At 62.0% G+C, this 55,661-nt stretch carries 58 protein-coding genes; 23 read left to right on the top strand and 35 right to left on the bottom strand.

Going from position 1 to position 55,661, the window contains the following annotated elements:
• Nucleotides 1-3: 3 nt before the first annotated feature.
• The 4 genes from sufC to ACFRFQ_RS08685 form a co-directional block, all read right to left on the bottom strand.
• Nucleotides 4-840 carry a Fe-S cluster assembly ATPase SufC gene (gene sufC, locus ACFRFQ_RS08700; protein ID WP_378655706.1) on the bottom strand — a complete coding sequence of 279 codons (837 nt, stop codon included), beginning with the start codon at nucleotides 838-840 and terminating at the stop codon, nucleotides 4-6.
• 33 nt (nucleotides 841-873) lie between these two features.
• The gene (gene sufD / locus ACFRFQ_RS08695) at nucleotides 874-2,112 is read right to left on the bottom strand and encodes a Fe-S cluster assembly protein SufD (protein ID WP_378655703.1); all 1,239 of its coding nucleotides are present in this window, start codon (nucleotides 2,110-2,112) and stop codon (nucleotides 874-876) included.
• Nucleotides 2,112-3,572 (bottom strand): Fe-S cluster assembly protein SufB, encoded by a 1,461-nt coding sequence (sufB, locus tag ACFRFQ_RS08690; protein ID WP_138868533.1) that lies wholly within the window; start codon nucleotides 3,570-3,572, stop codon nucleotides 2,112-2,114. Before sufB ends, sufD begins: the two co-directional genes overlap by 1 nt.
• Before the next feature lie 129 nt (nucleotides 3,573-3,701).
• The gene (locus tag ACFRFQ_RS08685) at nucleotides 3,702-4,367 is read right to left on the bottom strand and encodes a helix-turn-helix transcriptional regulator (RefSeq protein ID WP_378656302.1); all 666 of its coding nucleotides are present in this window, start codon (nucleotides 4,365-4,367) and stop codon (nucleotides 3,702-3,704) included.
• A gap of 210 nt (nucleotides 4,368-4,577) precedes the next feature.
• On the opposite strand from ACFRFQ_RS08685, the gene mptB reads away from it, so the two are divergent.
• Genes mptB through ACFRFQ_RS08665 form a run of 4 tightly spaced genes read left to right on the top strand, consistent with a single transcriptional unit; the run spans nucleotide 4,578 to nucleotide 9,572 of the window.
• A complete protein-coding gene (mptB, locus tag ACFRFQ_RS08680) occupies nucleotides 4,578-6,332 on the top strand; it encodes a polyprenol phosphomannose-dependent alpha 1,6 mannosyltransferase MptB (RefSeq protein ID WP_378655700.1) in 1,755 nt (584 codons plus the stop codon).
• On the top strand, nucleotides 6,329-7,273 hold the full coding sequence (locus ACFRFQ_RS08675; RefSeq protein WP_378655697.1) for an ABC transporter ATP-binding protein: 945 nt from the start codon (nucleotides 6,329-6,331) through the stop codon (nucleotides 7,271-7,273). Before mptB ends, ACFRFQ_RS08675 begins: the two co-directional genes overlap by 4 nt.
• Complete coding sequence (locus tag ACFRFQ_RS08670) at nucleotides 7,270-8,127, top strand: ABC transporter permease (protein ID WP_378655694.1); 858 nt, start codon at nucleotides 7,270-7,272, stop codon at nucleotides 8,125-8,127. Before ACFRFQ_RS08675 ends, ACFRFQ_RS08670 begins: the two co-directional genes overlap by 4 nt.
• A gap of 47 nt (nucleotides 8,128-8,174) precedes the next feature.
• Nucleotides 8,175-9,572, top strand: coding sequence for a hypothetical protein (locus ACFRFQ_RS08665; protein WP_378656300.1), 1,398 nt, complete (start codon nucleotides 8,175-8,177; stop codon nucleotides 9,570-9,572).
• 63 nt (nucleotides 9,573-9,635) lie between these two features.
• Here the strand turns inward: ACFRFQ_RS08665 and ACFRFQ_RS08660 are convergent, their stop codons facing one another.
• Both ACFRFQ_RS08660 and lexA read right to left on the bottom strand, forming a co-directional pair.
• Nucleotides 9,636-9,938 carry a hypothetical protein gene (locus ACFRFQ_RS08660; RefSeq protein ID WP_378655691.1) on the bottom strand — a complete coding sequence of 101 codons (303 nt, stop codon included), beginning with the start codon at nucleotides 9,936-9,938 and terminating at the stop codon, nucleotides 9,636-9,638.
• A gap of 853 nt (nucleotides 9,939-10,791) precedes the next feature.
• On the bottom strand, nucleotides 10,792-11,451 hold the full coding sequence (gene lexA / locus ACFRFQ_RS08655) for a transcriptional repressor LexA (RefSeq protein ID WP_378655688.1): 660 nt from the start codon (nucleotides 11,449-11,451) through the stop codon (nucleotides 10,792-10,794).
• Between the two features lie 187 nt (nucleotides 11,452-11,638).
• On the opposite strand from lexA, the gene ACFRFQ_RS08650 reads away from it, so the two are divergent.
• Complete coding sequence (locus tag ACFRFQ_RS08650) at nucleotides 11,639-12,631, top strand: heme A synthase (protein ID WP_378655685.1); 993 nt, start codon at nucleotides 11,639-11,641, stop codon at nucleotides 12,629-12,631.
• Nucleotides 12,632-12,645: 14 nt separating this feature from the next.
• Here ACFRFQ_RS08650 and ACFRFQ_RS08645 read toward each other — a convergent pair whose 3' ends face one another.
• Nucleotides 12,646-13,125, bottom strand: coding sequence for a DUF4188 domain-containing protein (locus ACFRFQ_RS08645; RefSeq protein ID WP_378655683.1), 480 nt, complete (start codon nucleotides 13,123-13,125; stop codon nucleotides 12,646-12,648).
• Nucleotides 13,126-13,222: 97 nt separating this feature from the next.
• Here ACFRFQ_RS08645 and ACFRFQ_RS08640 point away from each other — a divergent pair, with 97 nt between their 5' ends.
• The gene (locus tag ACFRFQ_RS08640; RefSeq protein ID WP_378655680.1) at nucleotides 13,223-13,852 is read left to right on the top strand and encodes a MerR family transcriptional regulator; all 630 of its coding nucleotides are present in this window, start codon (nucleotides 13,223-13,225) and stop codon (nucleotides 13,850-13,852) included.
• A gap of 58 nt (nucleotides 13,853-13,910) precedes the next feature.
• Here ACFRFQ_RS08640 and ACFRFQ_RS08635 read toward each other — a convergent pair whose 3' ends face one another.
• Nucleotides 13,911-14,279: a hypothetical protein gene (locus tag ACFRFQ_RS08635; RefSeq protein ID WP_138868523.1), complete on the bottom strand. Its 369-nt coding sequence runs from the start codon at nucleotides 14,277-14,279 to the stop codon at nucleotides 13,911-13,913.
• An 83-nt stretch (nucleotides 14,280-14,362) separates the two neighbouring features.
• On the opposite strand from ACFRFQ_RS08635, the gene ACFRFQ_RS08630 reads away from it, so the two are divergent.
• Nucleotides 14,363-15,328, top strand: a complete 966-nt coding sequence (locus ACFRFQ_RS08630; protein ID WP_138868522.1) for a quinone oxidoreductase — start codon at nucleotides 14,363-14,365, stop codon at nucleotides 15,326-15,328.
• Between the two features lie 56 nt (nucleotides 15,329-15,384).
• Here the strand turns inward: ACFRFQ_RS08630 and ACFRFQ_RS08625 are convergent, their stop codons facing one another.
• Nucleotides 15,385-16,368, bottom strand: coding sequence for a heme o synthase (locus ACFRFQ_RS08625; RefSeq protein ID WP_378655676.1), 984 nt, complete (start codon nucleotides 16,366-16,368; stop codon nucleotides 15,385-15,387).
• A 218-nt stretch (nucleotides 16,369-16,586) separates the two neighbouring features.
• Between ACFRFQ_RS08625 and tkt the strand changes: the two genes are divergently transcribed.
• The 6 genes from tkt (at nucleotide 16,587) to ACFRFQ_RS08595 (ending at nucleotide 24,242) form a co-directional block, all read left to right on the top strand.
• Nucleotides 16,587-18,689: a transketolase gene (tkt, locus tag ACFRFQ_RS08620; RefSeq protein ID WP_378655674.1), complete on the top strand. Its 2,103-nt coding sequence runs from the start codon at nucleotides 16,587-16,589 to the stop codon at nucleotides 18,687-18,689.
• Between the two features lie 5 nt (nucleotides 18,690-18,694).
• The gene (gene tal, locus ACFRFQ_RS08615; protein WP_378655671.1) at nucleotides 18,695-19,819 is read left to right on the top strand and encodes a transaldolase; all 1,125 of its coding nucleotides are present in this window, start codon (nucleotides 18,695-18,697) and stop codon (nucleotides 19,817-19,819) included.
• A 5-nt stretch (nucleotides 19,820-19,824) separates the two neighbouring features.
• On the top strand, nucleotides 19,825-21,369 hold the full coding sequence (gene zwf, locus ACFRFQ_RS08610; protein WP_138868518.1) for a glucose-6-phosphate dehydrogenase: 1,545 nt from the start codon (nucleotides 19,825-19,827) through the stop codon (nucleotides 21,367-21,369).
• Nucleotides 21,369-22,277, top strand: a complete 909-nt coding sequence (opcA, locus tag ACFRFQ_RS08605; protein WP_092808104.1) for a glucose-6-phosphate dehydrogenase assembly protein OpcA — start codon at nucleotides 21,369-21,371, stop codon at nucleotides 22,275-22,277. The genes zwf and opcA overlap by 1 nt, the downstream gene beginning before the upstream one ends.
• On the top strand, nucleotides 22,270-23,010 hold the full coding sequence (pgl, locus tag ACFRFQ_RS08600) for a 6-phosphogluconolactonase (protein ID WP_378655667.1): 741 nt from the start codon (nucleotides 22,270-22,272) through the stop codon (nucleotides 23,008-23,010). Before opcA ends, pgl begins: the two co-directional genes overlap by 8 nt.
• A gap of 305 nt (nucleotides 23,011-23,315) precedes the next feature.
• Complete coding sequence (locus ACFRFQ_RS08595; protein ID WP_378655664.1) at nucleotides 23,316-24,242, top strand: SDR family oxidoreductase; 927 nt, start codon at nucleotides 23,316-23,318, stop codon at nucleotides 24,240-24,242.
• Here the strand turns inward: ACFRFQ_RS08595 and ACFRFQ_RS08590 are convergent.
• On the bottom strand, nucleotides 24,239-24,703 hold the full coding sequence (locus ACFRFQ_RS08590) for a hypothetical protein (protein WP_378655662.1): 465 nt from the start codon (nucleotides 24,701-24,703) through the stop codon (nucleotides 24,239-24,241). The genes ACFRFQ_RS08595 and ACFRFQ_RS08590 overlap by 4 nt on opposite strands.
• A 135-nt stretch (nucleotides 24,704-24,838) precedes the next feature.
• Here ACFRFQ_RS08590 and ACFRFQ_RS08585 point away from each other — a divergent pair, with 135 nt between their 5' ends.
• Nucleotides 24,839-25,213 carry an iron chaperone gene (locus ACFRFQ_RS08585; RefSeq protein WP_378655659.1) on the top strand — a complete coding sequence of 125 codons (375 nt, stop codon included), beginning with the start codon at nucleotides 24,839-24,841 and terminating at the stop codon, nucleotides 25,211-25,213.
• A gap of 71 nt (nucleotides 25,214-25,284) precedes the next feature.
• Here the strand turns inward: ACFRFQ_RS08585 and ACFRFQ_RS08580 are convergent, their stop codons facing one another.
• Entirely contained in the window at nucleotides 25,285-25,956 is a 672-nt protein-coding gene (locus ACFRFQ_RS08580) for a TetR/AcrR family transcriptional regulator C-terminal domain-containing protein (protein WP_378655657.1), read from the bottom strand.
• 83 nt (nucleotides 25,957-26,039) lie between these two features.
• Here ACFRFQ_RS08580 and ACFRFQ_RS08575 point away from each other — a divergent pair, with 83 nt between their 5' ends.
• From ACFRFQ_RS08575 to ACFRFQ_RS08555, 5 genes are all read left to right on the top strand, one after another.
• Nucleotides 26,040-27,176 (top strand): FAD-dependent oxidoreductase, encoded by a 1,137-nt coding sequence (locus ACFRFQ_RS08575; RefSeq protein WP_378655654.1) that lies wholly within the window; start codon nucleotides 26,040-26,042, stop codon nucleotides 27,174-27,176.
• A 79-nt stretch (nucleotides 27,177-27,255) separates the two neighbouring features.
• The gene (locus ACFRFQ_RS08570) at nucleotides 27,256-27,582 is read left to right on the top strand and encodes a TfoX/Sxy family protein (protein WP_378655652.1); all 327 of its coding nucleotides are present in this window, start codon (nucleotides 27,256-27,258) and stop codon (nucleotides 27,580-27,582) included.
• 76 nt (nucleotides 27,583-27,658) lie between these two features.
• A complete protein-coding gene (locus tag ACFRFQ_RS08565; RefSeq protein WP_378655650.1) occupies nucleotides 27,659-28,336 on the top strand; it encodes a TetR family transcriptional regulator in 678 nt (225 codons plus the stop codon).
• Nucleotides 28,333-29,262 carry a TIGR01777 family oxidoreductase gene (locus ACFRFQ_RS08560; RefSeq protein WP_378655647.1) on the top strand — a complete coding sequence of 310 codons (930 nt, stop codon included), beginning with the start codon at nucleotides 28,333-28,335 and terminating at the stop codon, nucleotides 29,260-29,262. Before ACFRFQ_RS08565 ends, ACFRFQ_RS08560 begins: the two co-directional genes overlap by 4 nt.
• Nucleotides 29,263-29,453: 191 nt before the next feature.
• A complete protein-coding gene (locus ACFRFQ_RS08555; RefSeq protein WP_378655644.1) occupies nucleotides 29,454-29,894 on the top strand; it encodes a hypothetical protein in 441 nt (146 codons plus the stop codon).
• Nucleotides 29,895-29,900: 6 nt separating this feature from the next.
• On the opposite strand, the gene ACFRFQ_RS08550 is transcribed toward ACFRFQ_RS08555, so the two are convergent.
• The 4 genes from ACFRFQ_RS08550 to ACFRFQ_RS08535 all read right to left on the bottom strand — a co-directional run bounded on the left by ACFRFQ_RS08550 (nucleotide 29,901) and on the right by ACFRFQ_RS08535 (nucleotide 32,959).
• Nucleotides 29,901-30,725: a transglutaminase domain-containing protein gene (locus tag ACFRFQ_RS08550; protein WP_378655642.1), complete on the bottom strand. Its 825-nt coding sequence runs from the start codon at nucleotides 30,723-30,725 to the stop codon at nucleotides 29,901-29,903.
• 11 nt (nucleotides 30,726-30,736) lie between these two features.
• Nucleotides 30,737-31,918, bottom strand: coding sequence for an MFS transporter (locus ACFRFQ_RS08545; protein ID WP_378655639.1), 1,182 nt, complete (start codon nucleotides 31,916-31,918; stop codon nucleotides 30,737-30,739).
• Complete coding sequence (locus ACFRFQ_RS08540; protein ID WP_378655636.1) at nucleotides 31,915-32,490, bottom strand: Chromate resistance protein ChrB; 576 nt, start codon at nucleotides 32,488-32,490, stop codon at nucleotides 31,915-31,917. The genes ACFRFQ_RS08545 and ACFRFQ_RS08540 overlap by 4 nt, the downstream gene beginning before the upstream one ends.
• Nucleotides 32,491-32,551: 61 nt before the next feature.
• Nucleotides 32,552-32,959 (bottom strand): hypothetical protein, encoded by a 408-nt coding sequence (locus ACFRFQ_RS08535; protein WP_378655634.1) that lies wholly within the window; start codon nucleotides 32,957-32,959, stop codon nucleotides 32,552-32,554.
• 87 nt (nucleotides 32,960-33,046) lie between these two features.
• On the opposite strand from ACFRFQ_RS08535, the gene ACFRFQ_RS08530 reads away from it, so the two are divergent.
• The 3 genes from ACFRFQ_RS08530 to ACFRFQ_RS08520 all read left to right on the top strand — a co-directional run bounded on the left by ACFRFQ_RS08530 (nucleotide 33,047) and on the right by ACFRFQ_RS08520 (nucleotide 35,246).
• Nucleotides 33,047-33,991: a hypothetical protein gene (locus ACFRFQ_RS08530; RefSeq protein WP_378655631.1), complete on the top strand. Its 945-nt coding sequence runs from the start codon at nucleotides 33,047-33,049 to the stop codon at nucleotides 33,989-33,991.
• Between the two features lie 411 nt (nucleotides 33,992-34,402).
• Entirely contained in the window at nucleotides 34,403-35,041 is a 639-nt protein-coding gene (locus tag ACFRFQ_RS08525; protein ID WP_378655628.1) for a hypothetical protein, read from the top strand.
• Nucleotides 35,042-35,045: 4 nt separating this feature from the next.
• Complete coding sequence (locus tag ACFRFQ_RS08520; protein ID WP_378655625.1) at nucleotides 35,046-35,246, top strand: hypothetical protein; 201 nt, start codon at nucleotides 35,046-35,048, stop codon at nucleotides 35,244-35,246.
• A gap of 154 nt (nucleotides 35,247-35,400) precedes the next feature.
• On the opposite strand, the gene ACFRFQ_RS08515 is transcribed toward ACFRFQ_RS08520, so the two are convergent.
• The 6 genes from ACFRFQ_RS08515 to secG all read right to left on the bottom strand — a co-directional run bounded on the left by ACFRFQ_RS08515 (nucleotide 35,401) and on the right by secG (nucleotide 40,935).
• On the bottom strand, nucleotides 35,401-35,568 hold the full coding sequence (locus ACFRFQ_RS08515) for a hypothetical protein (protein WP_185993207.1): 168 nt from the start codon (nucleotides 35,566-35,568) through the stop codon (nucleotides 35,401-35,403).
• Between the two features lie 62 nt (nucleotides 35,569-35,630).
• Nucleotides 35,631-35,774 (bottom strand): hypothetical protein, encoded by a 144-nt coding sequence (locus ACFRFQ_RS08510; protein ID WP_185993206.1) that lies wholly within the window; start codon nucleotides 35,772-35,774, stop codon nucleotides 35,631-35,633.
• Nucleotides 35,775-35,818: 44 nt separating this feature from the next.
• On the bottom strand, nucleotides 35,819-35,962 hold the full coding sequence (locus ACFRFQ_RS08505) for a hypothetical protein (protein WP_378655622.1): 144 nt from the start codon (nucleotides 35,960-35,962) through the stop codon (nucleotides 35,819-35,821).
• Nucleotides 35,963-36,310: 348 nt separating this feature from the next.
• A complete protein-coding gene (locus tag ACFRFQ_RS08500; RefSeq protein WP_378655619.1) occupies nucleotides 36,311-37,570 on the bottom strand; it encodes a PucR family transcriptional regulator in 1,260 nt (419 codons plus the stop codon).
• Between the two features lie 276 nt (nucleotides 37,571-37,846).
• Nucleotides 37,847-40,627 (bottom strand): phosphoenolpyruvate carboxylase, encoded by a 2,781-nt coding sequence (gene ppc / locus ACFRFQ_RS08495; RefSeq protein ID WP_378655616.1) that lies wholly within the window; start codon nucleotides 40,625-40,627, stop codon nucleotides 37,847-37,849.
• 74 nt (nucleotides 40,628-40,701) lie between these two features.
• The gene (secG, locus tag ACFRFQ_RS08490) at nucleotides 40,702-40,935 is read right to left on the bottom strand and encodes a preprotein translocase subunit SecG (RefSeq protein ID WP_138868501.1); all 234 of its coding nucleotides are present in this window, start codon (nucleotides 40,933-40,935) and stop codon (nucleotides 40,702-40,704) included.
• Nucleotides 40,936-41,121: 186 nt separating this feature from the next.
• Between secG and ACFRFQ_RS08485 the strand changes: the two genes are divergently transcribed.
• Nucleotides 41,122-41,904, top strand: coding sequence for a tyrosine-protein phosphatase (locus ACFRFQ_RS08485; protein ID WP_378655613.1), 783 nt, complete (start codon nucleotides 41,122-41,124; stop codon nucleotides 41,902-41,904).
• 67 nt (nucleotides 41,905-41,971) lie between these two features.
• Here ACFRFQ_RS08485 and tpiA read toward each other — a convergent pair whose 3' ends face one another.
• From tpiA to ACFRFQ_RS08415, 14 genes are all read right to left on the bottom strand, one after another.
• Nucleotides 41,972-42,760 (bottom strand): triose-phosphate isomerase, encoded by a 789-nt coding sequence (gene tpiA, locus ACFRFQ_RS08480; protein ID WP_378655611.1) that lies wholly within the window; start codon nucleotides 42,758-42,760, stop codon nucleotides 41,972-41,974.
• 6 nt (nucleotides 42,761-42,766) lie between these two features.
• On the bottom strand, nucleotides 42,767-43,978 hold the full coding sequence (locus tag ACFRFQ_RS08475) for a phosphoglycerate kinase (RefSeq protein ID WP_033232130.1): 1,212 nt from the start codon (nucleotides 43,976-43,978) through the stop codon (nucleotides 42,767-42,769).
• Nucleotides 43,979-43,995: 17 nt separating this feature from the next.
• Nucleotides 43,996-45,015, bottom strand: coding sequence for a type I glyceraldehyde-3-phosphate dehydrogenase (gene gap, locus ACFRFQ_RS08470; RefSeq protein ID WP_033232131.1), 1,020 nt, complete (start codon nucleotides 45,013-45,015; stop codon nucleotides 43,996-43,998).
• A 169-nt stretch (nucleotides 45,016-45,184) separates the two neighbouring features.
• Entirely contained in the window at nucleotides 45,185-46,162 is a 978-nt protein-coding gene (whiA, locus tag ACFRFQ_RS08465) for a DNA-binding protein WhiA (RefSeq protein WP_172935629.1), read from the bottom strand.
• Nucleotides 46,159-47,214: a uridine diphosphate-N-acetylglucosamine-binding protein YvcK gene (yvcK, locus tag ACFRFQ_RS08460; RefSeq protein ID WP_378655606.1), complete on the bottom strand. Its 1,056-nt coding sequence runs from the start codon at nucleotides 47,212-47,214 to the stop codon at nucleotides 46,159-46,161. Before yvcK ends, whiA begins: the two co-directional genes overlap by 4 nt.
• Entirely contained in the window at nucleotides 47,211-48,077 is an 867-nt protein-coding gene (rapZ, locus tag ACFRFQ_RS08455; RefSeq protein WP_378656296.1) for an RNase adapter RapZ, read from the bottom strand. The genes yvcK and rapZ overlap by 4 nt, the downstream gene beginning before the upstream one ends.
• A 29-nt stretch (nucleotides 48,078-48,106) precedes the next feature.
• The gene (uvrC, locus tag ACFRFQ_RS08450; protein WP_378655603.1) at nucleotides 48,107-50,269 is read right to left on the bottom strand and encodes an excinuclease ABC subunit UvrC; all 2,163 of its coding nucleotides are present in this window, start codon (nucleotides 50,267-50,269) and stop codon (nucleotides 48,107-48,109) included.
• Nucleotides 50,270-50,344: 75 nt separating this feature from the next.
• Nucleotides 50,345-50,812 carry a PH domain-containing protein gene (locus ACFRFQ_RS08445; protein ID WP_378655600.1) on the bottom strand — a complete coding sequence of 156 codons (468 nt, stop codon included), beginning with the start codon at nucleotides 50,810-50,812 and terminating at the stop codon, nucleotides 50,345-50,347.
• Complete coding sequence (gene ribH, locus ACFRFQ_RS08440) at nucleotides 50,809-51,306, bottom strand: 6,7-dimethyl-8-ribityllumazine synthase (protein WP_033232136.1); 498 nt, start codon at nucleotides 51,304-51,306, stop codon at nucleotides 50,809-50,811. The genes ACFRFQ_RS08445 and ribH overlap by 4 nt, the downstream gene beginning before the upstream one ends.
• Nucleotides 51,303-52,577, bottom strand: coding sequence for a bifunctional 3,4-dihydroxy-2-butanone-4-phosphate synthase/GTP cyclohydrolase II (locus ACFRFQ_RS08435; protein ID WP_033232137.1), 1,275 nt, complete (start codon nucleotides 52,575-52,577; stop codon nucleotides 51,303-51,305). Before ACFRFQ_RS08435 ends, ribH begins: the two co-directional genes overlap by 4 nt.
• A 151-nt stretch (nucleotides 52,578-52,728) precedes the next feature.
• Nucleotides 52,729-53,337, bottom strand: coding sequence for a riboflavin synthase (locus ACFRFQ_RS08430; RefSeq protein WP_378655596.1), 609 nt, complete (start codon nucleotides 53,335-53,337; stop codon nucleotides 52,729-52,731).
• Between the two features lie 6 nt (nucleotides 53,338-53,343).
• Nucleotides 53,344-54,396, bottom strand: a complete 1,053-nt coding sequence (gene ribD, locus ACFRFQ_RS08425) for a bifunctional diaminohydroxyphosphoribosylaminopyrimidine deaminase/5-amino-6-(5-phosphoribosylamino)uracil reductase RibD (RefSeq protein WP_378655593.1) — start codon at nucleotides 54,394-54,396, stop codon at nucleotides 53,344-53,346.
• Between the two features lie 11 nt (nucleotides 54,397-54,407).
• Nucleotides 54,408-55,091: a ribulose-phosphate 3-epimerase gene (gene rpe, locus ACFRFQ_RS08420; RefSeq protein ID WP_033232252.1), complete on the bottom strand. Its 684-nt coding sequence runs from the start codon at nucleotides 55,089-55,091 to the stop codon at nucleotides 54,408-54,410.
• 64 nt (nucleotides 55,092-55,155) lie between these two features.
• A complete protein-coding gene (locus ACFRFQ_RS08415; RefSeq protein ID WP_378655590.1) occupies nucleotides 55,156-55,503 on the bottom strand; it encodes an MmcQ/YjbR family DNA-binding protein in 348 nt (115 codons plus the stop codon).
• Between the last annotated feature and the right edge of the window lie 158 nt (nucleotides 55,504-55,661).

The raw sequence follows: 55,661 nt of genomic DNA, 5'->3' as shown, positions 1-55,661 counted from the left end.
CGCTTATGCTCCTTGCGTTACTGAAGCGTCTGTAGTTGCTGAAGCGTCCGCGGTGAAACGAACGTAGCCGTTGGTCTCGAGCTCGTCGGCCAATTCCGGTCCGCCGGACTCGACGATGCGGCCGCCGACGAAGACGTGCACAAAATCGGGAGCGATGTAGCGCAGGATGCGCGTGTAGTGCGTGATCAGCAGAACGCCGCCGTTCTCGCGCTCCTTGTAGCGGTTGACGCCCTCGGAGACGGTACGCAGTGCGTCGACGTCGAGACCGGAGTCGGTCTCGTCGAGGATCGCGATCTTCGGCTTGAGCATGCCCAGCTGAAGGATCTCGTGGCGCTTCTTCTCGCCGCCGGAGAAGCCTTCGTTGACGGAACGCTCGATGAACGCGGGATCGATTTCGAGCTCGTTGAGTGCTTCCTTGACTTCCTTGACCCAGTGGCGGAGCTTGGGGGCCTCGCCGCGCACTGCGGTAGCGGCGGTGCGCAGGAAGTTGGACATGGAGACGCCGGGAACCTCGACGGGGTACTGCATCGCCAGGAACAGTCCGGCGCGAGCGCGCTCGTCGACGCTCATCTCGAGGACGTTTTCACCGTTGAGGGTGATGGAACCTGAGGTGACCTGGTACTTGGGGTGACCCGCGATGGCGTACGACAGCGTCGACTTGCCCGAGCCGTTGGGGCCCATGATCGCGTGGGTCTCGCCGGAGCGGACCGTCAGGTCAACGCCCTTGAGGATCTGGATGGGCTCAGCGTTGGCGTCGCTGTTGGCAACCTCGACGTGCAGGTCGCGAACCTCGAGGACCGAGTTGGCGTTTTCCGTGGTGTTGTTGTCACTGGTAGACATGAAATTCCTTCAAGATGAGAAGTAGCTGGGCGGTCAGGAGCCGACAGCTGCGAGTTCGGCTTCGACCGCAGCTTCAAGGCGATCGCGCACCTCGGGAACAGCGATCTTGTTGATGATTTCGTGGAAGAACCCACGTACGACCAGACGACGCGCCTGATCCTCCGGGATACCGCGAGCACGAAGGTAGAACAACTGCTCGTCGTCGAAACGTCCCGTAGCGCTGGCGTGTCCGGCTCCGACGATCTCGCCGGTCTCGATCTCGAGGTTCGGCACCGAGTCGGCGCGGGCACCATCGGTGAGGACCAGGTTGCGGTTGAGTTCGAAGGTGTCGGTTCCTTCGGCTGCCGCACGAATCAGGACGTCGCCGATCCACACGGTGTGCGCATCGGGCTTGCTCGAATTCGGATCGCCCTGCAGTGCGCCCTTGTAGACCACGTTCGACTTGCAGTTGGGCTGGCTGTGATCCACGAGCAGACGCTGTTCCAGGTGCTGTCCGTCGTCAGCGAAGTACACGCCGAGCAGTTCGGCGTCGCCGCCCGGTCCGTCGTACTTCACCGTTGCCGAGAGACGAACGAGGTCGCCGCCCAGGCTGATCGACGTGTGGCGAAGGACTGCGTCGCGGTTCAGACGAGCGTGATGCGACGTGACGTGCACGGCGTCCTCGGCCCAATCCTGAACTGCGACGACGGTCAGGTGCGCACTGTCGCCGAGAACGAATTCGACGTTCTCCGCGAAGGTTCCGCTGCCGCGCTGATCGAGAACGACAGTTGCCTTGGCGAACTGTGCCAGACGAATCTGGGTGTGGCCGTAGGCAACTGTGTCGCTGCCTGCGCCTGTCATCGTGACGACGACGGGCTTCTCGACCTCGACCTCGGCACCAACCGAAATGACGGTAGCGGACTCGAAGCTCGAGTATGCCTGCGCTGCAATACGATCGGCGGGAACGCCGGCCTTGCCGAGGCGCTCGTCGTCGCGACCGACGGTCTCGACGGTGACATCGCCACCGGCTTCGACGTCGACGGTGATCTGAGCGTTGGCAACAGCGCTGCCGTCATGCAATCCGCGAAGACGACGCAGCGGGGTGAACCGCCAGATCTCGTCACGTCCGCCGGGAACCTCGAATGCATTGACGTCGAACGAGGAGAACTGCTCGCCCTTGTTCGTGATGGGCGAGCCGGTGGCTGCACCCTTTACCGGAGCGGTCGGGTTCTCCCCGGCTACAGCTCCGATGACACCCGTGGTGTTTCCAACTGCACTGTCTGGCGTGGTCACTAACCCACAGCCCCTTCCATCTGAAGTTCGATAAGGCGGTTGAGCTCGAGCGCGTACTCCATCGGAAGTTCCTTCGCGATGGGCTCGACGAATCCACGCACGATGGTGGCCATGGCCTCGTCCTCGGTCAGTCCGCGGCTCATCAGGTAGAACAGCTGATCGTCGCTGACCTTGGAGACGGTGGCCTCGTGGCCCATCGTGACGTCGTCCTCGCGGATGTCGACGTACGGGTAGGTGTCGCTGCGGCTGATCTGATCAACGAGCAGAGCGTCACACTTGACGGTGGACTTGGAACCGTGGGCACCCTTGTTGACCTGCACCAGACCGCGATACGACGCGCGTCCACCGCCACGGGCGACGGACTTGCTGATAATGGTGGACGACGTGTGCGGAGCCAGGTGGAGCATCTTGGCGCCGGTGTCCTGGTGCTGTCCCTCGCCCGAGAATGCGACGGAGAGAACCTCACCGCGGGCGTACTCGCCCATCAGCCATACGGCCGGGTACTTCATGGTGACCTTGGAACCGATGTTGCCGTCGATCCACTCCATGGATCCGCCCGCTTCGACCTTGGTGCGCTTGGTGACCAGGTTGTAGACGTTGTTGGACCAGTTCTGGATGGTCGTGTAGCGGCAGTGGCCGCCCTTCTTCACGATGATCTCGACAACTGCCGAGTGCAGTGAATCGGACTTGTAGATCGGCGCGGTGCAACCTTCGACGTAGTGCACGGAGGCATCTTCGTCGACGATGATCAGGGTGCGCTCGAACTGACCCATGTTCTCGGTGTTGATGCGGAAGTACGCCTGCAGCGGGATGTCCACGTGGACTCCCGGCGGAACGTAGATGAACGAGCCACCGGACCACACAGCGGTGTTCAGTGCCGAGAACTTGTTGTCGCCGGCCGGGATGACCGATCCGAAGTACTCCTTGAACAGCTCCGGGTGCTGCTTGAGACCGGTGTCCGTGTCGAGGAAGATGACGCCCTGCTGCTCGAGATCCTCACGGATCGAGTGGTAGACGACCTCGGACTCGTACTGAGCTGCAACACCGGCAACGAGACGCTGCTTCTCCGCCTCGGGGATGCCGAGCTTGTCGTACGTGTTCTTGATGTCCTCGGGCAGGTCTTCCCACGACTCGGCCTGCTTCTCGCTCGAGCGCACGAAGTACTTGATGTTGTCGAAGTGGATACCTTCGAGGTCGCTGCCCCAGTTCGGCATCGGCTTCTTGTCGAAGGTACGCAGAGCCTTGAGACGGATGTCGAGCATCCACTCCGGCTCGCTCTTCTTCGCGGAAATATCCCGCACGACAGCCTCGGAGAGTCCGCGCTGTGCGCTGGCTCCGGCTACGTCGGAATCGGACCAGCCGTAGCCGTAGTGACCGAGGGACGCGATGGCCTCTTCCTGCGAGAGCGGCTCGGTGCCTGCAGCTGCAGTGGTAGTCGCCTGGTCTGATGTGACGGTCATGCGAGCTCCTTCCGGAGTCTTGTTTCTTGACGGCTGCTCCGCCGCGACGAGGGCTGAATTCGACGCGAGGAGCAATTCTGACTGTGAAGAACTATCGAAAATCTTTGGGAACTAACGGATCAGGAGGTTTCATCTACTCCCGTTCGATACGAGGGGAACGTGTGTGGTGCATGCGCAGTCACCGTTCGCGATGGTGGCCAATCGCTGGACGTGTGTGCCGAGCAATTGACGGAACGCTTCCTGTTCCGCGTCACACAGTTCCGGAAACTCCTCTGCCACATGGGACACCGGGCAGTGGTGCTGGCAGATCTGCACGCCGTTACCCACCGGCCTGGTCGACGCCGCAAATCCAGCGGCACTGAAAGCATCGGCGATGGCATCTGCCGTCTCCGCCACGCCGCCGAGGTCGGCAGGATCTGCCGGTTCGACATCTCCCACAATTGCCTGGACTCGACGCTTGGCGAACTCCTCGATAGCCGCGTCGCCACCGATTTCGCGGAGTTGGCGCATTGCCGCCCCGGCAAGATCGTCGTACGCGTGACCGAGACGGCCGCGTCCCGTGGCAGTGATCTGAAATTGTTTGGCCGGACGCCCGCGTCCACGCTGACGGAGCGACGACGCGGATGCGGCGCGGGCTTCACCGGACTCGATCAATGCGTCCAGGTGACGCCTGACACCGGCAGCACTCAAACCGAGTCGCGTGCCGATTTCGGAGGCCGTAATGGGTCCCTCTTCGAGGAGAAGTTTGACCACCGCTGCCCGAGTCTGGCCTTCACCGCCCACCGCTACCGGCATTACGACAGGACTCTGCGAGGCAGCTGCAGTGGACTGACCTGCATCTTCCTTGCATTGAGTGCGAGTCGCATTTCTTTTCACAACACAAGTGTGACGGAATTCTTTTCGCAGGTCTACTAAGGGCAACCTGCATTACATTCGGGAATAGTCGGACTGCCCGCATTGTTCACAGTTGTCCGAGCCCCTCTCGCGAGCCGCTAGGCTTCCTGGGTGCCGAAGACCCCCACGCAGAAGACGACCGCGCGCTCGACCCGCGCGATCCTGCTGGACAAGCCGAAACATCTTGTCCTCTCCACCCTCGGTGTCCGGCCGTTCGGATCCACGCCCCGCCAATCCGTGGTGGCGACGCTTCACGGCGACGAGGACGAGCGTCCCGGCCTGAACGAGAAGGAGACCGCTCAGCTCCGCGGGATCAGACGTTTCGGAGCGACAGGCACCGTACTCATGGCAGTCGGCGCACTGGGCGCAGGCGCCCAGCCCGTACTTCAGAATCCGACGGCCGGGCTACGGGTGCTGAGCTTGCCCGGACGGATGCCGACAGTTTCGTTGACGATGACGATGACCGGAACTGTTCTGGTCGTCCTCGCCTGGCTGATGCTGGGCCGATTTGCTGTCGGCGATCTGCGCAGTCGCGCCGGCGCGCCACGACGCATGAGCAGATCACAACTGGACCGCACGCTGTTGCTGTGGATTCTGCCGCTGAGTGTCGCCCCACCGATGTTCAGCCGCGATGTGTATTCGTATCTGGCGCAGAGCGAGATCGCGGCACGTGGCCTCGATCCTTATCTCATCGGACCCAAAGCCGCACTCGGTGTCGATCACGTGCTCACTCGGACCGTTCCCACGATCTGGCGTGACACACCGGCCCCGTACGGGCCGTTCTTCCTGTGGCTGGGACGCGGCATCAGCTCGCTGACCGGCGACAACATCGTTGCCGGGATATTCCTTCATCGCCTGCTCGTTCTCGTCGGCGTTGCGTTGATCGTGTGGGCATTGCCCCGATTGGCCAAGCGGTGCGGTGTCTCTGCGGTCAGCTCCCTGTGGCTCGGCGCTGCCAATCCCCTGCTGCTGTTCCACCTGGTAGCCGGAATTCACAACGAAGCCCTGATGCTCGGCCTCATGCTCGCCGGGATCGAGGTGGCGCTGCGAGCAGTCGAAGGCGCGGGCCCCATCCGTGGGCGCTCGTTGGCTCTGCTGATGGCCGGCTCCGGCCTGATCGCCTTGTCGGCGACCGTCAAGATTCCGTCACTGCTTGCGCTCGGATTTGTCGGAGTGGCCTTGGCCCGCAGATGGGGAGGGACCTGGAAATCCTTTTTCTCGGCTGCCCTGCTGTTGGCCACCGTCACGGTTGTCGTGATCGGCTTCATCAGCGTCGCCAGCGGACTGGGCATGGGATGGGTCAACACACTCAATACTGCGACGGTCGTGCGCAGTTGGATGTCGATACCCACAATTTTGGGCGTCGGCACCGGACTGGTCGGCGTGCTTCTCGGACTCGGCGACCACACAACGGCGATTCTCACCATCACCCGCCCGATCGCATATCTGGTCGCGGTACTGATCACGGCCAGAATGATGGTCTCCGCCTACATGGGACGCATCCATCCCGTCGGCGGACTCGGAATCGCCCTCGGCGCGATCGTTCTCCTCTTCCCCGTTGTCCAACCGTGGTACCTGCTCTGGGCGATACTCCCCCTGGCTGCTTGGGCGACGGCTCCGATATTCCGAGTACCTGCCGTGGTCTTCACATCGATCGTGAGCGTCATGCTCATGTCGAACGGCGCCGAGTACCTGCCATTCATGATCGTCCAAGCTGTCGTCGCGACGATCGTCACCGCGTGCGCCCTGATCTACCTCACTCGGAATTCGCTGCCCTGGCGCAGCGAGAAACCAGTAGCGGAGATCACGAAAACCAGACCAGTGGACGAAGGCAACTCTGCCGGGGCTTACGCTGATTCTCCGTGACCTCGAGTGCAACAAGATCGTCGACGCCTGCCGTGCGGATAGAAGGCGTCGTAAAATCGTTTGACGGTGTTCGTGCCGTGGACGGTATCGATCTCACCGTTGAAACCGCGCAGGTCGTTGCCCTTCTCGGCCCTAATGGTGCTGGTAAGACCACTACGGTCGAGATGTGCGAGGGTTTCGTCACCCCCGATTCCGGGACGGTCCGAGTGCTCGGACTGGACCCGATCGCCGATTCCGGCGAGGTTCGTGCGCGGATCGGCGTGATGCTCCAGGGCGGCGGCGCGTACCCCGGTTCCAAAGCCGGCGAAATGCTCGACCTCGTTGCTTCGTACTCCGCTGATCCGCTCGATCCCACCTGGCTTTTGTCCAAGCTCGGGTTGACCGAAGCTCGCCGAACACCGTATCGACGCCTTTCCGGTGGCCAGCAGCAACGTCTGTCGTTGGCGTGTGCCCTGGTGAGCCGACCGGAACTGGTCTTCCTCGACGAACCGACCGCAGGCCTCGACGCCCAGGCTCGCTTGCTCGTGTGGGAGTTGATCGATGCACTACGCCGCGACGGTGTCAGCATTCTCCTGACCACACACCTCATGGACGAGGCAGAAGCGCTTGCCGACGAGTTGGTCATCATCGACCACGGCCGCATCGTCGCTTCCGGCACTCCCGCCGAAGTCACCAGCAAGGGAGCTGAAGGTCAGTTGCGACTGACCACGGTGTCCGGGCTGAGTGTCGATTCACTGGCCATGTCCCTCGCCGGCGGATTCCGAGTGAGCGAATCCAATCCGGGGACATACTTGATCGAAGGCTCGATCGAACCGGCAACGGTGGCAACGGTGGCGTCGTGGTGCGCTGAACAAAATGTCCTGATCAATGATATTCGCGTCGATCAACGTAGTTTGGAAGACGTCTTCCTCGAATTGACGGGTCGTGATCTGCGAGGATGACGGGAAACAAGGTCGTGAACAGAGCCGTGTCGAATAGCCAGAGCAACGCTTCGGCGAACAGCGCCCGGGACCGACGGTTGGCAGACAATCGCTTCGAGCCCGGTACGTTCGCCCCCGATCCTCGCCCGAACTCTGCCACGAAAATGATGGCCGCCCAGACCAAGCTCGAATTGACATTATTGCTGCGCAACGGCGAGCAGTTACTGCTCACGATGCTGATTCCCATCACGCTCTTGATCGGACTGTCACTTCTCCCTCTGGGCGATTTGGGCGATTCCAGGGTCAGCAGGGTTTTGCCCGGCGTCATGATGGTCGCTGTGATGTCGACCGGTTTCACCGGGCAAGCTATTGCCGTGGGCTTCGACCGGCGATACGGCGCCCTCAAACGCCTCGGCGCCACACCACTTCCACGGTGGGGAATCATCGCCGGCAAAAGCGCCGCCGTCATCATCGTCGTGGCACTGCAATCAGTCCTCCTCGGCCTGATCTCTCTGGCTTTGGGATGGCGCCCGACGCTGACAGAACTCGCGATCGGCGCGGTGGTCATCGCTCTGGGTACCGTCACCTTCACGGCGCTCGGACTGCTTCTCGGCGGCACCTTGCGCGCGGAAATTGTTCTGGCACTTGCGAATGTCCTGTGGTTCGTCATGGCCGGCATCGGCAGCGTGGGACTGATCAGCGAAGACATCCCCAGCGCCTTGCACACCTTGGTGCGCCTGGTTCCGTCCGGCGCCTTGGCCCACGCACTCGACGCTGCCCTCGCGTCCTCGATGGACTGGTTCTCGATCCTCGTCCTGCTTATCTGGGCTGCAATCGGCGGAGCCTGCGCCGCACGGTGGTTCAAATTCACGTGAGCATCACACGGAAGGCACTCCGAGTACTCGGCACAACCGGTGCGCTGATGCTGCTGGCTGCCGTTCCATCGACCGCGGCATTGCCGACAGCGGGCCCGTTGGCACCGGCCAACCCCTACCTCGGCCCGGTCGGTACCGCGACGATGCACGGCGATGCGGGTTCGTCCGACGTCACTCCCCTCCCCGGCCCTGGCATCGAACCTCACGAGGTCACTGCATTTCCCCTGATGTCCGCGTGCCCCACGATCCTTCAAGGTTCCGACGGCCTGATCGTCTCGCTCTGCACCACCATGCTCGGTCAGATCCCGACAATCCACCTCATCGATCCCAAGGCTGACGCGTCACCGTTCGGCCGATCCATCGCACAACTGCCTCTGGCGAAAGGCAGCCTGCTCGGTGGTGTGTACGCATACCTCGACCACGAGAACCGTCTGGTTGCCGTCGACGGCAACCGTCAACTTGTTCGCATCGCTCATGCTCAGAACCCCGACGGCACCTGGCGACTGGAACTCTCCGATGCCATAGACCTCTCCGGCGTCGTCGCAGCCGACGACAATGTCACCGGCCTGGCACCGGACTGGACCGGCAATGTCTGGTTCGCAACAGGGCACGGCACGGTCGGTGTTGTCGGCACCGATCGAATCGCTCACACGATCACCCTCCCCGAAGGCGAACAAGTTCAGAACAGTATTTCCACCTCGCCCACGGGAACGGCCGTCGCGACCACTCACGCGCTGTATCAACTGAGCCGCAAGGGTGACGCTATTGCCATCGATTGGCGTCAGCCTTACGACCGCGGCCCCGCAAGGAACCCCGGCCAGTTGAGTTGGGGCACCGGATCCACGCCCACATACTTCGGACCGTCGACGGGCAGTGATTTTGTCACGATCGTCGACAACGCTCACCCCACCGTCAGCGTTCGGGTCTTTCGGTCCGATACCGGAGCCGAGGTGTGCTCCCAACCTGTCCTGACCGCAGCCGGCAAGGATGGCTCACCGAGCGGTAGTGAGAACTCCCCCATCGCGATCGGCCACTCCATCTACGTAGCCGGCACCTACGGCTATCCGTATCCCGCCATGCCGGAAGGCGCCGGACCGGCGGTTCCCGCCACCGCACCCTTCAATGGTGGAATGACCCGCGTCGACATCGATCCCGTTGGCTGTCACGTTGTGTGGGACAACACGATTCGAAGCTCCGCAGTCCCGCATCTGTCCACGGCCGACGGCAACATCTACACAGTGACACGAGACGGCGCAGCCGCCACGACGCCTCTCGACGGTTACTCTTTTTCCGTCATCGACTCGAAGGACGGAACCCAGATCGGGTCCACCACGATGCCCGCCACCGTGGTGCACGACACCCTGCAGATGTCGGCTCTCATCACCGCGTCGGGTGAATATTTCCAGGGAACGATCTCCGGAATTGTGCGCGTTCGCGCGTACTGACCGAGTCGTTGGCACCTGCGTTTCCAAACGAAATAACACCTTCGGACCACTCCAGCCAGTGGATCACACTTGCGCAGCAGCGTCAGATTCATCCATTTCGAGCAGGGCTTCTACGGCAATGAGCCGGTCTGTTCCGGTCATCCCCAGCCCGGTCACCTCTTCATAGACATCAAGTAACTCCTGCGCTCGATGAACGGTTAGCGCCGCGTCCACTTCCACCGCATAGTTATCGGGATTCGGGCCGGAAGCCTCCGGGTCCGCTTCGCGTCCGACGACATTCCCCTGCACGTCAAACCAAAGACGCTCATTGACACCGAGGTTCTGCGATTCCTGTTCAATCCGTTCAGCCGCACTGATCTGTGCCATTTTCCCGATAACCCTTCGTTCAACTAACTCAGGAAACTCTACATTCCGGAGAATGCCAGGCATCCGACATCGAACTGCCGCACAACATCAGAAGCCTCGAGGAATGAAGAGGACTTGAGCCAACAGGCCTGATTGAAGGTGACAAGCAGCATTGTGACTGCCGCGACGCATCAGGTCCGAACGGGGCTACGTCCGTCGTGAGAGCGGTGGCGCCAGTACGCCGTCCAGGATCGCCCTCCGTCACCAGAACGCCCCGACGAGTCCGACCGCAGCGATCGAACTGCCCGTCAGCAGAACATTCCCTGCTGTCCCCGCGCCTTCGCTCCTCTCAGCGTCTGATTGCCGAGCGCATCGGGTACCCATCCCGAGATCATTGAGGGTTTTCGCGGTGCAGGATGTCCGGCAAGACTGACGAGAGGGATCATGATGGACTTTCCGCTAATCTGGTGGCTCATGCCCGCCGTACTCATTCCCGAAGACGTCCGGGTGTGGATTCTGAACAACGCTCCATGCTGGCTTGGTGGGTACTGCCGATAGATACGGAGGCGATGTTGAAATGTTGGATCTGGAACTATTCGTCGGCCCACCGTTTGCTGCCATAATCCGCATGGCAGTGGCATGGCTCCTCTCCATCGGAGTCCTCTGACGGGTGCGACAGATGACAGCCCGAAAAGTGCTCCGACTGTGCGGTTAGCTACTCAAGCAATTCGCGGGAACCCAAACGAAGTCGTGCATCCATCAATCGATTGCGAACTCCGCGATCGCCGAGAAATTGGGCATTTCGCGCCCGACCAGTGATCTCGTATGCACTCGGGCCGCTCACCATGGATAGACACCGCGCCAGATCTTCTACTCAGATACGCCGCATCACTGAAACCACTTTGCCGAGGATCGCTGCCTGATCACCATCAATGACTTTGTACGCCGAGTTTCGGGGCTCGAGATAAACGTGGCCGTTACGGCGCCTGAGAACCTTCACCGTGGCCTCACCGTCGATCATCGCAGCGACAATTTCGCCGGAATGGGCCTCGTCCTGGCGGCGCACCACAACAACGTCGCCGTCGCAGATCGCAGCGTCCACCATCGACTCGCCCCGCACCCGAAGCCCGAACACAGTTCCGGAGCCGACGAGTTCACGCGGGAGTTCCAAAACCTCGTCCGTGTGCTCCTCTGCGAGGATCGGTGCGCCGGCCGCGATATCGCCGACTACCGGCACCTCGACACTGTTGTTCGACGAACTCCCCTTGACTCCGACCAGGAATGGCCGCACGTCCAGTTGCCGAGCCATGGCCGTGCCTCTGCGGAGGAATCCCTTTTCCTCGAGACTCTTGAGGTGCTTGGATACCGATGACGTCGACCGCAGACCTACCGCGTCCGCAATTTGCCGGGTGCTCGGCGCGGATCCGTTCGTTGTCGCCCAGTCCCGGATCGTTGCGAGAATCTGCTGCTGGCGAAGCGGGAGGGTGGAGGCGTCAAGGCCACCGAACATGTCGAGTTCGTCGTAATCGGTCACTCGGGGAATCGTAGTGAGGGGTGCCGACAACCTTCTCCACTAGGGCGGTCGGCTGGCTGGCTGCCCCAACTACAGAGGGCAGACGCGGAGCGGGCTGCCCCAACTACGGAGGGCAGACGCGGAGCGGGCTGCCCCAACTACGGAGGGCAGACGCGGAGCGGGCTGCCCCAACTACGCTGCGTAGTTCATGGGGAACTACGATCGTGGCGTGGTGAATCGTGTGTATGCCGGATTTTTGAGCTTGGTAGATCGACTGCCTCTCCCCTCGTTGAAGACGCAGAAGATCATCGCGTTCATCGTGATCTTGACCCAGGGCGGTATTGCAGTCACCGGCGCGGTTGTGCGTGTGACTGCGTCGGGGCTGGGTTGCCCGACCTGGCCGCAGTGCTTCCCGGGCAGTTTTGTTCCGGTCGGCCACGGTGAGGTCGCGATCATCCATCAAGTGGTGGAGTTCGGAAACCGGCTGCTCACGTTTGTGGTCGTGATTGTCGCGGCTGCGATTGTTCTGGCTGTGACGCGTGCGCGTCGTCGCCGCGAGGTACTTGTGTACGCGTGGATGATTCCGCTCGGCACTGTCATTCAGGCAATCATCGGCGGAATCACCGTCCTCACGGGGTTGCTGTGGTGGACGGTTGCCATTCACTTGGTCGCGTCGATGTTGATGGTGTGGATCGCGACAGTCATGTACGCGAAGATCGCCGAGCCTGATGACGCGACCACTCTGATCGTGATGCCGAAACCGCTGCGCTGGCTCGCGGCGTTGAGCGGTGTGGCGCTTGCCGGCGTTCTGGTCGCGGGAACGCTCGTGACGGGTGCCGGGCCGCACGCGGGTGACAAGAGCCTCGACCGGACGGTTCCCCGCCTCGAGGTTGAGATCGTGACTTTGGTCCATCTGCATTCACAGCTGCTTGTCGGCTATCTGGCCTTGGTCGTCGGCCTGACATTCGGCCTGTACGCGGTCGGAACATCGGCGGCCGTCAAGAAGCGCTTGCACGTTCTGTTGGCCCTGATTGTCGCCCAGGCGTTGATCGGCGTTGTTCAGTACTTCACCGATGTACCGCAGATTCTCGTGATCTTGCATGTCGCGGGCGCGGGTCTGTGCACAGCGGCAACGGCTGCGGTGTGGGCAGCGGGAAAGATCAGGCAGGACGTTCCGGCGACATCGGCCGTGCCGGCCTGAAACTTTCCTGCCGGTCAGTCGAGCATCCGCTCCCGTGCGGTGTCGCGCCGCTTCCCCACCGGCACGGAGGCGGTGGCCTCGGCCAATCCCATGACGGGCATGTTCACGTACACCGACTCGTGCTGACCGCTGCCGACGCGGTAGGTCTCGTGATAAACACCCACGTCACCGCTTTTCCCGACGCTTCGGTTGAATGCTCTCCACGCCGGCAGATGTGGATCGTTCGGGTTCTTCGCGAATGCTTCGAGGTGATCGAAGCTTCGCCAGTACTGGATCACGGTTATCGTGCGCCCACCCCAGGACATCCGTGCTCCGAGCATGCCCTTATCCGGCGATCGCTGTAGTTCGCGGAGCATTCGAGGCATTGCCAGGAACGGCCCGAACCACTTGTGAATCTTCCAGAGTTTGTTGAATCTCATTCCGATGAGGAAGACGACAAAATCTCCGTCGGCGTCCGCGGTGTATCGGCCATTCCGCACTTGATATCCATTCATGAGAAGCCTCGCCTCGCAGTTTCATGCCCGTTATGGATAGCATCTCTATCCATAACGGATAGTGCTACTATCTCAGCGTGAAGTCAAGGGTAGAACTGTGAGGATCTCGGAGCTCAGCGCCCGAAGTGGAGTATCGATCGCTTCGATCAAGTACTACTTGCGCGAGGGTCTACTCACCAGTGGTCGACAATCAGCCACCAACCAGGCCGACTACGGCGAGTATCACGTGAGACGCCTGCGATTGATACGTTCCCTGATCGACATCGGAGGGCTGTCGATCTCGAAAGTGCGAGCCACTTTGGCCGCGATGGAAGACGAAACAACCCCGATACACGACGCATTCGGGGCGGTAATGCACGGCCTCGACGAAATTCCCACCGACAACCCGTCCGCCGATATCGGAGCAGCGTACGACGAGGTGCAGGCGTGGCTGAAGGCCAGGAATTGGAGAATTGAGGACGACGCTCCGGCCCCGTACCGACTCGCGGAACTCATCGCGACATTACGTCGGTTCGGTTTCCCCGCAGCACCAACGGATTTCGACGCGTCCGCAGACTTCGTCGACAGAACTGCCGAAGCCGAAGTTCACTACGCTCGATCGATGCCGGATCGCACTGCTGCTATCGAGACAATGCTCATCGGGACGGTGATCTACGAGCGAGCTCTAGTCGAAGTGCGGCGCCTCGCGCTGGAAGCTGCCAGTTTCAGGCTCGATAAAACCGACTAGACAAGCAGATTGCGGCGAGGTCCCACCTCAGGTGTGGGACTTCGGCGCAATCATCAACTCAGGCGCCGTTGCGGGCCTTCGGGAAGCGTGTCTGGTGGGCAACCCACCCGGCCATCTTCTTGAAGTGGCCGTCGGCCGGCGTGACGACGCTCGTCAGTTCGCGTTCCCACTCGGCGACGGTGACGTTGTCGAAAGACGCGACCACAGCGTTTGCCGTAGCCAGATCCTTGACCACCTGGTCACCGAGAATGCCGTCGGCACCCACGAGGGTGATGCGCACGCCGACAATGCCGACCGGCTGAATCACAGCACTGGCGGAGCCGCCGTGTTCGGCGACGAACTTGGTGATCGCTTTGACCGTCGACTTCGGAAGTTCCGGCGCGGTCGCGGACGGTGTGGCGTCCGACTTCTCGGTATCGGTGCTCATAGCTCGACAATACTGGTCGGTAGTCCGCAGGCAACATGAGGCATGGGCTGAGTCTTCGAGGCCTCAGGTGTAGAACAGAAAAGATGCGAGCCATCCATGTTTCCGAGACCGGCGGACCAGACGTCCTAACACTGTCCGAACAACCCGAACCCACGATCGGTGCACACGATCTGCTCGTCCGCACCGACGCTATCGGCGTCAACTTCATCGACACCTATTTCAGAATGGGAATGTACGCACGCGATCTCCCCTACATCCCGGGCGACGAGGGAACCGGAATCGTCGAGGCAGTCGGCTCCGAGGTTACGGAGTTCGCCGTCGGCGAGCGGGTTGCATGGGCGGCGGCAACCGCAAGTTATGCCGAAAAGGTGGCTGTTTCGTCCACTGTCGCAGTAAAAGTTCCCGATGGTGTTCCTGCCTCCGTCGCTGCATCAGCGCTCCTGCAGGGAATGACCGCGCATTACCTCTCCACATCGACCTACCCGATCCAAGCGGGTGACACTGTTCTCGTACACGCCGGTGCCGGCGGCGTCGGACTGATCCTCACGCAGATGGCGGTGACTCTCGGCGCTCGGGTCATCACGACGGTCTCGTCGGATGCCAAAGAGCAGCTGTCCCGCGAGGCGGGTGCGTCGGAAGTTCTGCGGTACGAGGACGACATCGCGGCCCGGGTACGTGAGCTGACCGGCGGCGAAGGTGTCGCTGTGGCCTACGACGGGGTGGGGGCCACGACGTTCGATGCAAGTCTTGCGTCAGTGCGAATCCGCGGGACCGTCGCTTTGTTCGGCGCCGCCAGTGGCGCAGTGCCACCGGTTGATCCGCAACGACTCAACAGCTCGGGTTCACTGTTCCTGACGCGACCGACCCTGGCTCATTACATTCGCACGCCCGAGGAGCTGCGTTGGCGAGCCGGAGACGTCTTCGATGCCGTCGCTGCGGGCACCTTGAAAATTCGGGTCGGCGCGCAGTATCCGTTGGCAGACGCCGCCCAGGCTCATCGAGATCTGGAAGGCCGGGCGACTACGGGATCGATAGTGCTGATCCCCTAGCTATGTGCTGTGCGCCTTGATTAACCGCGGGCGGTTAATCAAGGCGCACAGCAGAATCAGCTGAACATTTCGCTGATCGTCTGCAGTCCCAGCACCGAGTCGATAGCCAGACCGACAAACAGCACAGACAGGTAATTGTTGGACTGCAGGAACAGCTTGAGGGGCTTGACCTCAGCGCCGCCGCGCACTCCGCGGTACAGCTGGTGTGCGAGAAGCAGGAACCAGGCACCGGCCAGCACAGCAACGATCGCGTAGACGAGGCCGGCTGCGGGAACGAGGATCAAGCTCGTGACAACCATTGCCCAGCTGTAGAACAAGATCTGCTTGGTGACGTGCTCTTCGGTCGCGATGACCGGGAGCATCGGAACGCCGGCTGCCTTGTAGTCCTCTTTGTAACGCATGGCGAGAGCCCACGTGTGGGGCGGCGTCCAGAAGAAGATGATCAGGAACAGAACAAACGGTTCCCAGCTGAGTGAACCGGTGACGGCAGCCCAACCGACCAAGACGGGCATGCAACCGGCAGCGCCACCCCAGACGACGTTCTGCCACGTACGACGCTTGAGCACCATGGTGTAGATCAGGACGTAGAACGCGATGGTGACGACAACGAGGAAACCGGCCAGCAGGTTGGCGCGCCACCACAGCCACAGGAACGACGCCAGTCCGAGCACAAGGCCGAAGACCAGCGCGTTGCGCGTCGGGACGGCTTCACGGGCCAGCGGACGCTTGGCCGTGCGCTTCATGACCTTGTCGATATCCGCGTCGACAACACAGTTGAGGGAGTTCGCGCTCGCAGCGCCCATCCATCCACCGAAGAGGGTGCTCAGCACCAGCCACAGGTCGACGTTTCCGCGATCTGCCATGAGCATCGCCGGAATTGTTGCCACCAGTAGCAATTCGATGACTCGCGGCTTCGTGAGCGCGATGTACGCCAGAACCTTTCCCAAAGCGCGACCCAGAACGGTGTTCTGATTGGTCGCCCGTGGGGCTGCTCCGGGGCTGCCGAAGCCATGTCCGCTCGGCTGTTGCCCTGTCCGCACGTTCTCTCCTTGCACCACGCGTTACCGCACTATCTCTTCACGACACACTGCTGACACTTTTTCTGGACTATCGCATTTTCTACTACGGACGATGGTAGACCGCGGCCATCGTGGAACCGAATCGACCCGGACAGCCAGGACCATTAGGCTAGGTGACGCAGCGGAGGGACACCTCTCCCCTCGCAATCCACGTACACAATGTCAGGAGACATCTGCCAGTGTCGATCACAGACGAGATCCACGTCCTCACACAACCAGTCCACCCCTCGGACTGGACCGACCTGGACACGAAGGCTGTCGATACCGCCCGCGTGCTCGCCGCTGATGCGGTTCAGAAGGTCGGCAACGGCCACCCCGGAACCGCAATGAGCTTGGCGCCGTTGGCATACACCTTGTTCCAGCGTGTCATGCGCCACGATCCGTCGGATGCGGAATGGGTTGGGCGTGACCGCTTCATCCTTTCGTGTGGCCACTCGTCTCTGACGCTGTACACGCAGCTCTACCTCTCGGGTTACGGTCTCGAATTGGCAGACCTCGAAGCTCTCCGCACGTGGGGCGCGCTCACTCCGGGCCACCCGGAGTTCGGTCACACTGTCGGCGTCGAGATGACGACGGGTCCTCTGGGCCAGGGCCTCGCGTCCGCAGTCGGCATGGCAATGGCTTCTCGTCGTGAGCGTGGATTGTTCGATCCGGAAACCCCGGTCGGTTCTTCCCCCTTCGACCATCACATCTACGTGATCGCGTCCGACGGTGACATCGAGGAAGGCGTCACGTCCGAGGCATCCTCGCTCGCGGGTGTCCAGGAACTGGGCAACCTCATCGTCTTCTACGACGACAACAAGATCTCCATCGAGCACGACACAGCGATCGCTCTCGGCGAAGACGTCGGCAAGCGCTACGAGGCATACGGCTGGCACGTTCAGCATGTCGAGGGTGGCGAGAACGTCTCGGGCATTCTCGACGCAGTCGCTGCGGCCAAGGCCGTAGTCGATCGTCCGTCGATCATTCTGCTCCGCACGATCATCGGTTTCCCCGCTCCGAAGAAGATGAACACCGGCGACGTTCACGGCTCCGCTCTGGGCGCCGACGAAGTTGCGGCTGTCAAGGAAGCTCTCGGCTTCGATCCGGCCAAGTCGTTCGACGTCGACGCCGACGCATTGGCTCACGCACGTGAGGTCGTCTCCCGCGGCGCCGACGCACACAAGGCGTGGCAGGTCGAGTTCGACGCGTGGGCGGCGCGCGAGTCCGAGCGTAAGGAACTCTTCGACCGCCTGTTCGCCGGTGAGTTCCCCGCCGGCTGGGCCGACGCTCTCCCGACGTACGAGCCCGATGCCAAGGGCGTCGCGACTCGTAAGGCTTCCGGTTCGGCGCTCAACGCGCTCGGCCCGATCCTGCCCGAGCTGTGGGGCGGTTCGGCCGACCTCGCCGGCAGCAACAACACGACCATCAAGGGTGCTGACTCCTTCGGTCCGTACTCCATCTCCACCAACGACTGGAACGCAAAGCCGTACGGTCGCACGCTCCATTTCGGTATCCGTGAGCACGCGATGGGCTCGATCCTCAACGGCATCGCGCTGCACGGCCCGACCCGCCCCTACGGCGGAACGTTCATGGTGTTCTCCGATTACATGCGTCCGGCTGTTCGCCTCGCTGCTCTCATGAAGACGCCGGTCACGTACGTCTGGACCCACGACTCCATCGGACTCGGCGAAGACGGCCCGACGCACCAGCCGGTCGAGCACCTCGCGGCTCTGCGCGCCATCCCGAACCTCTCCGTCGTTCGTCCGGGTGACGCCAACGAGACGTCGTTCGCATGGCAGGCAGCGCTCGAACACAAGACCGGCCCGACCGCTCTGGCACTCACCCGCCAGGATGTCCCGGTTCTCGAAGGCACCAAGGAGAAGGCAGCCGAGGGCGTCAAGCGTGGCGCATACGTGCTCGCCGACGCCGCCAACGGTGCTCCCGAGGTCATTCTGCTGGCCACCGGTTCCGAACTGCACCTCGCGACCGAGGCCCGCGAAACCCTCGAAGCTCAGGGCGTCGCAACGCGGGTTGTGTCGGTTCCCTGCCTTGATTGGTTCCTCGAGCAGGATCAGGCATACCGCGACGAGGTCATTCCGCCGGCCGTCCGTGCCCGCGTGTCCGTCGAAGCCGGTATCGCGATGCCGTGGTGGCGCATCCTCGGAGACGCCGGCCAGGCTGTCTCGCTCGAGCATTACGGCGCTTCCGCCGATTACAAGACCTTGTTCCGGGAGTTCGGCATCACGGCCGACAAGACTGTCGAAGCTGCGAAGCGCTCCCTCGCCGCTGTGAAGGGATGATCTCGATGACTCAGAATGTGAACACCGAAAAGCTCTCCGCTGCAGGAGTTTCCATCTGGCTTGACGATCTTTCGCGAGATCGCATCCAGTCCGGAAACCTGCAGAACCTGATCGACACCAAGTCCATCGTGGGTGTCACCACCAACCCGTCGATCTTCCAGGCAGCACTGTCCAAGGGCTCGGACTACGACGCTCAGGTTCGTGAACTGGCTCAGCGCGGCGCCGATGTCGACGCCACCATCACGGCAGTCACCACCGATGACGTGCGCGCTGCGTGCGACATCCTGGCTCCGCAGTTCGAGGCGTCGAACGGCGTCGACGGCCGTGTGTCCATCGAGGTTGATCCTCGTCTGGCACACGACACCGACGCGACTGTCGCGCAGGCGATCGAGCTGCACAAGATCGTCGACCGCCCGAACGTCCTCATCAAGATCCCCGCGACGCTGGCCGGCATTCCCGCCATCGCCAAGGTGATCGGTGAAGGCATCAGCGTCAACGTCACGTTGATCTTCTCGGTCGAGCGCTACGAAGCCGTCATGGGTGCGTACCTCGACGGTTTGGACACCGCGAAGGCTGCGGGTCGCGACATCTCGTCCATCGAGTCGGTTGCGTCGTTCTTCGTGTCCCGTGTGGATTCCGAGATCGACAACCGCCTCACGGCGATCGGCACGCCGGAGGCTCTCGAGCTTCGCGGCAAGGCTGCACTCGCAAACGCTCGTCTGGCGTACAACGCGTACCAGCAGGTCTTCGAGGTGCAGCCGCGCTTCCAGGCACTCCTGGCTGACGGCGCCAAGGCGCAGCGTCCGCTGTGGGCGTCGACGGGTGTGAAGAACCCCGACTACCCGGACACCCTGTACGTCACGGAGTTGGTAGCACCCAACACGGTCAACACCATGCCGGAGAAGACGCTCGACGCTCTTGCCGACCATGGCGAGATCACGGGTGACACCATCTCGGGCACCGCTCAGGAGTCGCAGGCAGTCTTCGATCAGCTCGCAGCCGTGGGCATCGATCTCCCGGACGTGTTCAAGGTCCTGGAGACCGAGGGCGTCGACAAGTTCGAGGTGTCGTGGAACGAGTTGCTCGACGCGACTGCCGAGCAGCTCCGCGCAGCAACCCAGAAGAGCTGAGCTAAGTGAGCGATTCCGCGGCGGCATCAGATTGGGTGAATCCCCTTCGGGACAGCACCGACAAACGGCTTCCGCACATTGCGGGGCCCTGTGCCCTGGTGATCTTCGGGGTCACCGGCGACCTCGCCAGGCGCAAGCTCATGCCCGCCGTCTACGACCTCGCCAACCGTGGACTGTTGCCGCCCGGATTCGCTCTGGTCGGGTTCGCCCGACGCGACTGGACGGACGAGGACTTCGCGAACGTCGTCCTCGAAGCGGTCAAGGACGGTGCTCGCACCAAGTTCCGTCAGAGCGTGTGGGAGCGGCTGGCGGACGGCATCCGATTCGTCAAGGGCAACTTCGACGATTCCGAGGGCTTCACGAACCTGGCCGACACGTTGGCCACGCTCGACACCGAGCGGGGCATCGGTGGCAATCACGGCTTCTACCTCGCGATCCCGCCGGATGATTTCCCGCAGGTTCTCGAGCAGTTGTCGTCGTCCGGGCTTGCCCAGGCCGAAGAAGGCCAGTGGCGACGCGTTGTCATCGAGAAGCCGTTCGGTCACGATCTCGAGAGTGCTCGTGAACTGAACGCAGTGGTCAACAAGGTGTTCCCCGAGGACACGGTCTTCCGTATCGACCACTACCTTGGCAAGGAAACGGTTCAGAACATTCTGGCTTTGCGTTTCGCGAACCAGTTGTTCGATCCGATCTGGAACGCGCACTACGTCGACCACGTTCAGATCACGATGGCCGAGGACATCGGTCTCGGTGGTCGCGCCGGATACTACGACGGCATCGGCGCCGCTCGTGACGTCATCCAGAACCACTTGCTGCAACTGCTGGCGTTCACTGCGATGGAAGAGCCCATCAGCTTCGAGCCACTCAACCTGCAAGCGGAGAAGATCAAGGTCCTCTCCGCCACCAGGCTCGCGGAACCTCTCGACGAGACCACCGCCCGTGGCCAGTACACGGGCGGTTGGCAGGGCGGCCTCCCGGTTGTCGGGCTTCTCGAAGAGGACGGCTTCGCAGCTGATTCCATCACCGAGACGTATGCAGCCATCACCCTCGAGGTCGATACTCGACGTTGGGCTGGTGTTCCGTTCTACCTGCGCACCGGTAAGCGTCTGGGACGCAGGGTCACGGAGATCGCCGTAGTGTTCAAGCGGGCGCCGCACCTACCGTTCGACAAGACCATGACCGACGATCTCGGCCAGAACGCGTTGGTCATCCGGGTGCAGCCCGATGAAGGCGTCACCATGCGCTTCGGATCGAAGGTTCCGGGATCGAGCATGGAAGTACGCGACGTCAACATGGACTTCTCGTACGGCCAGGCTTTCACCGAGTCGTCCCCCGAAGCGTACGAGCGGCTCATCCTCGATGTCCTGCTCGGCGAACCGTCACTGTTCCCGGTGAACGCCGAAGTCGAATTGTCTTGGGAGATCCTCGATCCCGTCCTCGAACATTGGGCTGCCGGCGGCAAGCCGGACCCGTACGAGGCCGGCACCTGGGGGCCGGAGTCTGCCGACGAAATGTTGAACCGCACCGGACGCGAATGGAGGCGACCCTAGTGATTCTCGATTTGCCGTCAACCACCACGGTCCAGGTCAGTAAGAAACTGGTCGAGGTTCGTAAGACCGGCGGCGCCGTCACCTTGGGTCGTGTGTTGACTCTTGTTGTCTGCACCCGCGACACCGGCAACGCCGAAGAAGCGATCGAGGCAGCCAACGAAGCAAGCCGCGAGCACCCGTGTCGCGTCATCGTGCTGCTGCGCGGCGACGAGCAGAGTGAGCCGCGCCTCGACGCTCAGATCCGGGTCGGCGGCGACGCCGGCGCCTCGGAAGTTGTGGTGCTCCGTCTCTACGGTCCGTTGGCGGATCACGAGAGCAGTGTTGTCATCCCGTTCCTGCTGCCGGATACCCCGGTTGTCGCATGGTGGCCGCTCGAGGCTCCCGCGATTCCGGCCAAGGATCCGGTGGGCAAGCTCGCAGTCCGTCGTATCACCGACGCCACCGGCGCACCTGATCCGACGGCCACCATCAAGGGGCGTCTCGCGTCGTACACCGCCGGGGATACCGATCTGGCGTGGAGCCGCGTCACGTACTGGCGTGCACTTCTCGCGTCGGCGCTCGATCTTCCGCCGCATGAGAATGTCACCTCCGCGGTGGTATCAGGCCTGAAAACCGAACCGGCACTGGATATTCTGGCGGGCTGGCTGGCGGCAAAGACCGGAGTTCCGGTGTACCGCCGCACCGGTGCGCTGAATGTGGAGTTGAAGCTCGAGACGCGCAGCATCTCCATCAGCCGCCCGCAGGAAGGCACCACCGCAACGCTGATCCGGACGGGTCAGCCGGATGCGCTTGTGTCCCTTGGCCGCCGGGAGACTCGGGATTGCCTCGCCGAGGAACTGCGTCGACTCGATCCTGACGAAATCTACGAAGAGGCACTGGCCGGCCTCGAGAAGGTGACATATGAGTGATGTTGTCGTAGAGAAGTTTTCGGACTCCGGTCAGCTGGTCGATGCAGCTGCCGCGCGTTTGGTCACAACCATCGTCGACGCTCAGAAGGCTCGTGGCGTAGCGTCCATCGTTCTGACCGGCGGCGGAACCGGCATCGCATTGCTCGAGAAGTTGCGCAAGACACCTGGTGATATCGACTGGGCTCAGATCGACCTGTACTGGGGCGACGAGCGTTTCCTCCCGGTCGGCGATCCGGAGCGCAACGAGGTTCAAGCGCGTGAGGCGCTCCTCAACCATGTTCCGGTCGATCCGGATCGGGTACATCCGATGGCGGCGTCCGACGGTATCTACGACGGCGATCCGGATGGCGCGGCAACAGCCTACGAGCAGTTGCTGGGCGCGCAGGCGCACGGCAAGCAGGTCCCCACATTTGATGTGCACCTGCTTGGTATGGGCGGCGAGGGACACATCAACTCGCTGTTCCCGCACACCGACGCTGTTCGGGAAGAGTCTCGTTTTGTCGTAGCGGTGACGGATTCCCCCAAGCCCCCGCCGGTCCGCATCACTCTGACTCTGCCCGCTGTTCAGCGCGCTAAGGAAGTGTGGCTCCTTATTTCCGGCGCAGCCAAGGCTGAAGCTGTTGCTGCTGCCGTTGGCGGCGCGGCCGCCGTCGACTGGCCTTGTGCTGGCGCAAAGGGTTTGGTTGCCACCCGATGGTTCCTCGATTCTGACGCTGCCTCGCAGTTGCCCTGATCTCGGATTCACTCCGGACGGGAGTCGTCTTCGGGCGACTCCCGAGCCGGTGGAACTTCTGTCGCCACTCCCCCATTGCGACCGCTACGCATAGCCGCTAGCCTGCTCGAATTTTTTCGTGCCACGACCGAACTCATCGGCGCGACACCATTTCTCCACTGGGTGCTCTGCCCGACACAACGATTCATGTTCCCCCCGGTCCATGTTCTTCTGCACTCATGAATTTTGACGCGCCCGGAGAGCTTTCGGTTCCTCTCTTGCTTCGAGGTCTTGAACGAGACAACGTCCGCGAGCAGAATCGGACAATGGCGTGGACACCTCAACCAGATGCCCTACGCGGGCGTGTAGCTGTCGTTGCCGGGGCAACACGGGGCGCCGGACGCGGCATAGCCGCAGCTTTGGGCGAAGCCGGCGCAACCGTCATCTGCACTGGTCGGAGCACATCTACCGGCATCCTTCGGTCGGACTATCCGCGTAACGAAACCATCGAAGAGACGGCTGCACTTGTCACCGAATCAGGCGGGCTCGGAGTTTCGATTGCCGTCGATCACCTCAAAAGCACTCAGGTGGCTGATCTCGCCGCGAGACTACGCACCGACTACGGCCATATCGACATCTTGGTCAACGACATCTGGGGCGCGGAACTACTCAAAGGTGGACCAGCGGAGTGGAACACGCCGCTATGGGAACATGATCTGGACAAGGGCTTTCACATCTTGCGTCTGGCGGTTGATACCCACATCACCACATCGCATCATCTCTTGCCGATCATGATCGACCGACCCGGTGGCTTGGTCGTCGAGATAACCGATGGCACTACCGAATACAACGCCTCGAACTATCGCATCTCGGTGTTTTACGACTTGGCAAAGGTGTCGGTGAACCGCCTCGCATATTCACAGGGCCATGAACTGGCCCGGTTCGGATGTACCGCCGTTGCCGTCACTCCGGGCTTCCTGCGATCGGAGATGATGCTCGACAATTTTGGTGTCACAGAATCGAATTGGCGCGACGCACTATTGCCCGATCGGGATGGCCCCACTGCGCCACCGGATTTTGCTCGCTCGGAGTCTCCGAGATTTGTCGGACGCGCGGTGGCCGCTCTCGCTGCCGATCCGAACCGGGCCCGATGGAATCAGCGATCTGTCAGTTCGGGTGAACTCGGAGCAGAGTACGGCTTCGCCGACATAGACGGTTCCAGGCCCAACTTCTGGCAACCGGATCACAACTAGTCGGCGACCCGGCGCTTGGCGCCCGCCCAAGTATGTCCGCAGATGCCGTCACTCCGGGGTGACGAACCGAGCTTCAATCGTCGACGAAACGGGGACGAGGTGGACAATCCGTTCGGTGATCGGTAGCTCCCGGATGGCATTGATCGCCTCCCACTTGTATCGACGACGGCGCCCATATCGCCCTCACGCCGTTCCTCGACCCACGACACCGAGTGCTCGACGACGCCGGCATTCCAATCACCCTCACACGTGACTACGCGGACAGGCGCAAAGTCGGCCGGAATAGGCCGCGGTTCAGGTGCCGGCGCTGCAGTCTGCGGCAGATCGGAAAATCCCAGAAGATTGTCGGCCAGGCACGACGGTTCCACTAAACCGGGCACATTCACCCGCGACGTCGTTGCTGCAGCGTCTTTCTCGTTGTTGCTCGGCGTACCGCATCCCACCAGCAACGCAACGGACACAACTACCAGCAACCCCCGCGAGTACCGTATAGAGGCACCAAACTGCGCGATCACCAGGCCAATCGGCGGTTCAGTGGTTATCAACCTGACGGCGAATGGGCTGTCGACAAGGTCAGATGACGCTATGTTCGACTCGTGACCACAGAGCGAGCAGGCAGTTCGGGCCCCGCGAAATTCGAGACGATCGACCAGTACATCGCGTCGTTCCCGGCCGAGGTGCAAACTGTCCTCGAGAGCGTCAGGCAAACAATCCACAAAGCAGTTCCCGGTGCCGGCGAGACCATCAGCTACCAGATGCCGACCATCACTGTCGGCGGCAAAAGTGTTGTGCATTTTGCCGGATGGAAACACCACATTTCGATGTACCCACTCCCCGAGGGCGATGCCGAATTCGAGAAGGCCATCGACCCGTATCGATCAGCCAAAGCGACCGCGAAGTTTCCGCTGAACAAGCCGATTCCGCTCGACCTTGTCGCGAGGATTGCCGAATTGCTTGTAGCCCGAAGCTAATCCGGCCTTCCGGCGGCTTCGAAGCGTCGTATCAACATCGCGAGAGATCGAGCATCCAGGCAGACGGCCATCTATCGAACGGTTGCGATTCCGGCCAGGATGAGATCGATCCCTGCAAGAAATTGCTGACGGTCGTCATGGTCGCGCAACTGAGCTGTCACCTGACGCAGGAACGGGTAATCAGCCGAGTCGAGTTGCTCCCATCCGGCGGCGATTGTCGCAAGGAAGGCCGATCGATCCGTCTCGCGTGTGTGAAGGCGTGCACCCGCCGCGTACTGTCCCGCCAGGCCGAGTACGTAGTTCACCAGGGCGGAGGCGCAGTCGAACTGCGCGGATTCCGGGACGCCCAACTCTTGGAGTTGCCGGCCAACGCCTTCGAAAATCTGCAGCACTGCGGACTGCCACGGCTCGCGTGAGAGTTGGGTGCCGACCCAGGGGTGCGCGTCGATCGCGTCGAAGACATCGAGAGCGGTTGCGCGTATGGTTTCCCGCGGCGTCGCCCCTGGTGCAACGTCGGCCATGACGCGCGTGATGACGGCGGTGGTCGTCGCTGCAAGCAGTTCGTTCTTGTTTGCCACGTGCCAGTAGATCGCGCCGCTACCGGTTGCCAGTCGAGATGCCAACGCGCGGAATGTCAGCGCGCTCTCGCCCTCGCTGTCGAGAATCTCGATCGCGGTCTCGACGATTCGCTCTTTCGACAGTGCATCCGTGCGTCGTTCGGTCCGCTGTGACTTTGAATCCATCTGTCCATCTTGACAGATCTGGAACGTTGTTCCAAGATTGCTTATGGAACAACGTTCCAATCTCCCTGAAAGGAATCAAGGCCATGACAGCATCAGTAACGATCATCGGTGCAGGCCTCGGCGGCCTCACCCTCGCACGCGTCCTCTACCTCCACGGCATCCCCGCAACGATCTACGAGTCGGAGCCCTCCGCAGAAGCCCGCACGCAGGGAGGCCAGCTCGACATCCATGAAAACAACGGGCAACTCGCGCTCGCGGCGGCCGGCCTCACCGACCAGTTCCGCGCGATCATTCACGAGGGCGGCGCGGCTTCGCGGATACTCGACCAGCGCGGCACGGTACTGCTCGACGAACCGGACGACGGCACAGGCGGACGTCCCGAGGTCCTTCGCGGAGATCTTCGCCGGATCCTGCTCGACTCACTACCTGACGGGACAATCGAGTGGGGACGGAAAGTGTCCAGCGCCGTTTCTCTCGACGACGGCCGACACGAACTCACCTTCGACGACGGCGCAACCGTTATCACCGGCCTGCTCGTGGGGGCCGACGGCGCGTGGTCGAAGATACGACCGCTTCTATCCGGCAGCAAACCCGAGTACGTCGGCACCGTGTTCATCGAGACATATCTCCACGACGTTGACGAACGGCACCCCGCAACAGCCGACATAGTCGGCGATGGCGCTATGTATGCACTCGCACCAGGCAAGGGAATCACCGCGCACCGCGAGGCCGGCGGCGTCATTCATACGTACGTTCAACTGAACCGGCCCGCCGAGTGGATTGCGGATATCGACTTTACCGAGGCAGCCACATCGATTGCTCGCGTCGCGGCCGAATTCGACGGGTGGGCACCAGAACTCACCGCTCTGATCCTCGCGGGTGAAACCGCACCGATCTCGCGCCCGATCTATGCGCTCCCGAATGATCACGAATGGGACCGCGTTCCGGGTGTGACGCTCCTCGGTGACGCTGCGCACTTGATGGCACCGTCCGGAGAAGGCGCAAACTTGGCAATGTTCGACGGCGCTGAGCTCGGGAAGGCGATCGCCACGCACCCGGACAACCTCGAAGTGGCACTCGCGGGCTACGAATCCGAGATGTTCTCCCGCAGCCAGTCGGAGGCCGCGGACGCAGACCTGGTCCTGGGGCTCTGCCTGGGCGACCGCGCGCCGTATTCACTCGTCGACTTCTTCACGGCAGCAGAGCCTGCTCATTCGTAACGCTTCTCGGCCATCGCATGTCACGCTTGTCAGACGTATCCGCACCGGGAACGCGATATCAACGTCGAGGGATGGTCGCATGGCATACGACAAAGCACTGGCAGACCGGATCCGCGATGCACTAGCGGACGAGAACGACGTCACCGAGGTGAAGATGTTCGGCGGGCTGAGTTTCATGGTCAGCGAACAGTTGGCGGTCGCAGCGAACTCTCACGGCAACCTCTTGATTCGGTGCGCGCCGGAACGCGTCGACGAACTGCTGCTGCACAAGGGTGCGAACTGGCCTGACATGCGCGGAAAACCGATGAGCAAAGGTTGGATCGAGGTCGATCGCACGGGCACCAGTTCCACTGTGGAGTTCAACGCCTGGATCAGGGAAGCCCTGGATTTCGCGCATTCACCATAACCACCCGTCTGAAATTGAACACGTTCAACTTTGAGGTGTACGCTCAATTTGAACACGTTCAAAAACAGGAGGCGTGATGAGTGATCGCGGAGCGCAGACGCGCGAGAAGCTGGTAGAAACCGCCTTGCGACTTTTTCGCGACGATGGCTTCCAGTCGACCACGATGCGCCGGATCGCAAGCGAGGCCGGTGTCTCTCTCGGCAACGCCTATTACTACTTCGCCAGCAAGGACAAACTTGTTCTCGAGCTGTATCTGGTCGTCCAGCGCGATCACCGCGATCAGGCGCTTCCGCTGCTACGCGAGGGTGGCTCACTCGCGGAGAACCTGAGGATTGTTCTGCACTCGGGACTCGATGTCATGACGCCCTATCACGGCTTCGGCGGCGCATTCCTGCAAAGTGCGCTGCCAACCACATCAAAATCCAGCCCGTTTTCCGCCGAGTCCGCCAATGCCCGAGCAATGGCGATCGACCTGATGCGCGAGGCTCTGGTTGCCTCCCGCCAGCGGACACCGTCGTCATTGGAGAATCAGCTCCCCACACTCCTGTGGCTCACCTACATGGGTGTGACGTTGCATTGGGTCACCGATTCGTCTCCCGGACAGCGCCGCACCCGCACGCTGGTCGACGGCCTTGTCCCCGTCGTCGCGAAAGCGGTCAAACTCGCGCGGTTGCCAGTGGCCAGGAGCTTGGTCGGCGACATCGCCGTACTGATGACCAAAGTCACTGCGCGAGAAGAGGAGACCGTGCGATGAGCACCATGAACAACGTCGTCATTTGCGGTGCGTCCGGCTATATCGGACAGTTCCTTCGACAATCGCTGGAAACGAGCGGAATCAATGTGCGGACAATTGGGCGAGGCAACTCGTGCGATGGCGTGTGGTCCGATAGGCAAAGCGTCGTGGATGTTCTGGACGGAGCTGATCTGGTTGTCAATCTCGCCGGACGCTCGGTGAGCTGTCGCTACAACAAGAACAATGCGGATGAGATCTTCTCATCTCGGGTGGAAACGACCGCACTGCTCGGTCGGGCGTTGGGCCGAACACCACAGCCGCCGTCACTCTGGATCAATGCCAGTACCGGCACGATCTATCGCGACGCCCATGACCGACCGATGGATGAGAGCACCGGCGAGCTGGGGTCGGGATTCTCCGTGGCGGTCGCGCGGGCCTGGGAACAAGCGCTGTTCGAGTCACCGACACCCATTCGCAAAGTGGCACTTCGGATGTCGATCGTGCTCGGTGCCGGCGGCGGGGCGATCAATCCGTTCATCAATCTGGCCCGTCTAGGCTTCGGCGGAAGAATGGGCGACGGTCGGCAGATGTTCAGCTGGGTTCACGTCCACGATCTCGTTCGCTCCATCATTCACATCTACGAGCACCAGGAAATATCCGGACCAGTCAACGTCGCCTCGCCCGATGCAGTGACCAATGACGTGCTGATGCGTGAGGTGCGAACGTCCCTGGGTCGAGCACGGGGCTTGCCGACGCCCGACTGGATGCTGAAAGTAGGCGCACGCGTCATAGGCACGGAAGCCGAACTCGTTCTCAAGAGTCGCTGGGTCGCCCCGGGTGTTCTCTCCGACACCGGCTTCCAGTTCACATTTCCGACTCTGACATCAGCGCTGAATCAGATAGTTCAGGAGACTCCGCGAGGCCTCCTTCCCGTTGCTTTGGGCTGACAGCTCGGGCAACTTCAATCGAATATCGCCGAATCGGTCACAACATAACGGCTGGTCTCTAGACTCCGAAAGAAGCTCGTCACGAGCAACAACGGTGCGAGAGAAAGTCGGTCCACCCAGTGACTATCGGGGTACATCAGCCGTATGAACAGCAGCCGTTCGGGATGGGACCGCGGGCACCCCAGATGCCGATGCCTGCTCATTTCAGGCCGAATCTGATCGCGGCAGCGCTCTCGTGCGCCGGCATCATGATCGGCAGTATCGGTCCGTGGACGTCGTTCCTCGCATTGGAGCGGACTGGAATCAGCGAATGCGGCGTGATCACGTTGGTCCTCGGAATCAGTGCGGCTTTTGCATTGACTCCGCTTCTCTGGAGGGGTGTCACCCCGGAGGTGAAAAACCACTACATCGGCCCCCTGGTGGGAATCGCAGTGTTGATCGTTGCTGTCGGCAACGCCGCCTGCATCCTTCAACGCGGTACCGAGATCGCGGGAAGAATCATCGGACCGTCAGTCGGCTGGGGACTCTGGCTGGTCATGATCTCTGCCATGGTCCTGTCCATCACGTCATCGACTGTCGCCCATATGATTCGGGTACAAGCGAGCGATGGATTCCCAAGGGTGCAATGGTGAGCATCATCAGCAGATGAGATTCTCTGGCACATGCAAATCCTTGTGTTCGTACAGTGCACGAACGGCGACAGGATTATCGCCGGCGCACACTTCGGCAATCTCGTCGAGCAGCAGGTCGTACTCCACACCGGTCTTTCCGTCGTAGGCGTCGGTCATGCGACCCCACTCATCCCACGGCAGCATTTCGACCTTGTTCATCGCGGCAAGATCCTTCACGGCATTACCGCGAATTTCGGCCGGCCCCCAGTTTTGTGTTCCGTAAACCCCGAACTGGGACGCGTCGATCTCGCCGCGCCGATAAGCAACCCACGCCTCGCCGCCACTGAGAAACTCGCCAGCTCGAAGGTCGTGAGCGTGAGAAAGTACGTTCTGCCCGAGAATCTCCGAGTCGATCCGAATCCAACGCTCGCTATCCCCGTCCCAATACTCGGTAATCCAATGGTCGACGCCCTGACCTGACTGGAAGTACGTCGCGAAACCACAGCGGACACGAGCGGCAATACCGCGGTGACGCAGCAACGCACAACTGATCACGGCAAAATGCCGACACGTCCCGACGACGCGTTTGCCTGGTTCCCGGGCAATGGTCACCGGAGCCGGATCGAGTGCGAGTAACCGCTCGAACAGAACGCTCGCCGGGCGGATCTGGTTTTCGTCGAATCGATCGACGGACAGATTCAGAGACTGCGCATCGCTGGGCTGGATCACCAAGTGAGGGACTGCTCGGCAAATGCCCGTCGGATCGGCGAGAAGCGGATCCAGCGTGAGCGAATCGACTCCGCCGATACCTGTCAACGGTCCGGGCGATGTGTAGTCGATGACTGCATTCATGAGACCGAATCCTATTGGGTTGAGCGGACCGCGCGTTGACGTGCGGAATCGGCACCGATCAACAGAGTTATCACGGCAAGTACACCGAACCCCGCTGTCAGTGTTGCGACGGCCGCCACGCCCGCAACGATCAGCGGACCACCTGCGTCGCCGAGTTCGCGGCCCAATTCGGCTGCACCCATCGTCTGCCCCATCCGTTCCTCGGGCGTCGATGCCGCGAGTGCGGCAAAACCCAAGGGCGTGATGATGCCGGTGCCGATGCCGACAGCAACTGCCGCGGTGAGGATTCCGACCAATCCCGGAATCATGGCAAGCGCCAGACCGGCAGCCGTGACGACCAATCCGCAGGCCACACCTCGCTGCACGGTGATTTTTCCCGCGTCGAGCGCACGTCCTGTTCGTGGTTGAGCAAATGCCGCACACAACGCCAGCACTGATACGGCCGCACCAGTCGCTATCGGCCCAAGTCCGGCGTCAACGCCGGCAACCGGGAGAAACCCCACGCCTACCGACAATGCGGCGGTCGACGCCGCAAGAGCTGCGGTGGGACCGAGGAACTGACGATCGCTCAGGCGTCGAGCCAGATCGACGACGGTTTGCCGCGCCCGAGGTAGCGGCGGCAGTGTCGGCACCGAGACCTGCGCCCAGATGGCGACAACCAGGGCCAGAACGGTCATGACTGCAAACAGAAGTGTGAGGCCGCCAGCCCAGACGATCACGCCGCCCAGCAATGGGCCCAGTGTGTAGCCGAGGCTCTTGTAGAACCCGTAGGTTCCGAATGCACTGCCGTGTTTGCCTTTTCGAGTCAATCTGGCGACCGACGAACTTGCAGCCGGCGAGAATGCCGATGCTGCCGCGCCTTGACCCAAGCGCGCCAACCACAACCAATCCGTATCTGCGACAAGAACAAACAGCAACGATGCTGCAGCAAATGCGACGAGCCCACCGAGCAGAACCGGCTTGGCACCGATCCGGTCCGCGAGCGTCCCGAACACGGGTTTGAGCAGGACTTCGGCTCCGTCGTACAGAGCCAGCAGCAGACCCAGATAAAGCAGGGAACTCGCAAGATCGTCGAGATCGAACACAAGGTTCGCGGCAACGGCATGAGCTCCGAACGCCGTCGTGAATCCCGCCGCGTAGAGCGGCCACATCTGCCATCGCTCCCCTTCGACCTGTTCCTTGTTGTCACTCATGATCGGTCGCCGTCGTCGTTGCCATCGGGGGAATGCAGTGCGTTGATCACTCGCTCCGAATAGTCCTCGAACCGCAGGGTGCACTGCTGGAGCGCCGCGGTCGCGCTTGCGGCATTGTTCGCGCCGAATACGTCGCGCGCCTTCAAGTCTCGATGCCAACGACGAAGCCTGTCCAGGCTCTGCTCCTCCTCCTCGAGTTCTGCAAGTGTGAATTTCTTGATACGGATCTCCTTGTCGAGCTCGGCCTCGTATTTTGCGCAGTCCGACAGGAATTCGACCCAGTCTTCCTCGCGAGCCGCGGTGAACAGTGCGGCGAAACGCGAGTTGTCTTCGTCGCTCGCACCGGTTGCGTTGAGGAAAACGATCTCACCGGATGCGCGGTCGACAAGTTCTTTTGCACGGTCGACACCGGCAGCGAATGCCGGAACGTTGGGCACGGCCCAGGTGCCTTGCCCGATCGACAAAGCTCCCACTTTGCGAAGTTCTCGCCACACTGCCACGCGATGGCGCGTCGGCTCGGCAGCAATCTTGATCAGGACTATCCGCCAACTCACGGATGATTCGGTGTTCACATTTCAGAATGTATCACGCGTTACATTCACATCTGTGAAGTGTTTCTGGATGCCGAATCGCTTACATATCCCCTGGCTCGCGGCGACGTAACTCTGTGTCGACCAGATCCGCGGCGTCTTTCAGCCCTAGTCCACGATGCTGCTCGCGTAGCATTTTGATGGCGGCGATCCGCTGCGTGTGCGATGACACAGCTGATTGCACGTCGGCAACCGGAACTCCGGCGGGATCGATTGAGCCGGCAAAACTGCTCTGCGTTGGCTTGTTTCGATTTCGCCAATACCGAATCGCAAAAACGACCGACCCGACAGCAGCGACCACCCAGATCCCGAATTCAACCCAATCCCACGCTGAGGGTGACGACGTCACCGCGCCGACTTGGGAAGGGCCGATCATGACGATCAGCAAGACCGACGCCACTGTGAAGTACCACCGGTCCAGTCGTTCACTGTCGTACCATCGCACCGCCATTAGCCGATAGTGGCACAACACTCGGATGCGCGAAGTAAACCTCCACGGATCGATTCGAGCCGGCAGGGAACAGTAGATACTTGTGGCATGCCAGCGCGAACGAATGCAATAGCAATGATTGACGGCCAGTTGTCGCTCGTCGATGCCGGAACCGTTGAGGGACATCGCCAGTTCGTCCAGTACCGAGATGGCATTGTCCGACTATTAGACGACCAACTCGAAGAGATTGCAGCACTCGAGCATGAAGCATCCCGTGTGCTGGCCGCACGTGGGCTCGAACATCTTGCAGTATCTGACGGCTCGAACCTGCTGATCCTCGGCGGAGCCACCGGTACAGTCGCAGCCACCGGTTCACCCGAAGCCGCAGTGACAGTCGCGGATGTGAACTGCGACGCAGCAGCTTTTGTGGGTGACCTCCTGATCGCCACCGCACCGGCGGAGGAAACGCACCGCGTTCTTCTCATCAACCCGGCCACTGGTGACGTAGTGGACGAGGCCACCATTGACGCCGACGGCGCGACTGCCTTCATCATTCCGCACCCGACTGAACTCGTTGTCGTGATCGAGTTTCCGATGGGTCAGGATGGCTGTGTTGCACAACGGGTCGAGGTCATCGGCGGGTCTCTTCGGGTCGATGAAATCCTCTGCGGGCAAGACCCGGTAATCGCAGGTTTCAATCCGTCCGGCACCCGGTTGCTCGTCACTCCGTACCCAGATGATCCCGAAACGGCGCGCGTTTTGGCGTGGCCCTCGATGGACGAAATCGGTCGGCTCTCAGCCGATGACCTGGCCGCCGAGATCGGTATCGGTCTAGCGGCGTGCTGGATCGATGAGGAGCGAATTGCTGTCTATGCCATGGAGGACTCGCTCGTAGTGACGAACGGGAGCCTTGGCGAGCCAGTGCGGGCCAGTTTGCTGATCGACTTCCGCGAAGAGGGCGACCTCGAGGCGCTGGTTCCCCTGGATGCAGGCCGCGTGGCCGCGGGGGTGTGGACTTCAGAAGGCCGCTTCACGCTGATATTCGAGATCTAGGATTTCGATCGAATACGCCAACCGAAACGCTACTGTCGATGCATGACAAGGCTTTCGGCAACGCGCTGGCTATGCATGGCAATGCTGGTCGCAGCGTGTACAACTGGGTGCGGAGCACCGTCGGAGCCATCCTCGGACAAGGTTGAAATCGGGACGGCTTACAGCTACAAGATGTACACCCACTGCGGTGCGCGAGAAGCCAAGTTCGCAGGAAAGTACTGGGAAGCGGTCAGTTCTGATGCCCGGCCGAACAACTCCCCCTCAGGCTGGGACGATCCGTACCAGAAGGGCACGATGACCAAATTATCGGAAACCTCGGCTGTTTTCGAAGCCGATGGAAAAGAGAAGCGCTATCGAGTACGACCGGACGCCACAACGTTTCAGCAAGTCTGCTCCTGATATGAACGCAGCATGTCCCCACGCCTAGGCTGGATCGGCGATCCGTCGCCCGATAGCGCGACATGGCTCGCGCCCTACCCCTACCCCTACCCCGACGCAGAACCGAGAAGTCGCTGGATGGCGGACCGCTATCCGCATGTCCTACGGATCCTGCACCCGGCCTATCTCGACTACGACGGCAAACCTCGGGCCGTGACATGGGCGCAGATCGCCGCAGCTGTCGGCACGGAGATAACTGTCGGAACGCATTTTTCCGAGATCGTCGGGGCATGGTTTCCCGAAAGCACCAGGCCACCGGATCCGACTGCCACAATCGACGGCATCTTCGATAGCTCGCCGGAAATGGGATCACTACCAACGGAACTCGTCGATATCGTGTACGAGCATTTCGACGACGCACACGGTGGACTCTTCTGGGCCGGCTGGGGCCCTCACAGCCCGCCACCCGGATGCACACTCCGAACTTCTGGTGGCCCGCGAATCAAACCTCGTGCGCTGCAACCGGGATCGACGACGTGGACACGATTGTCGTGTCCGCCGACCTCTCCCGCCTCGAATCCGTCCATGCGAATCCAGCACTCGAGACACAGTTGTACTCACACTGACAAAACCCGCACCATTGCGTCTGCCAACCACTGTGGCGCACAGTGAAGTAGTGGAGAATTCACAGCATCGACACGGGGAGCATCCGGAACGCACACCGGCTTACGGCGTCGTAATGATCATTGTGGCTCTAGGTGCAGCGACTACCGTGAGTTTTGTCGGCCCGGCGTCGTTGCGGATTGTGGTGTACATCCTGGCGGTCGTTGCGATCGCCGTCGGGTTCGTTTTTACGCTGCGAGACTACTCGACCTGAGATTCTTCACTGGTACACAAGAAGCCGCCTGTACGGAACTGCTCCCCGGAAGCTGGAACTGATTCTTTTCAGTCCCAATTTCGGGGAGCAGTTCACGCAGAGGCAGACCCATCGCACCGTCTGGCGCAGATCGAAAACCGCCGCCGGTCAGCTGTTACGCGGCGCTACCGAGGCTCGCCGAGTCGAAGCTACCGAGCCCGGTGCTACCGAGGCCGCTGCTCCCGACGCCGCCCAAGGCAAGCGCATTGCTGCTGCCCGCGCTGAAGAGCTGGACAATGATGTTGATGACAACGGGGTCGCCGGTAAGCGGAATTGTGGGCACAGGAAGACCTGCTTTCTGGTTCGCGAGTGGATAAAGATGTGCGGGCGAGACGGTGAGGTCTGTCAAGATCCGCCGACGCTACTGAATTCAATACTTCCGGCGCTGCCGAACGAGACGATAGGGCCGGCGCTGCCGAGACCGAGTGCGCTTGCGAGAGAGCCGAAGTCGATGACCAGGCTGCCCTGGGTGTACGGCGAGTTGATCACGATGATTCCTGTCTGCGACGTTGCGGTCCGAGCGAGTGGGGCAATCAGGGCGTGGTTGCCGGGGGTACTTCGCCCCCACCCCCGATCGGTGCGTTATTGGTGAAGAGGAAGCTGCTGCCCGCGTTGAACATCTGCAGGACGGTGTTCATGACGACGGCCAAAGCGCCGGTTGTTGGTGCGGCGATCATGGATTTGCTCCTGGTCTAAGCGGGGCGGCGGTGTGGTCGCCCCCGCAGAGAGTGGGGGCGAGAGCCGTGCCCCTGCGCGAAGTTTCGCACAAGGGCACGAATGCGCCCCTAGGCGACGCCGCCACCATTCGTCGAGCCGGTGCCGGTGCTGCCCGCATTGAACAGCTGCAGGATGGTGTCGAAGAAGGCACCGAGCAAAGCGTTTTCCTGGCCGTTGATCATGTCTTTCCCCTTTTTCGTTACTGGTCTGCGCGGTGATTCGCGCCACATTTTTATAACGTGTTTCTCAACCGAAAGGTGGAGTCCAACCGTGAAAAGTGGATTGTTACCAGTGAGTTATGTGAGGTTTCACAGTTTCACTGGACGGACGTCCATATCGGTGCTGACGAACGTCAGCGCGATCATCGCGGCTCGCAGTTTGAGCAGCTCAGAGGGCAAAGTCGGGTCCAATCCGGTCAGTTGTGCGATGCGCTTTATCCGGTTGTCGACAGTGTTTGTGTGCAGGCCCAACGCGGACGCGGTGCGCTGCCGGTGCTGGTCGTTCGCCAGGTGCACGGACAGCGTTTGCAACAGTTCAGGGTTGTTGTCCAGGGGCCTGAGTAGGTCGATCAGGCTGTCACGGCCAGGGCCGCTCCGGGTCAGCTGATACTCGAGCGCGAGGTCCTCCATCCGGTACGACTGCGCGGGTAGCCCCAGCCTCCGGACGAGGTGGACCAACTCGCGAGTGGTCCGCTGCGCCGCGGCGAGATCCTCGAGTGCTGCATTCTCGCCGACGGCTGTGATCTCCACCCCGATCTTGGCCTGCGCCTGGCGTACGACTTCAGATACCAACCCCCAGTGAGGTGTGCCCTCGATGAGGACAAGGCCGCGTTGCGGCGCAGGGGCTTCGAGCAACTTCGCCCCGAAGTGGGCAGCGACCTTGGCTTGTGCCGCGGCGAGATCACGGTAGGCCTGCAGACGCTGATGCGCGCCGTCCCGGGCTCCTGGCCGAGGTTTCGGCAGGTTCACGAGGAGCCGCAGGACGAGATAGCGGGGTGCGAGCTCGATTCCCATCTGCAACGCGATCTCGGTGGGATCGCCTCCGTCCAGCATGGCCTTGACGAGGGCGCCGGCGGAGCTTTCCTCGAGCTGCGCGCCGGCCGGGATCGCCGCCAGATAGCTGACCGAGACGAACGAGTGAAGCCGCTGCGCAGCTGTGAACAGGAGTTGGTTGAGCTCCTTGAGGTTGGCGGCATCCTCGGCGTCCGCCCTGCTGAGGATGCGGTTGCGAATGACACTGATGCCCTCGTCTGTCAGAGCGAGGATGGCACTGAGCGGGACGCCCTTATGGGCCTGCCGGACGGTCAGGGTGTGAATACTGTCCAGGTCGCGGTCAGTGGGGAGTTTCCTGTGGTCCATGAGCTGGATCGCAAGCTGCAACCCCTGCGCCGTTACCGCAACCATGTCTTCCTGCACGGATTGCATGTTGAAGGCTTTGAAGGTCGGGCTGGCGCGGGAGAAGTTCTTCACAAGTTCAGCCGCTAGCGGAACGAAGTCGCGAACCGCAGTGGAGGCGGGTTCGCCTCCCAGCATGAGTGGCCCAGGGGTGTTCAACAGCGCAGTGGACATCGTAGACAAGCCTCCTCGAGACAACAGTGTCGCGCGGCTCAACGGCCGGCGGCGCGGCGTGTCACGGCACGCGAAAACCGCCGCGGTGAACGAATCTCGCGAGAGATCCACCGCTTGCGTCTGCCGTCCCGATTACGCCAGGCGTTGTGATTTCTACCACATGAACAGTCGTCCAATTGCTGAATGCGGCAATTCGGATTTCCGGTCGCGTCATGGCAGAGTTCACGCCGCCTGGCGACACCGAGAAACTCTCAGCGTGGGCAAAATGACCGCTACTCAGCCGCTGTTACGCAAGGCGGTCGCCAAACCGTTCATGGTCAGCTGAATGCCTCGTCTGACCTGGTCACTCTCGTCGCCTGATCGATAACGCCTGATCAACTCGACCTGCAGGTGATTGAGTGGTTCGAGGTAAGGGAAACGGTTGTGGACGGAACGTTCCAGGCCTGAGTTGTCGGCGAACAAATCGTCGTAGCCCGTGATCGCCTTGTACATCCGAACCGTTCGGGCATGCTCGTCCGTGATCATTCCGAAGACCCGATCACGCAGTTCGACATCGGGAACCAGCTCGGCATAGCGGGCCGCCAAGCCCATGTCGGATTTCGACATCACCATCGCCATGTTCGAGAGCACCGTACGGAAGAACGGCCACTTCTCGTACAAACTGGTCAGCGTTGCCGCACGCTCGGGGTTGCCATCGATCCACCGCTCGAACGCCGCGCCGGTGCCGTACCACCCGGGCAGCATGACGCGTGACTGACTCCAGGACAACACCCACGGAATTGCGCGCAGATCGGAGATCGCCTTGGTCTGCTTACGTGACGCGGGCCGACTACCGATGTTGAGTGCACCGATTTCTGCAACCGGGGTCGATGCCTCGAAGTATTGAACGAATCCTGGTGTGTCATGTACTAATTCGCTGTAGGCAGTACGCGCCAGGGCCGCGAGCTCATCCAGAACGGTGTACGCGGCCTCTGCGTCGTTTCCGAGTCCTTCGACGTCGAGCAGCGTCGACTCCAATGTCGCTGCGATGAGCGTCTCGAGGTTGCGATGAGCCAACCGCGGTTCGGCGTACTTCGCTGCGATCACCTCGCCCTGCTCGGTAATCCTCAGCGAACCTTCGACTGCTCCGGGAGGTTGCGCGAGAATCGCCTCGTAGCTGGGTCCACCGCCGCGCCCGACGGTTCCGCCGCGACCGTGGAAGAGCCGCAACCGGATTCCACTCTTTCGCGCAGCGTCAACCAGATCGAGTTCTGCGCGGTACAGCGCCCAGTTGGCAGCCAGGTAGCCGCCATCCTTGTTGGAATCCGAATACCCGAGCATCACCTCTTGGCTGTCGCCCCTCGACGTCACAATGGCGCGGTAGACCGGAATATCGAGCGTGGCCAGCAGTGTGGCGGCACCGCCCTGCAAGTCCTCGATCGTCTCGAACAGGGGAACAATGCCGATGGGGCATGACGGATCACCGCCGACACCCGGATCGAGAACCCCCACCTCTTTGAGCAGGACTGCGGCCTCGAGCATGTCGCTCACCGAGCTGCACATGCTGATGATGTAGTTGGGAACGGCGCCGGCGCCCAGAACCCGAATCGCCTTGGCACCGGCGTGCATGATCGCCAGTTCTTTTGTCGTCAGTTCGGAAAACTCCGCGTCCGGCGACGTCAACGGCCGACGGGTGGTCAGTTCGGCAGAGAGCACGTCCACTCGCTCCGATTCCGACAAAGACGCGTAATCCGGGTGAACACCCGACCACGCCAACAACTCGGCCACGACGCTCTCGTGAACTTCCGAGTTCTGCCGCATGTCCAGCCCCGAAAGGTGAAAACCGAACACCTCCACAGCTTCTCGCAGACGCTCTAGTCGATCGTCGGCAATCACCGCGTCACCGTTGCGACGCAGCGATGTGTCGATGACGGCTAGATCGTGCTGAAGTTGCGCGGGTTCGACGTATGCCTCGAGGCCGGAGTCGACGCCGTGCGCCGGCAACTCCCCCAGGATGGAAAGGCCGGTGGCGGTGAGTCGTCCACGGATTCCCCGGACTGCTCGACGGTAGGGCTCGTCCGCCCGGAACACCGAATCGTCCCCCGAGGTCGATGCCAGAAGATCCAATTCCGGTGTCACCGTGACCAGTCGCGCCGACATCGACAGCTCACGCTCGAGATGTTCGAGTTCGGCGAGGTGATGCTCGATCGCGGTGGCGGCGGCGCGCGTCGTCGCGCGCTGCACGATCTCTCCTGTCACATAGGGATTACCGTCGCGGTCGCCACCGATCCAGGAACCCGGACGCAAGATCGGCTCACGCAGGAGATCGGCATCGGGCCATCTGCTTCGAAGTGCCTTGCGCACTTCGGCATTGATCTTGGGAATGACCTCGAACAGGGCTGCGTCGTAGTAGCGCAATCCCACTTCGATCTCATCCTGGATGCGTAGGCGCGAGAGACGGATCAGCGCGGTCTGCCAGAGAGTGAGAATCTGTCGACGCAAATCCAGGTCGACGTCCGCGGTTTCGCCGACGCTCAGGGCTGTGCGCTCGCGGTAGCGCATCAGTTCGGTGATGCGGGACTGTGTCTCGAACACTGTCCGTCGACGCGTTTCCGTCGGATGAGCAGTGATGACGGGTGAGACAAGGGCGCCGCGCAGCGCTTCTTCGACGGTATCGGAAGTGATGTCGGCACCGTCGAGCTTGCTGTAGGTGGCGGCCAGAGTGCTGTCACGTGGCGGTTCGCCGGCATTGATGTGAATGGCGCGCCGACGCTCACGGTGGATGTCCTCGGCCAGATTGGCCAGCAGGGCGAAGTGGCTGAACGCCCGGATCACCGGGATCGCGTCGGCGGTGCTGACGCCGGCGAACAACGAGACCAGTTCGGCGCGGTCAATTTCCGAACGGCGCACTCGGAACGACTCCACCCGGGCGCGTTCCACAAGATCGAATACGGTGTCGCCGGCTTGTTCGCGAACAATCTGCCCCAGTATCCCGCCGAGAAGCCGAATGTCTTCACGCAATGGCTCGGTGGCCTCACGTGGCGTTTCTCGATGCTGATTCGAAACAAATTCGGTCATTGTTCAATTATCAACGGAAACCGAGAACCCCGCTCGATGGCGGGGTTCCGGGTGGAAGAAGTGACGGGTGGCGATCAGGCGAACTTGATCTCCAAGCCGATGCCGATGATCGAGATGACCCAGATCAGAGCGGTGAAGACAGTCAACCTGTCGAGGTTCTTCTCGACCACGGTCGATCCGGACAGGCTGGACTGGACACCGCCGCCGAACAGGCTCGACAGGCCGCCGCCCTTGGCGCGATGCAACAGCACCAGCAGAATCAAGAGCAAGCTGGTGATGACCAGCAGGATATCCAAGAACAGTTCCATGTCTGTCTACGGCCACCAATCCAATAGGGACAACTACAACCGATAACACCATACAGGCGATCACAGCTAACTCGATCACATACCCGTGCGACAAGATGTCTCGTTCGGTGGTACCGATCACAACTCCGAGTTTCCGGCCCGCTAGTTTCGGAGTGACGCGACATTATCTTCGGAAGGCTTGTTCTGATGCACACCGATACCACCGGTCCCACAACACACGAGAGCACTCCGCGCCTCGAATCCGTCCACAACTTTCGAGACGTCGCCGGAATCGGATACAAGACTTCGAGCGGGACCACCATGCGGCGCGGTGTCTTCTACCGTGCCAACGTCCTCACCCCCACTGTTGCCGACCTGGCTGTTGTCGAATCATTGGGTTTGACCGCCGTCTACGACGTTCGCTCCGAAGCCGAGGCCGCGGAAACCCCTGACACCGTTCTCTCCGTCGCCAAGTACACGCACATCCCGATTCTTCCGGGAACGATTCAGAACACCGCTCTCGCGATCCGCACCGTTGACTCTGCGCAGGATTTCATGCGAGAACTCAATCGCAGTTTTGTGACGGACGACGCGACTCGCGCTGGGTTCTCCCAGTTGCTCACCGCGCTGGCGACAACACCTGGGCCCCAGTTGTTCCATTGCACCGCCGGAAAGGATCGCACGGGATGGGCGGCCGCGTTGTTGCAGACGCTGGCAGGTGTGCCGCAGGAAACGATCGTCGACGACTACCTGCTTACCAACACCTACTCCGCGGCCTACGTCGATGCGGCGGCCGAACGTATTGCCCGAACGGCTGTGATCGGGCGGGCCGACGTGGTTCGTGTCATGTTGACTGTCGAGGAGAGTTACCTCGGCGCAGCCTTCGAGCAGGTGGACGCCAGCTTCTCCTCGATCGAAAACTACTTGCACGCCGGACTCGGTCTCAGTACCGACACCATCGACACACTCGGATCGAAACTGATCGCCTGACAAAAGCAAAAACTGTGGGCGCGTAGCCATTTCGGTTACGCGCCCACAGTTCTTGTCAGATCACGCGCTAGCTGGGAAGCGGCCCGCCGGCTGCAATCGCAGACAACGTGGCGAACTCGTCCGACTTGAGCGAAGCCCCACCGACAAGAGCGCCGTCGACGTCGGCCTGGCCGACAATCTCTCCGACGTTCTTGGAGCTGACGCTACCGCCGTACAGAACACGTACGCCTGCAGCCACGTCTGCGTCGGCAAGCTCGGCGACAGTGGCGCGAACCGCTGCGCACACTTCCTGAGCGTCCTCGGCAGAAGCGACACGGCCGGTACCGATGGCCCAGACAGGCTCGTACGCGATGACGATCTTGGAGATCTCTTCCGCGCTCAGACCTGCCAACGAACCCTTGAGCTGTTCCACGTTGTATGCGACATGGTCGCCCGCTTCGCGGATCTCGAGGCCTTCACCGATGCACACAATCGGTGTCAGGTCGTTCTTCAGCGCAGCCTTGGTCTTGGCGAGGACAAGCTCGTTGGTCTCACCGTGCAGGGTGCGACGCTCCGAGTGCCCGACCACGACATAGGTGCATCCGAGCTTGGCCAGCATGGAGCCGCTGATCTCGCCGGTGAATGCGCCGCTGTCCTGAGCGGATACGTCCTGCGCGCCGTACGTGAGCAGGAGCTTGTCGCCCTCGATCAGCGTCTGGACGCTACGGATGTCGGTAAACGGCGGGATAACCGTGACGTCCACTTTGTCGAAGTACTTCGCGGGCAAGGAGAAGGCGATCTTCTGCACCAGGGCGATAGCCTCGAGGTGATTCAGATTCATCTTCCAGTTGCCGGCGATCAACGGCTTACGTGCCATGTCGGATCAGCCTTCCAGTACTGCGATGCCGGGAAGCTCTTTGCCCTCGAGGTATTCGAGGGAAGCGCCGCCGCCGGTGGAAATGTGCGAGAAGCCTTCGTCCGGGATTCCGAGCTGGCGGACAGCCGCAGCCGAGTCGCCGCCGCCGACGACGCTGAACGCGCCCTTGGCGGTTGCTTCGACGATTGCCTCGGCAACACCGCGGGTGCCTGCCTCGAACTTCGGGAACTCGAACACGCCCATCGGGCCGTTCCAGAACACTGTCTTGGCTCCGGTCAGGATCGCGGCGAAGCGCTTGACCGACTCCGGTCCGATGTCCAGACCCATCCAGCCGTCGGGAATCTTGTCGAACGGCACGATCTTCGACTCGGCATCAGCCGAGAAGGAGTCCGCGACAACAACATCCTGAGGGATGTGGATGACGTCCGCGTACCGGTCGAGGAGGCTCTTGCAGGTCTCGATCATGGACTCTTCGCACAGCGAATTGCCCACGGACACACCCTGAGCCGCGAGGAACGTGTAGAACATTCCGCCGCCGATCACCAGTGTGTCGACCTTCGGGGCGAGTGCCTCGATGACAGCCAGCTTGTCCGAAACCTTGGAGCCACCGAGCACCACCGCGTACGGACGCGCTGCGTCCTGCGTGAGCTTGGCGAGCACCTCGACCTCGGCGCCGACCAGGTAACCCGCGTAGTGCGGGAGCAGCTTCGCGACGTCGAAGACCGACGCCTGCTTACGGTGAACAACACCGAATCCGTCGGAGACGAATGCGCCGTCGTCACCGACCAGCTCGACGAGAGCCTTGGCGAGCTTGACCCGCTCGGCTTCGTCCTTGCTGGTCTCGCGAGGGTCGAAACGGATGTTCTCGAGCATCAGAACGTCACCGTCGGTGAGTCCTTCGGAACGAGCCAGCGCGTCCTGTCCCACGACGTCACCGGCGAGTTGCACGTTGCGGCCGAGGATTTCGGCCAGCTTCGCGGCAACCGGTGCGAGGGAGAACTTGGGGTCGGGCTGACCGTCGGGGCGCCCGAGGTGCGCGGTCACGATGACCTTTGCTCCACCCTCGGCAAGTGCCCGCAAGGTGGGAGCGGACGCGACGATGCGGCCCGGGTCCGTGATTTCTCCGCCATCCAACGGGACGTTGAGGTCGGAACGCACCAGTACGGTGCGCCCCTCGACCCCAGCGTCCAGCAGATCCTTCAGCGTCTGAACTGCCACTGTTATCGAAACTCCGCTCAGAGTGACTTGGCGACGAGGCCGATGAGGTCGGCGAGGCGGTTGGAGTAGCCCCACTCGTTGTCGTACCAGGAAACGATCTTGACCTGGTCGTCGATGACCTTCGTCAGACCCGAGTCGAAGATCGACGAGTGCGGGTCGGTGACGATGTCCGAAGAGACGATCGGCGCGTCGGTGTACTTGAGGATGCCCTTGAGGGGGCCCTCGGCTGCAGCCTTCATCGCGGCGTTGATCTCGTCAGCGGTAGCCGACTTCTTCAAGTTCGCGGTGAGGTCGGTGACGGAACCCGTGGGGATCGGCACGCGCAGCGCGTATCCGTCGAGCTTGCCGAGCAGCTGCGGGAGAACCAGGCCGATTGCCTTGGCTGCACCCGTGCCGGTCGGAACGATGTTGAGAGCGGCTGCGCGGGCGCGACGGAGGTCGCTGTGCGGAGCATCCTGAAGGTTCTGATCCTGCGTGTACGCGTGGATCGTGGTCATCAGGCCCTTGACGATGCCGAACTCGTCATCGAGAACCTTGGCGATGGGGCCGAGGCAGTTGGTGGTGCACGAGGCGTTGGAGATGATGTTCTGGCTGCCGTCGTACTTGTCGTCGTTGACGCCCATGACGATGGTGATGTCTTCACCCTTGGCCGGAGCCGAGATGATGACCTTCTTCGCGCCGGCTTCGAGGTGTCCCTTGGCCTTGGCAGCGTCGGTGAAGATGCCGGTGGATTCGACGACGACGTCGACGCCCAGCTCGCCCCAGGGAAGCTCGTTCAAGGGGCCACGGTGTGCGAGGGCCTTGATGCGCTGATCGCCGACGACGATGGTGTCGTCACCGTCGAGCGACACGTCGTACGGCAAACGGCCGAGGATGGAGTCGTACTTCAGCAGGTGAGCGAGCGTCGCGTTGTCGGTCAGGTCGTTGACCGCCACGATCTCGATATCGGTGGTTCCGAGCGCCTTCTGCGCATCCACCGCCCTGAAGAAGTTACGTCCGATACGGCCGAAACCGTTTACGCCAACCCGGACAGTCACAATTCGCTCCTTAGACCATGATTCTGGTGTGCAACTTGACCCACGCATGTTCCGAATCCGTGTGTGCACGACGCGGACGTGGGGTTCATCGGTCGATGTGACCCTTACCCTAATGTGCTTGGCTTCAGAGTGCGCAGCCCACCCTGAAGACCCCGCCGGCGAGGGACCATCATCCCTCTTCGAGTAGCTCCGAGTTGACTGCGGATTCCGTGTCCGGAATGCCTGTTTCCTTCGCCTTGCGATCGGCCATCGACAAGAGGCGCCGGATTCGTCCGGCGACAGCGTCCTTCGTCATCGGTGGGTCGGCCAGCTGTCCCAGCTCCTCGAGCGACGCCTGGCGATGTTCGACGCGCAGGGCACCTGCAGCTGCCAAATGGTCCGGGACGTCCTCACCGAGGATTTCCAGCGCCCGTTCGACACGCGCGGCGGCAGCTACGGCGGCCCGGGCCGAGCGGCGCAGATTGGCGTCGTCGAAGTTCGCGAGGCGGTTGGCTGTCGCCCGCACTTCGCGGCGCATCCGACGCTCTTCCCAGACGAGCCGAGTGTCCTGAGCGCCCATCCGAGTCAGGAGGTCGCCGATCGCCTCGCCGTCGCGGATCACGACGCGATCTGTTCCGCGAACTTCGCGAGCCTTTGCCGAGATACCGAGGCGGCGGGCAGCACCGACCAGCGCAAGTGCCGCTTCGGGCCCTGGGCAGCTCACTTCGAGCGCCGAAGACCGGCCGGGTTCAGTCAGGGAACCATGTGCGAGAAACGCTCCGCGCCAGGCTGCTTCGGCGTCGCCGACGCTTCCGCCGACAACCTGAGCCGGCAAGCCACGGACCGGCCGGCCGCGCAGGTCGAGTAGTCCGGTCTGGCGCGCGAGGGCTTCACCTTCCTTGGCAACACGCACGATGTAGCGAGCTGATTTCCGAAGCCCACCGGCGCTCAACACGTGGACGTCGGCGCTGTAGGTGAAGAGGTCGAAGATCTCGCGGCGAAGTCGACGCGCGGTGGATCCCAGGTCCACCTCGGCCTCCACGACAACCCGGCCGCCGACGATGTGGAGTCCACCGGCAAATCGGAGTAGTGCGGAGACCTCAGCCTTTCGGCAGCTGACCTGAGTCACCACCAACCGGCTCAGTTCGTCCTTGACCTCCGCTGTCATTGCCACGAAGTGTTCTCCCTCTGTTCTGCTGCTGAATGATCGGTGCCGACCCCGTTGGCGGGTTCGAGAGTGCTTGTCCGCCCGGCCAGTTGGACGAGGACCTCGGCGAGTTTCACCGGATCGTGGATATGTGCCGACCCCGCTGCGATATCTGCGACATCCGCATATCGGACTTCGGCCTGGAATTGTTGCGCCGCCCGCGCCAGATGTTCACGTTCGCGCCCCGGCGGGACCGACGCGGAATCGACGACGACGTAATCGACCCGGAAATCGGGCACATGCTGGGAGAGTACGTGTAGGTGACGCTCTGCCGAGAATCCGGCGGTCTCCCCTGGTTCCGGGGCGAGATTGAGAACGAGTACCTTTCGGGCTTCGGTGGACGAGAGAGCCTCCACCAATTCCGGGACGAGCACGTGCGGGATGACACTGGAAAACCACGAACCAGGTCCGAGCACGACGAGGTCAGCGCGCCCGATCGCATCCACCGCGTCCGGGCTCGCGGGTGGACTGGCCGGCAACAGGCGTACGCGTCGTACCTTTCCCGGCGTGGTCGCCACAGCGACCTGACCGCGGATACACCGACTGACGCGCGGGTCTTCCTCCAGCCCCTGAACATCAGCTTCGATGTCGAGTGCGATCGGCGACATGGGCAGCACCCGTCCGCGCACCCGCAACAGTCGCGCCATCTCGTCCAGCGCCTGGACCGGGTCACCGAGTACCTCGGTGAGGCCGGCCAGAATCAAGTTGCCCACCGAATGCCCGGCCAACGCACCGACACCACCGAAACGATGCTGGATGGTGCGCGTCCAGTCCCTGACCTCCGGTTCGTCGGCGGCCAACGCCGCCAACGCCATCCGAAGATCACCAGGCGGAATGACACCGAGTTCGGCGCGCAAGCGCCCGGACGAACCGCCGTCGTCCGCGACGGTGACCACCGCAGTCACGTCGACGGTGAACCGGCGAACAGCTTGCAGCGTCGCAAACAATCCGTGCCCACCACCAAGAGCGACTACCGCGGGTTCCCGAGGATCCTGCTGCGTCGATCCGTTCATTCGCGGCCCAGATCTCGGTGCACGATGCTGACCGCGATATCGGCCTCGTTGCCCAACTCGAGTGCGAGAGCTTCGGACATGGCCACGCTTCGGTGCTTGCCACCGGTGCAGCCCACAGCAATTGTCATGTAGCGCTTTCCTTCTCGACGATATCCGGCGATCGTCAGTTCGAGCAGATGCAGATAGGTGTCGAGGTAGTCTTCGGCGCCGTCCTGCGACAGGACGTAATCGCGGACGCCGGCCTCCTGCCCCGTGTGATCACGGAGTTCGGGAATCCAGTGCGGATTCGGCAGGAAACGCACGTCGCACACGAGGTCCGCGTCGATGGGCAGGCCGTATTTGAAGCCGAACGACTGCACCGTGACCTTCATGGTTCGGTTCGCCTCGACCCCGAAAGCCGTTTCGATCTTCTGCCGCAACTGATGCGCCTTGAGCGCAGACGTGTCGATCACCAAGTCGGCGGCGGCCTTGACCACGGCCAGCTGCCGACGCTCCGCAGCGATGCCTTCGGCGAGGGTGCCGTCGACGCCCTCGTTCTGCAGCGGGTGGCTACGGCGGACTTGCTCGAACCGCCTGATCAGGACGTCGTCGGACGCCTCCAGATACAGGACACGCGTGTGGATCGGCGCGGCTTCCAATTCCGTGAGAACCGAGCCGAGATCACCGGTGAACAGCCGAGACCGCACGTCGATGACCACGGCAAGGCGGTCGACCGGTGGATCGGACGTCAGGCTCAATCCCACCATTCGCGAGATCAATTCGGGCGGCAAGTTGTCCGCCACATACCAGCCGAGATCCTCGAGCACCTTGGCTGCAGTACTGAGTCCGGCGCCGGACAGTCCCGTGACCAGTAGAAAGTCCATGGTTCGGCTGTCGTTTGCGCTGTCTGTGGTCACTCGGCACTCTGCCCTGTCGTCGATATGGATGGTTCACTCGACACGGAGTCCGGTACCTGCCGAACCAACTGATCCGACATTTCGAACTCCACGTCCTGTTTATCATCCCCTACCCCGGCCGGTGGCGCTTCCGCTTGGTTGACGGTCTGCGCAGGTTCGCCGCCCAACGCGTCGAGTACGGCCCGCGCCGTAGCGGCGCCGATGCCGGGGACTTCCATGATCTCCTCGACGGTCGCGGTCTTGAGTTTTGCCACGGAACCGAAATGGGACACGAGAGCGGTTCGCCGGGTCTCCCCCAGCCCCTTGACCGAATCGAGCACCGACGCCGTCATCCGCCGCGAACGCTTGCTGCGGTGAAAGGTGATGGCAAAGCGGTGCGCTTCGTCACGGATCCGTTGCAGCAAGTACAGCGACTCACTGGTCCGAGGCAGGATCACCGGATCCTCTTCGTTGGGAACCCACACTTCTTCGAGTCGTTTCGCGAGTCCGACTACCGCGACATCTGTGACACCGAGCTCGTCGAGCACGGCAGCGGCAGCATTGACCTGTGGCGCACCGCCGTCGACCACAAACAGATTCGGTGGATACGCGAAGCGTCGTGGGCGTCCGGTCTGAGGATCGATCGCCGCCTCCGGTGCCAGATCGCCGCCGTCGGCGTCCATGCCCGCGGCCGAATTGGCCAGGATTCCGAGGTCACGGTTGTGTCGGAGGAATCGTCGACGCGTAATCTCGGCGATACTCGCGACGTCGTCCGAGTGCCCGTCGCCCGCAGCTTCCTTGATCGCGTAGTGACGGTAATCGGATTTGCGGGGCAAGCCGTCTTCGAACACGACGAGCGATGCGACCACGTCGGTGCCCTGAACGTGACTGATGTCGACACACTCGATACGCAGCGGAGCGGAGTCCAGATCGAGGGCTTCCTGGATACCTTGAAGTGCGGCCGACCGTGACGTGAAATCTCCGGCTCGCTTGAGTTTGTGTTGCGCCAGAGCTTCTTTCGCGTTGCGCTGCACGGTTTCGGCGAGATCCTTCTTGTCGCCGCGCTGCGGAACGCGCAGTTGAACCTGAGAACCACGAAGGGTACTGAGCCACACCTGGATTTCGGCGGCGTTGGGCGGAAGCACCGGAACCAGCACTTCACGGGGAACGGCGCTCGAACCCGATTCGGGATTGCTGCCCGGTTCGAGAGATGCCTGCTCACCGTAGAACTGGGTCAGGAACTGCTCGACCAGAATCGGGAGGTCGGAGTCTGCATCGAGAGCAGCCCAGTCGATGGCGTCGCCGGCCTTCTCCACGACCCAGCCGCGTTGGCCACGCACCCGGCCGCCGCGCACGTGGAAGACCTGAACCGCGGCCTCGAGATCGTCGGTCGCAAACGCGACGAGGTCGGCATCGGTGCCGTCGCCGAGCACCACGGCCTGCTTTTCGAGTGCCTTTCGGAGGGCTCCGATGTCGTCGCGCAGTCGCGCTGCGGTCTCGAAATCGAGATCATCGGACGCCTGCTGCATCTTCTTCTCGAGGTCGCGCACCAACTTGTCGGTCCGGCCGGCGAGGAAGTCGCAGAAATCCTCGACGATTTGTCGGTGCTCCTCAGGACTGACACGGCCCACACACGGCGCCGAACACTTGTCGATGTACCCGAGCAGGCACGGCCTGCCGATCTGGCTGTGGCGCTTGAACACTCCGGCGGAACACGTACGGGCCGGGAAAACCCGCAGCAATAGGTCGAGTGTTTCTCGGATGGCCCACGCGTGCGAGTACGGGCCGAAGTACCGGACGCCCTTGCGCCGGGGACCGCGGTAAACGAACAACCGCGGAAACTCCTCGTTCAGCGTCACCGCCAGAACGGGGTAGGTCTTGTCGTCGCGATAGCGGACATTGAACCGCGGATCGAATTCCTTGATCCAGTTGTATTCGAGTTGCAGCGCTTCGACTTCGGTGCTGACGACCGTCCACTCGACACTGCCGGCCGTGGTCACCATCTGCCGGGTACGGGGATGGAGCGTCGTAACGTCCGCGAAGTACGAGTTCAGACGTGAACGGAGGCTCTTGGCCTTGCCGACGTAGATGACCCGGCCATGCGGATCACGAAATTTGTAGACGCCAGGCGCCACCGGGATTGTTCCGGTGGCGGGGCGATAAGTAGAAGGATCCGGCACAGTTCCACGTTAGTCGTCGGCACCGACCGATTCGGAAACACACTGGTGGTGTGCGGCGAATCGGTCAGGCGAACGTCAGTTGCTTCCCTGGGCTGCCGGGGCGTAACGGCCTGCGATGTCGCGCAGCTTCACGACGGCGTCCACCGCGTACTCGCGGTCGTTGGACTGGATCGCCATGACCGGCATGTACTCGTCATCCGGCAGTTCGATTCGAGCCCACGCCGCACCGTCGGGGAACGACAGGCCTTCGAACAGATCCCACTCGACGATCTTCTCGCCGAGAATGTTGCGCACCGCGATGCCCCGCTGACCGGCTCGCACCCGCGGGCGGGTGAGCAGCAGCACACCACCGGCGAGGACGCAGCCGATGGTCGCCATGGCAAGCTGATCGGCCGCACGGAAGTACACGCCTGTCGAGCCGCTTCGCAAAGAAACTGCCAACGTGACATGGACGACGACGAGAAGAACCGCAACCCCGATCGCGTACCTCGCCGACTTACGCGGCTTCGCGATCAGTTCCCAGTTGTCGTCAGGTGTGCTCATCGAAACGAATCCTCAGTCCATGGCTGTCGTAAGTGGCGCAAGGTGACCGCCGTGTCCAACGCTGCGGCACAGGCCTGCGCACCCTTGTCCTCGACACTACCTGGCAAACCGGAACGGTCCAGGGCCTGCTGTTCGGTATCCGTGGTCAGGACGCCGTTGCCGACCGGTGTGCTCTCGTCGAGAGAGACTCGCGTCAGACCAGCTGTCACCGCGTCGCAGACGTACTCGAAATGCGGCGTACCACCACGAATGACAACACCGAGAGCAACGACGGCGTCGTGCGTCTTGGCCAACGCCTGCGCAACCACGGGCAGTTCGATGGCACCGGCAACGCGGATCAACGTCACATCTTTGATCTGTGCCTCGGCGGCCACACGCTGAGCGCCGGCGATCAACGCTTCGGAGATCGTCGCATGCCACTGACCCGCAACGATCGCCAGTTTCAGGTCTTTGGCCTCGGCGATTGCAAGCTGGGGCTGTCCCTCACCGCTCATACCGCACCGTCCTGCTTGACCGCTTCCTGAGCAGCTTCGTACTCGTCGAGACCGATCAGATCGTGACCCATCCGGTCGCGCTTGGTGCGCAGGTACGTGAGGTTCTCGGCGTTTGCACGCAGCGGCATCGGAACCCGATCCGTGATCTGCAGTCCGTAACCGTCCAGGCCGACGCGCTTGGCCGGGTTGTTGGTCAGCAGACGCATCGACGAAATGCCCAGATCCACCAGGATCTGCGCACCGATGCCGTAGTCGCGGGCATCCGCGGGGAGGCCGAGTTCGAGATTGGCGTCGACGGTATCGGATCCGGCGTCCTGCAACTGGTAGGCCTGCAACTTGTGCATCAGACCGATTCCGCGACCCTCATGTCCACGCATGTACAGAACGACGCCGCGACCTTCCTGCGCCACCATGTCGAGTGCGGCATCGAGCTGCGGGCCGCAATCGCACCGCAGTGAGCCGAACACGTCACCGGTCAGGCACTCGGAGTGCACGCGAACGAGAACATCGCTGCCGTCACCGTCGGGGCCGGCGATGTCGCCGCGCACGAGCGCAACGTGTTCGACCTCGTCGTAGATGCTGGTGTAGCCGACGGCGGTGAACTCACCGTGCCGCGTCGGGATACGGGCTTCGGCAATGCGGACAACGTGCTTTTCGTGCTTACGGCGCCACGCGATGAGATCGGCGATCGAGATCAACGCCAGGTTGTGCTCGTCGGCAAAGACACGCAGCTCGTCGGTCTGAGCCATCGCGCCTTCGTCCTTCTGGCTGACGATTTCGCAGATGACACCGGCGGGACGCAGATCAGCCATGCGAGCCAGATCGACTGCAGCCTCGGTGTGTCCGGGACGACGGAGAACTCCGCCTTCCTTCGCACGCAGCGGAACGACGTGACCGGGACGGGTGAAATCGTTGGCACCGGAGTTGGGATCGGCAAGCAGACGCATGGTGGCAGCGCGATCCGAGGCCGAGATACCGGTACCGATTCCCTCACGCGCGTCGACGGTCACCGTGTACGCGGTGCCGTGCTTGTCCTGATTGGTGGCGTACATCGGGGGCAGGCCGAGACGGTCGCAGTCGTTGCCGTCGAGCGGAACACAGAGATACCCGGACGTGTACCGAACCATGAACGCCACCAGTTCCGGCGTGGCCTTCTCCGCGGCGAAGATGAGATCGCCCTCGTTCTCACGGTCCTCGTCGTCCACAACGACAACAGCTTTACCTGCAGCGATGTCTGCTACTGCCCGCTCGATACTGTCGAACCTGGTCACGTGCTCGCACTCCAAAGTCTTGACTATTAGTCATCATCGAAAACAACGAGTACATCCGATGTAGATGCACCGACAACCCTACTGGCCAAGCCTACTGACCAAGCCTGTTACCAACCCTACGACCGTCCGTCAAGGCCCGATCGAGGCGGTCCTACCTACCGGCAGCGTGCAACCGTTCGACGTATTTCGCGATCACGTCGACCTCGAGATTGACCGGCGTGCCGATGGTCGCGGTTCCGAGCGTCGTCAACTCCAACGTTGTCGGGATGAGTGAGATCTCGAAGTACTCGAACCCGCGCTCACCACCCAGCGCCGACACCGTCAGGGACACACCGTCGACGGTGATCGAACCCTTCTCCACCACGTAGCGCGAAATGGACTCTGGCAGCGAGATGCGCACGACCTCCCAGTTCTCGGACGGCGACCGCGAAATGACGTGGCCGGTACCGTCGACGTGGCCCTGCACGAGATGACCACCGAGACGACTGTTGAGTGCTGCTGCGCGTTCGAGATTGACGCGGCTGCCCACAGCCAAGCTGGCGAGGCTCGAACGGTTCAGCGTCTCCTGCATGACGTCGGCAGTGAAGGAACCGTCGGCGAGGACGTCGACAACTGTGAGGCAGACGCCGTTCACCGCGATGGAATCACCATGACCGGCATCGGAGGTGACCAGCGGTCCGCGCACCGTGAAGCGCGCCGCGTCGACCAGTTCTTCCTTGGCGACAACTTCGCCAAGCTCTTCGACAATTCCAGTGAACACGCGTGCCTACTCCTCGTTCCCCGGAGCGGAATTCTCCGGAACCAGACTCAACAAAATATCGGGGCCGATCGTTACCGCGGACTCCAAACGGAACCGGCGAGCATCGGCGATGGTGTGCACACCCGCATCGACCAGCGCCGACGCTCCCGCGCCGAGCAGGATCGGAGCGATGTACGCCTCGATAACGTCGACGTACCCGGCGGCCAGGAAGGCGCCTGCCAGACGTGGTCCGCCTTCGAGCAGCACATCCGTATATTCGGCGAGCGCCTCGACAACCTCGTGGACGCTCTCGGTGTTCAAGACGAGCGTCGACGCCGCGTCGTCGAGAATCCGTGCCGTCGACGGTATTTCACGCTTGCCGACTACTACGCGCACGGGCTGATGGGCCGCGAGCTCCCCCGTCGGCTGACGCGCGGTCAACCAGGGATCGTCGGCAAAGACGGTGCCGGTACCCACCACGATTGCATCGACCTGCGCCCGCTGGGCATGTACTCGCGCTCGGGCGGCCGGGCCGGTGATCCATTGACTGGTGCCGTCTTCGGCAGCACTGCGCCCGTCGAGGCTCGCTGCGTACTTCCACGTGATGTGCGGACGGCCGGTGCGCTGTTTGTGCAGCCAGGCACGCAGTGGACCGGCTTCGACCTCGGCGGCGCGCAGCCCGGACGTAACCGAGATTCCGGCGCGCATCAGCGTCGCGGCACCGCCGGACGCTTCAGGATTGGGGTCGCCGACGGCATAGACCACGGCCGCCACACCAGCGTCGATCAGCGCCTGTGAACACGGCCCGGTCCGCCCCTGATGGTTGCAGGGTTCGAGTGTGACCACGGCCGTGCCGCCGCGCGCGGCCCGGCCGGCTTCGGTGAGGGCCACGATCTCCGCATGCGGACCACCAGGCGGCTGGGTCATGCCCACGCCGGCAATGGTTCCGTCAGCACCCAGGATGACGGCACCCACCGGCGGATTGGGGCTGGTGAACCCACGCGCGGAATCAGCAGCAGTCAATGCGATCTGCATTGCGGCGTCGAGATCAGCACTCGACACCGGAACAGCTTTTGCCATCGTCGGCGTTCTCAGACCGACAACGTCAGGTGCGGCGACGCGGATGCGGCCTGCGCCCGAAGCTTGCGTACCGCTTCGCCCGGATCACTAGCGCCATAAACAGCGCTACCGGCGACAAAGCAGTCGATGCCCGCTTCGGCGGCCTGTTCGATCGTGTCGGCGTTGATACCACCGTCGATCTCGACGAGTAGTTTCAGCTCACCCGAATCGACGAGCTTACGAATCGTGCGAGCCTTCTCGAGGACCTGTGGCATGAAGGACTGCCCACCGAAGCCCGGTTCGACGCTCATGATCAGCAACGTGTCGAAATCTTTGAGGATTTCGAGGTAGGGCTCGATGTCGGTTCCGGGCTTGATGCTCAAGCCCGCCTTGGATCCGGCAGCGCGAATGTCGCGGGCAACCGAACGCGGATCATCGGTGGCCTCGGCGTGGAACGTCACGTTGTAGGCGCCTGCCTCGGCGTACGGCGGTGCCCAACGCTCGGGGTTGTCGATCATCAGATGGCAGTCGAGCGGAATATCCGTTGCCTTGAGCAGGCTTTCTACCACCGGAAGACCCAGTGTCAGATTCGGAACGAAATGCGCGTCCATCACGTCGACGTGAAGCCAATCGGAACCGGCCACAGCGGCCGCTTCGTCGGCGAGGCGTGCAAAATCGGCGGACAGAATGGACGGTGCAATCATCGGGGAAGCCACGTGCCTGAGTTTAGCCGTGGCATCTACGCCCCTGCGCACGCCCGTCGGTGCGTCGGAAAATCTGTCAGTGCTTGACTGCGGTGCGCAGCTTCCGCACCTTCGACGGAGCCTTGATCCGCCAGGCATCCTCGAGCATTTCCGCCAACTGATCCTCCTCGATCAGTTCGAGGTGAACCAGGATCGAACCGTGACCGTGATAGTGATCCGTCGTGAAGAACGGTGCTTCACCACTGGCGAGCAGAGCTTCCTTCTCGTCCAACCCGCACATCACGACCAAAGCGCCCTCGGCTTCGGTCCGCAATCGCGCAAATGTCTTGCCTGACACCTTGAGTGCCGGGGTGTTGTACGACGTCGATTCCTCCACACACGGAAGCGCCGAAGCGAGTACGACAACCTGTTCCCACGTAACCATGGAGGGAACCATACGACTCCGAGGGCCGGAAGTCACCTCCCCACCCCCGTGGGGGGGGGGGTGTGGGGGGCCGGCGGGGGAAAAGGGGCGGCGGGGGCGACCCGCCGCGGGGGAGCCCGGGCCCCAGCACAGAAGAAAACAGGCACACCGGGGGGGCC

Source organism: Rhodococcus sp. NPDC056743, assembly GCF_042790355.1.
Taxonomy (GTDB): Bacteria; Actinomycetota; Actinomycetes; order Mycobacteriales; family Mycobacteriaceae; genus Rhodococcus_F.
The sequence above is the reverse complement of the archived record's forward strand: the minus strand, read 5'-3'. Positions and strand labels throughout refer to the sequence as shown.

Excerpts from the sequence above, each read along its gene's own strand:
- sufC (WP_378655706.1), bottom strand. The coding sequence starts at position 840 with ATGTCTACCAGTGACAACAACACCACGGAAAACGCCAACTCGGTCCTC.
- sufB (WP_138868533.1), bottom strand. The coding sequence starts at position 3,572 with ATGACCGTCACATCAGACCAGGCGACTACCACTGCAGCTGCAGGCACC.
- ACFRFQ_RS08685 (WP_378656302.1), bottom strand. The coding sequence starts at position 4,367 with ATGCCGGTAGCGGTGGGCGGTGAAGGCCAGACTCGGGCAGCGGTGGTC.
- ACFRFQ_RS08670 (WP_378655694.1), top strand. The coding sequence starts at position 7,270 with ATGACGGGAAACAAGGTCGTGAACAGAGCCGTGTCGAATAGCCAGAGC.
- ACFRFQ_RS08665 (WP_378656300.1), top strand. The coding sequence starts at position 8,175 with ATGCTGCTGGCTGCCGTTCCATCGACCGCGGCATTGCCGACAGCGGGC.
- ACFRFQ_RS08660 (WP_378655691.1), bottom strand. The coding sequence starts at position 9,938 with ATGGCACAGATCAGTGCGGCTGAACGGATTGAACAGGAATCGCAGAAC.
- ACFRFQ_RS08650 (WP_378655685.1), top strand. The coding sequence starts at position 11,639 with ATGGGGAACTACGATCGTGGCGTGGTGAATCGTGTGTATGCCGGATTT.
- ACFRFQ_RS08645 (WP_378655683.1), bottom strand. The coding sequence starts at position 13,125 with ATGAATGGATATCAAGTGCGGAATGGCCGATACACCGCGGACGCCGAC.
- ACFRFQ_RS08635 (WP_138868523.1), bottom strand. The coding sequence starts at position 14,279 with ATGAGCACCGATACCGAGAAGTCGGACGCCACACCGTCCGCGACCGCG.
- ACFRFQ_RS08630 (WP_138868522.1), top strand. The coding sequence starts at position 14,363 with ATGCGAGCCATCCATGTTTCCGAGACCGGCGGACCAGACGTCCTAACA.
- tal (WP_378655671.1), top strand. The coding sequence starts at position 18,695 with ATGACTCAGAATGTGAACACCGAAAAGCTCTCCGCTGCAGGAGTTTCC.
- pgl (WP_378655667.1), top strand. The coding sequence starts at position 22,270 with ATGAGTGATGTTGTCGTAGAGAAGTTTTCGGACTCCGGTCAGCTGGTC.
- ACFRFQ_RS08595 (WP_378655664.1), top strand. The coding sequence starts at position 23,316 with ATGGCGTGGACACCTCAACCAGATGCCCTACGCGGGCGTGTAGCTGTC.
- ACFRFQ_RS08580 (WP_378655657.1), bottom strand. The coding sequence starts at position 25,956 with ATGGATTCAAAGTCACAGCGGACCGAACGACGCACGGATGCACTGTCG.
- ACFRFQ_RS08575 (WP_378655654.1), top strand. The coding sequence starts at position 26,040 with ATGACAGCATCAGTAACGATCATCGGTGCAGGCCTCGGCGGCCTCACC.
- ACFRFQ_RS08570 (WP_378655652.1), top strand. The coding sequence starts at position 27,256 with ATGGCATACGACAAAGCACTGGCAGACCGGATCCGCGATGCACTAGCG.
- ACFRFQ_RS08565 (WP_378655650.1), top strand. The coding sequence starts at position 27,659 with ATGAGTGATCGCGGAGCGCAGACGCGCGAGAAGCTGGTAGAAACCGCC.
- ACFRFQ_RS08560 (WP_378655647.1), top strand. The coding sequence starts at position 28,333 with ATGAGCACCATGAACAACGTCGTCATTTGCGGTGCGTCCGGCTATATC.
- ACFRFQ_RS08555 (WP_378655644.1), top strand. The coding sequence starts at position 29,454 with ATGCCTGCTCATTTCAGGCCGAATCTGATCGCGGCAGCGCTCTCGTGC.
- ACFRFQ_RS08550 (WP_378655642.1), bottom strand. The coding sequence starts at position 30,725 with ATGAATGCAGTCATCGACTACACATCGCCCGGACCGTTGACAGGTATC.
- ACFRFQ_RS08545 (WP_378655639.1), bottom strand. The coding sequence starts at position 31,918 with ATGAGTGACAACAAGGAACAGGTCGAAGGGGAGCGATGGCAGATGTGG.
- ACFRFQ_RS08535 (WP_378655634.1), bottom strand. The coding sequence starts at position 32,959 with ATGGCGGTGCGATGGTACGACAGTGAACGACTGGACCGGTGGTACTTC.
- ACFRFQ_RS08530 (WP_378655631.1), top strand. The coding sequence starts at position 33,047 with ATGCCAGCGCGAACGAATGCAATAGCAATGATTGACGGCCAGTTGTCG.
- ACFRFQ_RS08525 (WP_378655628.1), top strand. The coding sequence starts at position 34,403 with ATGTCCCCACGCCTAGGCTGGATCGGCGATCCGTCGCCCGATAGCGCG.
- ACFRFQ_RS08505 (WP_378655622.1), bottom strand. The coding sequence starts at position 35,962 with ATGATCGCCGCACCAACAACCGGCGCTTTGGCCGTCGTCATGAACACC.
- ACFRFQ_RS08500 (WP_378655619.1), bottom strand. The coding sequence starts at position 37,570 with ATGTCCACTGCGCTGTTGAACACCCCTGGGCCACTCATGCTGGGAGGC.
- ppc (WP_378655616.1), bottom strand. The coding sequence starts at position 40,627 with ATGACCGAATTTGTTTCGAATCAGCATCGAGAAACGCCACGTGAGGCC.
- secG (WP_138868501.1), bottom strand. The coding sequence starts at position 40,935 with ATGGAACTGTTCTTGGATATCCTGCTGGTCATCACCAGCTTGCTCTTG.
- ACFRFQ_RS08485 (WP_378655613.1), top strand. The coding sequence starts at position 41,122 with ATGCACACCGATACCACCGGTCCCACAACACACGAGAGCACTCCGCGC.
- tpiA (WP_378655611.1), bottom strand. The coding sequence starts at position 42,760 with ATGGCACGTAAGCCGTTGATCGCCGGCAACTGGAAGATGAATCTGAAT.
- whiA (WP_172935629.1), bottom strand. The coding sequence starts at position 46,162 with ATGACAGCGGAGGTCAAGGACGAACTGAGCCGGTTGGTGGTGACTCAG.
- yvcK (WP_378655606.1), bottom strand. The coding sequence starts at position 47,214 with ATGAACGGATCGACGCAGCAGGATCCTCGGGAACCCGCGGTAGTCGCT.
- rapZ (WP_378656296.1), bottom strand. The coding sequence starts at position 48,077 with ATGGACTTTCTACTGGTCACGGGACTGTCCGGCGCCGGACTCAGTACT.
- ACFRFQ_RS08445 (WP_378655600.1), bottom strand. The coding sequence starts at position 50,812 with ATGAGCACACCTGACGACAACTGGGAACTGATCGCGAAGCCGCGTAAG.
- ribH (WP_033232136.1), bottom strand. The coding sequence starts at position 51,306 with ATGAGCGGTGAGGGACAGCCCCAGCTTGCAATCGCCGAGGCCAAAGAC.
- ribD (WP_378655593.1), bottom strand. The coding sequence starts at position 54,396 with ATGGCAAAAGCTGTTCCGGTGTCGAGTGCTGATCTCGACGCCGCAATG.
- ACFRFQ_RS08415 (WP_378655590.1), bottom strand. The coding sequence starts at position 55,503 with ATGGTTACGTGGGAACAGGTTGTCGTACTCGCTTCGGCGCTTCCGTGT.